Source organism: Thermoplasma sp. (assembly GCF_008709555.1).
Lineage (GTDB): Archaea > Thermoplasmatota > Thermoplasmata > Thermoplasmatales > Thermoplasmataceae > Thermoplasma.
In genome coordinates, this window is sequence record NZ_VYIJ01000002.1 from 1 (window position 1) to 57,671 (window position 57,671).

The 57,671-nt window shown below is 46.6% G+C and carries 52 protein-coding genes (1 of these 52 running past the window's edge); 34 read left to right on the plus strand and 18 right to left on the minus strand.

What is annotated here, in order from left to right; translation table 11 throughout:
* The 8 genes from F6Q11_RS00900 to F6Q11_RS00935 all read left to right on the plus strand — a co-directional run.
* Positions 1-528: glycerol-3-phosphate dehydrogenase C-terminal domain-containing protein (locus tag F6Q11_RS00900; protein ID WP_297025830.1), on the plus strand; the 528-nt coding region annotated here is incomplete at its 5' end.
* Between the two features lie 97 nt (positions 529-625).
* Positions 626-1,048 (plus strand): SCP2 sterol-binding domain-containing protein, encoded by a 423-nt coding sequence (locus F6Q11_RS00905; RefSeq protein WP_297025831.1) that lies wholly within the window; start codon positions 626-628, stop codon positions 1,046-1,048.
* Between the two features lie 4 nt (positions 1,049-1,052).
* Entirely contained in the window at positions 1,053-2,159 is a 1,107-nt protein-coding gene (locus tag F6Q11_RS00910) for an iron-containing alcohol dehydrogenase family protein (protein WP_297025832.1), read from the plus strand.
* Positions 2,122-3,927, plus strand: coding sequence for an aldehyde ferredoxin oxidoreductase family protein (locus F6Q11_RS00915; protein ID WP_297025833.1), 1,806 nt, complete (start codon positions 2,122-2,124; stop codon positions 3,925-3,927). The genes F6Q11_RS00910 and F6Q11_RS00915 overlap by 38 nt, the downstream gene beginning before the upstream one ends.
* A gap of 73 nt (positions 3,928-4,000) precedes the next feature.
* Entirely contained in the window at positions 4,001-6,025 is a 2,025-nt protein-coding gene (locus F6Q11_RS00920; protein ID WP_297025834.1) for an ATP-dependent DNA helicase, read from the plus strand.
* Positions 6,003-6,941, plus strand: a complete 939-nt coding sequence (locus F6Q11_RS00925; protein WP_297025835.1) for a class I SAM-dependent methyltransferase family protein — start codon at positions 6,003-6,005, stop codon at positions 6,939-6,941. The genes F6Q11_RS00920 and F6Q11_RS00925 overlap by 23 nt, the downstream gene beginning before the upstream one ends.
* A 362-nt stretch (positions 6,942-7,303) precedes the next feature.
* The gene (locus F6Q11_RS00930; RefSeq protein WP_297025837.1) at positions 7,304-8,611 is read left to right on the plus strand and encodes an FAD-dependent oxidoreductase; all 1,308 of its coding nucleotides are present in this window, start codon (positions 7,304-7,306) and stop codon (positions 8,609-8,611) included.
* Between the two features lies 1 nt (position 8,612).
* The gene (locus F6Q11_RS00935; protein WP_297025839.1) at positions 8,613-11,297 is read left to right on the plus strand and encodes a DEAD/DEAH box helicase; all 2,685 of its coding nucleotides are present in this window, start codon (positions 8,613-8,615) and stop codon (positions 11,295-11,297) included.
* Positions 11,298-11,303: 6 nt separating this feature from the next.
* Here F6Q11_RS00935 and F6Q11_RS00940 read toward each other — a convergent pair whose 3' ends face one another.
* From F6Q11_RS00940 to F6Q11_RS00955, 4 genes are all read right to left on the minus strand, one after another.
* Positions 11,304-13,001 carry a peptidase gene (locus F6Q11_RS00940; protein WP_297025841.1) on the minus strand — a complete coding sequence of 566 codons (1,698 nt, stop codon included), beginning with the start codon at positions 12,999-13,001 and terminating at the stop codon, positions 11,304-11,306.
* 317 nt (positions 13,002-13,318) lie between these two features.
* Positions 13,319-15,934 (minus strand): alanine--tRNA ligase, encoded by a 2,616-nt coding sequence (gene alaS, locus F6Q11_RS00945; protein ID WP_297025842.1) that lies wholly within the window; start codon positions 15,932-15,934, stop codon positions 13,319-13,321.
* A 94-nt stretch (positions 15,935-16,028) separates the two neighbouring features.
* The gene (locus F6Q11_RS00950; RefSeq protein ID WP_297025844.1) at positions 16,029-16,454 is read right to left on the minus strand and encodes a GAF domain-containing protein; all 426 of its coding nucleotides are present in this window, start codon (positions 16,452-16,454) and stop codon (positions 16,029-16,031) included.
* Positions 16,455-16,579: 125 nt separating this feature from the next.
* Complete coding sequence (locus F6Q11_RS00955; protein WP_297025845.1) at positions 16,580-16,870, minus strand: MTH1187 family thiamine-binding protein; 291 nt, start codon at positions 16,868-16,870, stop codon at positions 16,580-16,582.
* Between the two features lie 132 nt (positions 16,871-17,002).
* On the opposite strand from F6Q11_RS00955, the gene F6Q11_RS00960 reads away from it, so the two are divergent.
* Positions 17,003-17,656: a hypothetical protein gene (locus tag F6Q11_RS00960; RefSeq protein WP_297025847.1), complete on the plus strand. Its 654-nt coding sequence runs from the start codon at positions 17,003-17,005 to the stop codon at positions 17,654-17,656.
* Here F6Q11_RS00960 and F6Q11_RS00965 read toward each other — a convergent pair.
* The 3 genes from F6Q11_RS00965 to F6Q11_RS00975 form a co-directional block, all read right to left on the minus strand.
* On the minus strand, positions 17,622-18,242 hold the full coding sequence (locus F6Q11_RS00965) for an HAD family hydrolase (protein WP_297025849.1): 621 nt from the start codon (positions 18,240-18,242) through the stop codon (positions 17,622-17,624). The genes F6Q11_RS00960 and F6Q11_RS00965 overlap by 35 nt on opposite strands.
* A gap of 8 nt (positions 18,243-18,250) precedes the next feature.
* On the minus strand, positions 18,251-19,036 hold the full coding sequence (locus F6Q11_RS00970) for a HesA/MoeB/ThiF family protein (RefSeq protein WP_297025851.1): 786 nt from the start codon (positions 19,034-19,036) through the stop codon (positions 18,251-18,253).
* 240 nt (positions 19,037-19,276) lie between these two features.
* Positions 19,277-19,438, minus strand: a complete 162-nt coding sequence (locus F6Q11_RS00975; protein WP_297025853.1) for a hypothetical protein — start codon at positions 19,436-19,438, stop codon at positions 19,277-19,279.
* Positions 19,439-19,634: 196 nt separating this feature from the next.
* On the opposite strand from F6Q11_RS00975, the gene F6Q11_RS00980 reads away from it, so the two are divergent.
* Positions 19,635-20,036 carry a metal-dependent transcriptional regulator gene (locus tag F6Q11_RS00980; protein ID WP_297025854.1) on the plus strand — a complete coding sequence of 134 codons (402 nt, stop codon included), beginning with the start codon at positions 19,635-19,637 and terminating at the stop codon, positions 20,034-20,036.
* 102 nt (positions 20,037-20,138) lie between these two features.
* Here the strand turns inward: F6Q11_RS00980 and F6Q11_RS00985 are convergent, their stop codons facing one another.
* Positions 20,139-21,149 carry a zinc-binding dehydrogenase gene (locus F6Q11_RS00985; RefSeq protein WP_297025855.1) on the minus strand — a complete coding sequence of 337 codons (1,011 nt, stop codon included), beginning with the start codon at positions 21,147-21,149 and terminating at the stop codon, positions 20,139-20,141.
* A 213-nt stretch (positions 21,150-21,362) separates the two neighbouring features.
* Here F6Q11_RS00985 and vat point away from each other — a divergent pair, with 213 nt between their 5' ends.
* Together vat and F6Q11_RS00995 are read left to right on the plus strand one after the other, a co-directional pair.
* Entirely contained in the window at positions 21,363-23,600 is a 2,238-nt protein-coding gene (gene vat / locus F6Q11_RS00990; RefSeq protein WP_297025856.1) for a VCP-like ATPase, read from the plus strand.
* A 51-nt stretch (positions 23,601-23,651) separates the two neighbouring features.
* Positions 23,652-23,936, plus strand: a complete 285-nt coding sequence (locus F6Q11_RS00995; RefSeq protein WP_297025857.1) for a PRC-barrel domain-containing protein — start codon at positions 23,652-23,654, stop codon at positions 23,934-23,936.
* Here F6Q11_RS00995 and F6Q11_RS01000 read toward each other — a convergent pair.
* The 4 genes from F6Q11_RS01000 to F6Q11_RS01015 all read right to left on the minus strand — a co-directional run bounded on the left by F6Q11_RS01000 (position 23,893) and on the right by F6Q11_RS01015 (position 27,553).
* Complete coding sequence (locus F6Q11_RS01000) at positions 23,893-24,381, minus strand: archaellin/type IV pilin N-terminal domain-containing protein (protein WP_297025858.1); 489 nt, start codon at positions 24,379-24,381, stop codon at positions 23,893-23,895. The two genes, F6Q11_RS00995 and F6Q11_RS01000, sit on opposite strands and share 44 nt — an antisense overlap.
* A gap of 156 nt (positions 24,382-24,537) precedes the next feature.
* Positions 24,538-25,287, minus strand: a complete 750-nt coding sequence (locus F6Q11_RS01005) for a tRNA (adenine-N1)-methyltransferase (RefSeq protein WP_297025859.1) — start codon at positions 25,285-25,287, stop codon at positions 24,538-24,540.
* Between the two features lie 62 nt (positions 25,288-25,349).
* Positions 25,350-26,813, minus strand: a complete 1,464-nt coding sequence (locus tag F6Q11_RS01010) for an APC family permease (protein ID WP_297025860.1) — start codon at positions 26,811-26,813, stop codon at positions 25,350-25,352.
* 191 nt (positions 26,814-27,004) lie between these two features.
* A complete protein-coding gene (locus tag F6Q11_RS01015; protein ID WP_297025861.1) occupies positions 27,005-27,553 on the minus strand; it encodes a D-sedoheptulose 7-phosphate isomerase in 549 nt (182 codons plus the stop codon).
* A gap of 104 nt (positions 27,554-27,657) precedes the next feature.
* Between F6Q11_RS01015 and F6Q11_RS01020 the strand changes: the two genes are divergently transcribed.
* The 10 genes from F6Q11_RS01020 to hsp14 all read left to right on the plus strand — a co-directional run bounded on the left by F6Q11_RS01020 (position 27,658) and on the right by hsp14 (position 39,080).
* On the plus strand, positions 27,658-28,458 hold the full coding sequence (locus tag F6Q11_RS01020) for a hypothetical protein (RefSeq protein WP_297025862.1): 801 nt from the start codon (positions 27,658-27,660) through the stop codon (positions 28,456-28,458).
* A complete protein-coding gene (locus F6Q11_RS01025; protein ID WP_297025863.1) occupies positions 28,448-29,278 on the plus strand; it encodes an ABC transporter permease in 831 nt (276 codons plus the stop codon). Before F6Q11_RS01020 ends, F6Q11_RS01025 begins: the two co-directional genes overlap by 11 nt.
* Positions 29,275-30,168 carry an ABC transporter ATP-binding protein gene (locus F6Q11_RS01030; RefSeq protein WP_297025864.1) on the plus strand — a complete coding sequence of 298 codons (894 nt, stop codon included), beginning with the start codon at positions 29,275-29,277 and terminating at the stop codon, positions 30,166-30,168. Before F6Q11_RS01025 ends, F6Q11_RS01030 begins: the two co-directional genes overlap by 4 nt.
* A 51-nt stretch (positions 30,169-30,219) precedes the next feature.
* On the plus strand, positions 30,220-31,134 hold the full coding sequence (locus F6Q11_RS01035; RefSeq protein WP_297025865.1) for a 2-hydroxyacid dehydrogenase: 915 nt from the start codon (positions 30,220-30,222) through the stop codon (positions 31,132-31,134).
* On the plus strand, positions 31,135-32,055 hold the full coding sequence (locus F6Q11_RS01040; RefSeq protein ID WP_297025866.1) for a hypothetical protein: 921 nt from the start codon (positions 31,135-31,137) through the stop codon (positions 32,053-32,055).
* 104 nt (positions 32,056-32,159) lie between these two features.
* Positions 32,160-33,098, plus strand: a complete 939-nt coding sequence (locus tag F6Q11_RS01045) for a GtrA family protein (RefSeq protein WP_297025867.1) — start codon at positions 32,160-32,162, stop codon at positions 33,096-33,098.
* 90 nt (positions 33,099-33,188) lie between these two features.
* The gene (gene htpX / locus F6Q11_RS01050) at positions 33,189-34,157 is read left to right on the plus strand and encodes a zinc metalloprotease HtpX (protein WP_297025868.1); all 969 of its coding nucleotides are present in this window, start codon (positions 33,189-33,191) and stop codon (positions 34,155-34,157) included.
* A gap of 458 nt (positions 34,158-34,615) precedes the next feature.
* Positions 34,616-36,685 carry a glycosyltransferase family 87 protein gene (locus F6Q11_RS01055; protein WP_297025869.1) on the plus strand — a complete coding sequence of 690 codons (2,070 nt, stop codon included), beginning with the start codon at positions 34,616-34,618 and terminating at the stop codon, positions 36,683-36,685.
* Entirely contained in the window at positions 36,678-38,600 is a 1,923-nt protein-coding gene (locus F6Q11_RS01060) for a glycosyltransferase family 87 protein (protein WP_297025870.1), read from the plus strand. Before F6Q11_RS01055 ends, F6Q11_RS01060 begins: the two co-directional genes overlap by 8 nt.
* A gap of 105 nt (positions 38,601-38,705) precedes the next feature.
* Positions 38,706-39,080 carry an archaeal heat shock protein Hsp14 gene (gene hsp14, locus F6Q11_RS01065; protein ID WP_297025872.1) on the plus strand — a complete coding sequence of 125 codons (375 nt, stop codon included), beginning with the start codon at positions 38,706-38,708 and terminating at the stop codon, positions 39,078-39,080.
* A gap of 15 nt (positions 39,081-39,095) precedes the next feature.
* Here hsp14 and F6Q11_RS01070 read toward each other — a convergent pair whose 3' ends face one another.
* The 3 genes from F6Q11_RS01070 to F6Q11_RS01080 all read right to left on the minus strand — a co-directional run bounded on the left by F6Q11_RS01070 (position 39,096) and on the right by F6Q11_RS01080 (position 41,337).
* Positions 39,096-40,625 carry an AarF/ABC1/UbiB kinase family protein gene (locus tag F6Q11_RS01070; RefSeq protein ID WP_297025874.1) on the minus strand — a complete coding sequence of 510 codons (1,530 nt, stop codon included), beginning with the start codon at positions 40,623-40,625 and terminating at the stop codon, positions 39,096-39,098.
* 14 nt (positions 40,626-40,639) lie between these two features.
* Entirely contained in the window at positions 40,640-40,969 is a 330-nt protein-coding gene (locus F6Q11_RS01075) for a thioredoxin family protein (protein WP_297025875.1), read from the minus strand.
* A 68-nt stretch (positions 40,970-41,037) separates the two neighbouring features.
* Positions 41,038-41,337, minus strand: a complete 300-nt coding sequence (locus F6Q11_RS01080; protein WP_297025876.1) for a hypothetical protein — start codon at positions 41,335-41,337, stop codon at positions 41,038-41,040.
* Between the two features lie 300 nt (positions 41,338-41,637).
* Between F6Q11_RS01080 and F6Q11_RS01085 the strand changes: the two genes are divergently transcribed.
* The 5 genes from F6Q11_RS01085 (at position 41,638) to F6Q11_RS01105 (ending at position 45,790) form a co-directional block, all read left to right on the plus strand.
* On the plus strand, positions 41,638-42,093 hold the full coding sequence (locus tag F6Q11_RS01085; protein ID WP_297025877.1) for a PadR family transcriptional regulator: 456 nt from the start codon (positions 41,638-41,640) through the stop codon (positions 42,091-42,093).
* On the plus strand, positions 42,074-43,063 hold the full coding sequence (locus F6Q11_RS01090) for an ATP-binding cassette domain-containing protein (protein ID WP_297025878.1): 990 nt from the start codon (positions 42,074-42,076) through the stop codon (positions 43,061-43,063). The genes F6Q11_RS01085 and F6Q11_RS01090 overlap by 20 nt, the downstream gene beginning before the upstream one ends.
* Positions 43,064-43,867, plus strand: coding sequence for an ABC transporter permease (locus tag F6Q11_RS01095; RefSeq protein ID WP_297025879.1), 804 nt, complete (start codon positions 43,064-43,066; stop codon positions 43,865-43,867).
* 103 nt (positions 43,868-43,970) lie between these two features.
* Positions 43,971-45,119, plus strand: coding sequence for a radical SAM protein (locus tag F6Q11_RS01100; RefSeq protein ID WP_297025880.1), 1,149 nt, complete (start codon positions 43,971-43,973; stop codon positions 45,117-45,119).
* Positions 45,116-45,790 carry a metal-dependent transcriptional regulator gene (locus tag F6Q11_RS01105; RefSeq protein ID WP_297025881.1) on the plus strand — a complete coding sequence of 225 codons (675 nt, stop codon included), beginning with the start codon at positions 45,116-45,118 and terminating at the stop codon, positions 45,788-45,790. The genes F6Q11_RS01100 and F6Q11_RS01105 overlap by 4 nt, the downstream gene beginning before the upstream one ends.
* 277 nt (positions 45,791-46,067) lie before the next feature.
* Here F6Q11_RS01105 and F6Q11_RS01110 read toward each other — a convergent pair whose 3' ends face one another.
* Positions 46,068-47,267, minus strand: coding sequence for a glycosyltransferase family 2 protein (locus tag F6Q11_RS01110; RefSeq protein ID WP_297025882.1), 1,200 nt, complete (start codon positions 47,265-47,267; stop codon positions 46,068-46,070).
* 99 nt (positions 47,268-47,366) lie between these two features.
* Positions 47,367-48,233 carry a hypothetical protein gene (locus tag F6Q11_RS01115; RefSeq protein ID WP_297025883.1) on the minus strand — a complete coding sequence of 289 codons (867 nt, stop codon included), beginning with the start codon at positions 48,231-48,233 and terminating at the stop codon, positions 47,367-47,369.
* A 302-nt stretch (positions 48,234-48,535) separates the two neighbouring features.
* Between F6Q11_RS01115 and F6Q11_RS01120 the strand changes: the two genes are divergently transcribed.
* From F6Q11_RS01120 to rpiA, 4 genes are all read left to right on the plus strand, one after another.
* On the plus strand, positions 48,536-49,117 hold the full coding sequence (locus tag F6Q11_RS01120) for a LysE family transporter (protein WP_297025884.1): 582 nt from the start codon (positions 48,536-48,538) through the stop codon (positions 49,115-49,117).
* 129 nt (positions 49,118-49,246) lie between these two features.
* Entirely contained in the window at positions 49,247-49,675 is a 429-nt protein-coding gene (locus F6Q11_RS01125; RefSeq protein WP_297025885.1) for a universal stress protein, read from the plus strand.
* Between the two features lie 206 nt (positions 49,676-49,881).
* Positions 49,882-51,315: an APC family permease gene (locus F6Q11_RS01130; RefSeq protein ID WP_297025886.1), complete on the plus strand. Its 1,434-nt coding sequence runs from the start codon at positions 49,882-49,884 to the stop codon at positions 51,313-51,315.
* Between the two features lie 35 nt (positions 51,316-51,350).
* A complete protein-coding gene (gene rpiA / locus F6Q11_RS01135) occupies positions 51,351-52,076 on the plus strand; it encodes a ribose 5-phosphate isomerase A (RefSeq protein ID WP_297025887.1) in 726 nt (241 codons plus the stop codon).
* Between the two features lie 7 nt (positions 52,077-52,083).
* Here rpiA and ileS read toward each other — a convergent pair whose 3' ends face one another.
* On the minus strand, positions 52,084-55,164 hold the full coding sequence (ileS, locus tag F6Q11_RS01140) for an isoleucine--tRNA ligase (RefSeq protein WP_297025888.1): 3,081 nt from the start codon (positions 55,162-55,164) through the stop codon (positions 52,084-52,086).
* Positions 55,165-55,339: 175 nt separating this feature from the next.
* Between ileS and F6Q11_RS01145 the strand changes: the two genes are divergently transcribed.
* From F6Q11_RS01145 to F6Q11_RS01155, 3 genes are all read left to right on the plus strand, one after another.
* On the plus strand, positions 55,340-56,203 hold the full coding sequence (locus F6Q11_RS01145) for a carbohydrate kinase family protein (protein ID WP_297025889.1): 864 nt from the start codon (positions 55,340-55,342) through the stop codon (positions 56,201-56,203).
* Positions 56,204-56,274: 71 nt separating this feature from the next.
* On the plus strand, positions 56,275-56,799 hold the full coding sequence (locus F6Q11_RS01150) for a gamma carbonic anhydrase family protein (protein WP_297025890.1): 525 nt from the start codon (positions 56,275-56,277) through the stop codon (positions 56,797-56,799).
* Between the two features lie 45 nt (positions 56,800-56,844).
* A protein-coding gene (locus tag F6Q11_RS01155) for a phosphopyruvate hydratase (protein ID WP_297025891.1) crosses the window boundary here: on the plus strand, positions 56,845-57,671 show its 5' portion. The gene runs 379 nt beyond the window's last position; only the first 827 of its 1,206 coding nucleotides appear in the window; its start codon is at positions 56,845-56,847; the stop codon falls past the right edge of the window.

A 57,671-nucleotide genomic window follows, 5' to 3' on the forward strand; every position in this document is an offset into this window, starting at 1 on the left:
GATACACACTTTAAAAATATTTCCATTGGAGGAATAGCGTGTATCTCATCGCTGAAGCTGTTGAGAATTACTGCTTCCCCCAAACTCCCAACAATATCTATAAGCAGAGAATACAGAATAATCAGCAGCGGAAACATAATCAACGTGGTGGGTGGAAAGCTAACGACCTACAGAACAATCGCACTAAAGATTGCACGTGAGGTACTTAAGTCCTTAGAGAAAGCTTCTGGAGAAACCCGGGTTGTCCTGAAATATCGGAGGGACTTAGCTCAGTACAAGGCAGATCTAGCTAAGAAGTACGACCTTGACGGAAATGATCAGATCAGCTTTGCCTATGACTCACTTTATGAAATGGCGGTACACGCAGATGACATACTCTGGAGGAGAGAAGGATACTTCATCTTCTCAAGAGATTCCGGCTTATCCCATCTCGATGCCTGTCTTGATACCATGAAAAAGGTTCTAGGCATATCTGATGAGGAGGCTGAAACGGAGAGGAGAAACTACATAAAGCTTCTTTACAGGTAAAAAGTAATGATCCGGTTTCCCATAATATCTATCTCATATCAGAACGACCCAGATTTCATTGGAAAAGGCTAAATACGTATTTATTCATATATATTATATGGCAGATGAGATATTGTTTCCATCCCAGGCATGGGTTGATGAATACTGCAAGAAGCTCTCTGAGTCGCCGGATTACAACAAGGCAGGAAAGGGCTGGAAGGATCCCATAATGTTCACCATATCAGATCCGGATAGTCTCAGCGAGCGGCCTGAGTTCAATTCCTTCACCCTGTACCTTAAGGATGGTAGATGTGAGAAATGCGAGATGGTCAGAGATGAAAACAGTTCTGCACCATTCGTTCTCACAGCCACGTACGCCAACTGGAAGAAGATCATCGACGGGAAAATAAATCCAACCCAAGCTATGCTGACCGGACAGCTGAAGGTCAAAGGGAACATGGCGCTCATTCTAAGGTATGCATCTGCGGCAATAGCAATGGTAAAGGTTGCACAGATGATACCAACAAGGTACATCTCGTGATATCATGAGCATAATTACACTTCCGAGAAAGATATACCAGCAAAGAGATATAATAGATTCCTTGAAGGAAACCCTGCAATTGAAGGAGCCAATTCTCCTTGTGAGTGACAGGAACATAATGAGGATCTTCGGCGATAGGATAAGGAATGCTCTGCAGGGATCTGATTACCGCACGATTGACGATGTAACGCCTGAACCAGAAATCTCTGCGATAGAATTAGCTTACAAGAACCTCTCAGGCTTTCAGCCACGGACGATAATAGCCCTTGGAGGCGGCAGCGTTATAGACTTCGCCAAGTCCCTCGACATAAAAATTTCCTATCCAGAGAGGAGCCTGGAAGAGGTGAATCCCTTTGAGCCGCTTGACCTAAGGGCAGAGATAATAGCCATACCCACAACATCAGGAACGGGCAGCGACGTCTCCTTCGGTATTGTCCTCGCCAATCAAGGGCGAAAACTCGCTCTGGGAAACTTCGACCTTGTCCCATACGTTTCAGTACTTGATTCCTCCCTGGTACCATCGGATCCAAAGATAATAAGGCCCACGGGAGTTGACGCACTGGTGCATTCCTTTGAGGCGCTGACCGCCAACACGTCTTCGATATTTACGGATGCCATGGCCGAAAAGGCCATAGAGACCATATTCAAAAACATCGAGGGATCCATGAATGGGAACGAGGATGCGAGAGAGAACATGCATCTTGCCGCAACCATGGCTGGCATAGCATTCACAAACAGTGGTACGGCGCTTGCACATGCACTGGGACATAGCTTCGGAGCCACGCATCATGTCGTTCATGGTACGTGCGTCGGTCTCTTCCTGCCCTACGTGATCGAATTCAACTCGTCGGACACCAATGCGAAGATGAAATATGATAGAATAGCGGAAAGACTTGGCTATAAGGACGCAATATCCGCACTTAAGGATCTTTATGGTAGGATCGGGCAGCCCACAACGGCAAAGGAACTCGGGATTCAAAGAGACGTTTACATGCGCAGTATCGATGAGATGGTCGAGAAGGCCCTAGCAGACAGCGAACTCGCCTTCAATCCGGTGATTGCGGGCGACGAGGATGTCAGATCCATATTCCTCAAAGCGTACGGTGATTGATTTGCGTGGTTTCTGGAACAGATTGCTGTTTGTAGATCTATCGCACCGAGAGATCTGGACGGATAGTCTTTCAGAGGATCTATGGGAAAGATACATAGGAGGCGTAGGCCTTGGCGCATACCTCTTCACAAAATATGGCGGCAACTTCGATCCATTCTCAGATAAGAATCCGATCATAATAACAACAGGGCCACTTGTTGGAACCGCTTTCCCTAACTCTGGGAGGCATGAGGTCGTGAGCAGAAGCCCACTGACAACATTCCTGGGCGAGTCAAATTCAGGGGGCAGGTTCGGCTTCGAACTGAAACGATCCGGACTGGATGGCATCATCCTAACAGGAATATCAGACGTACCAGTATCGATATTCATAGACGACGGAGAATTCAGGATAGAGGAGACGCCAGAACTCTGGGGTCTGGATATATACCAGACACAGGATGCGATAAGGAAACGGGGGAACTATTCTGTAATGTGCATAGGACCAGCTGGAGAAAAACGCGTGCTCTTCTCTTCAATAATGAACGATGAAGGCCGTGCAGCCGGAAGAACTGGGCTTGGCGCTGTGATGGGATCCAAGAGGGTCAAGGCCATTGCAGTCCATGGCAAGAAGATCGTTGAGGTGAACGACAGGATCGAATACAACAGAGCTGTTAAAGAGGCTTCGAAATCCATAATGGAATCGCCTGTTGTCTCAGGTTTCAGGAGCTATGGCAGCATGATCTGGATGGACGGCGGAATTGGCTTCAACGATATTCCTGCGAACTACTTCATGGATCGCAGCTTTCAGTTCGACGATCTGAGCAGCATAAAATTCCATGAGGAATATCAGGTATCGAGCTACAACTGCGCCGCATGCGTGATCGGCTGCGGCAGGACGGTAAGATACAACGGCCTGACGGTAGATGGCCCAGAGTACGAAACAGTTGCCGCTCTCGGCCCGCTTCTTGGCAACACGAGCTTTCAGAACATAGTCGAATGGAACCATGAGATCAACAGGTTAGGGATGGACACTATAAGCACCGGTGTGATCATATCAGCAATTAGGCACTTTCTGAAGGCAGGCCTCATAGACGATGCTGCCATAGGATCGTATTATTCTGACAACTTTAGCGGGATCAACCGCATGATACAGGATATAGCCATGAGGAATGGCCCTGGAAACGCCATAGCCGATGGCCTCTACAGGTACGCAACCTCACTGGGCATTGACAGGGATCTGATAGCAACCGTCAAGGGGCTTGAGATACCGCTTCACGATCCAAGGGCCTTTAAGGCGCAGGGCATCGTTTACGCAACATCGACGAGGGGGGCGGATCACATGCAGGGCGATATGTACCAGATCGATATAGGTGGTGATCACCCGGATATAGGCATAGTGGCCGGTGACAGGTTCAGCATCGACAGCGATGAACGTGTTCGCACGATAATAAGGACCCAGGATTTCAGGCAGGTTTACAACTCGCTGATAATATGCTACTATGCACAGCCGGATCCGGATCTCATAGCAAGGGCATACAGCCTAGCTACCGGTTTCAGCGCATCTATCAGAGACCTGGTGGATCGTGGATCCGAAATAATAAACTTGAAGAGGAAGATCAACGAGGATCTCGGACTCCGCCCGGAGGAGGACTGGCTGCCAGTGCTTGTAAGGAAACCGATAGAAGGGGAACCGCAGGAATCTGGTACCACAGATGAGGAACTCATATCGGTGCTTCAAAGGTATTACAGGCTGAGAGGTTGGGGGAAATACAGGCCCCCGCAACGGTGAATTTGTTATTCAACGATATCCTCTTCCATCCGCATTATCTCAATCTTTTTATATCGTCCAGTTATGGAGCAGCGTGAAGATCAGCGACCTGGGTTACGATCGGGCGTTTCTGCAACTGTTCGATGGAAACGATTTCGAACTTTACGATCACCAGAGGATGGCCATAGAACAGCTTAGAAAGGGCAGAAACGTTGTAGTCAGCGTGCCAACGGCCGCAGGCAAGACGCTGATCGCCTATGCCGCAATCTACGAAACGTTCCAGAGGAACCTCAAGTCGATATACATAGTACCCCTGAGGTCCCTGGCCATGGAGAAGTTCTCAGAGCTTTCAAGACTCAGGGATCTTGGTCTAAAGGTGAAGATGTCGATTGGCGATTATGATGACAGCCCGGATTTCATAAGAAGGTATGATGCTGTCATTCTGACTTCGGAAAAGGCCGATTCGCTCCTCCATCATGATCCGTACATGCTCAACGATGTTGGCCTTCTGGTGATAGACGAGATCCACACCATCGGGGATGAAAGCCGCGGTCCAACCCTGGAAACCGTAACGTCAATTGCAAGATATGTCAATCCTGACGTCAGGATACTGGCACTCTCAGCAACCGTATCAAACGCGATGGAACTCGCCAACTGGCTGAACGCTTCGCTCATCAGAAGCGATTTCAGGCCTGTGCCCCTGAAGACAGGCATCCTCTACAGGGATCAGCTATACCTTGACGGAAAGAAAAGATCTGGTGTCAGCATAAACCAGATCATAAGGGAGACTGTGGACGATCAGGGGCAGGTGCTCATGTTTGTGAGTTCGAGAAAAAAGGCTGAGGATACTGCAAGGGATCTTGCGCAGATATTCGATAAAGCCTCGGATCTGAGAATTTCCTCGGATGAAACCAGTGTATACGACGATATGCTCAACGAGATCCTGCCAAAGGGTGTCGCCTTCCACCACGCCGGCCTGAGCAACGATCAGCGTTCGTTCATAGAAAAGGAGTTCAGGAACAGAAAGATAAAGGTTATCGTTGCGACGCCAACGCTGGCAGCAGGCGTCAACCTTCCTGCACGTCTCGTCATAGTTAGAGATATAACAAGATGGGGATCAGACGGGATATCATACCTCACGAACATGGAGATAAAGCAGATGATAGGACGTGCTGGGAGACCGGGATACGATAAGTATGGCATAGGCCTGATATACGTATCATCGTCATCCAGCTATGAGGCCGCAAAGGACTATCTGTCCACCGACCCAGAGCCGGTGGTCTCATACCTTGGAAACGATGCAAAGGTCAGGTTCAACACCCTCGCGACAATATCAATGGGCCTTGCAAGATCTCCGGCCGACATAATGAAGTTCTATGAGACCACCCTCTTCTTTTCACAGAACGGCAAGGATCTACTAGAGGAAAAAATATCCTCTTCGATCAGGTTCCTTGAAGGCAACGGTTTCATAAAGCAGTCGCCGGATCTCAGGACCACGCAGCTTGGTAAGATAACAAGCGACCTGTACATCGATCCGGAAAGCGCCCTTCGCATGATAGATTTTTTCGATGGCCCGTCAGACATAGATCATGCTCTTTACTACATATCGCTCTGCAGGGAGATCGTGCCTTTTAACATCAAGGACGATTATTCAGCCATGGAGTTCCTGGATGATATAGGGTTGATAGACGGGGACATAGACGCCGCAAAGACCGCCATGGTGTTGCGCGACTGGATATCTGAGGCTTCATATAAATTCCTCTACGAAAGGTATGGAATTGCCCCCGGGGATATGCAGGCCCGTATATCTATGGCTGACTGGCTTTCTTATTCTCTCGCAAAGCTCTCGTCTATCTACAAGCCTGAGACGCGAAGAATGCTTGAGATCCTCAACCTCAGGATAAAGGAGGGAATAAGGGAGGACATATTGCAGCTGGTTCTCATACCTGGCATAGGCCGTGTGAGGGCCAGGAGGCTTTACGATGCAGGCCTGAGATCCATAGAAGACGTGGCGTCCGCATCTCCGGACAGGGTAAAGGCCATATATGGATTCTCTGACACGCTGGCGAATGCCGTAATAAGGAGGGCGAGATCCATTGCCTCCAAAGAAGTTCGTTAGGGTTCGGAAACAGCTCGCTGAAAGAACAATCAGGGAATTAAAAAATGGCGGTCTGTATGACAGGGACTACGGTATCATCAGAGATGGCGACTTTGTCTTCATACCAGTGGTGGAAAATTACATCGGAGATCACGTGGTCCTTGATGCTGAACCAAACAGGATCTCATCCGCGGCATCCGGTTCATTTGATATCATAGGATCCATAGCGATCATGAAGAAACAAGATGAGACCCTCGCCAGAAACATATTGAATACGCACAGGAATATACGGAGTGTCTTCTATGATGAGGGTGTGGATGGGCCTGAAAGGATAAGAAAACTGAAACTCATAGCAGGAGATAACATCAGTGTGACGGAATACAGGGAAAATGGATGCACCTTCATCGTAGACGTGGCAAGGGCATACTTCTCCCCAAGGTTGGCAACAGAGAGGCGCAGATTGATCGAACAGGTATCTGACGGAGAATTCATCTTCGACATGTTCGCAGGCATCGGACCCATAAGCATCGAGATAGCCAGGTATCGGATGGTGAGGATAATCGCCGTGGACATGAACTGCGACGCAATAGACATGCTTCAGAGGAACATGGCGAGGAATCCTCTGCGTGGTACAATCGAACCGTTATGCGAGGATGCCAGGAACGCGGCTGTACGGGTATCAGATGCTGATCGTGTGATCATGAACCACCCCACAGCTTCATTCGAATTCATAGATTCTGCATTGAAGACCATCAGAGTTGGTGGCATAGTCAATTACTACGAGTTCCTGGATGATTCCACGGTTGATCGCAGGATATCTGACCTCGAATCACGTTCGCTGCAACTTCTGGAGATGCATCGCGTTCATTCCTATTCCAAGACCATTTCGCTTTATTCCATGACGCTTAGAAAGGCTCGAGGCAATGCGGATCATTGATCCAGGCGTTTTATTTTTCCATTAGAATACAGAAAACATATTTATAGGGGATATCACTGTCTTGACCGGAGGTGGAAAGTTTGGTCTTCAAGAGGATGGATTACGACGATGACTTCGACGATGAAGACGAAGATGAAGACGACGATGATTTTTAAGGTCAAATTGATCATCGCTGGGGAGTAATAAAATTATGATCATCCAGAATTTTGAGGACTCCCCATGCATATCGAGATGCATGAGGGATCGGAGTCAGCCTATGCGCGTTTTCATTACAGAGCTGTTTCGTCAGTGTTTCCTATTATTGAATGCATGAACCGTACCCGGAACGATGAACTATATATTTCATAGATCAATGTAGCGGTATGGATATAGTCGTCATCGGAGGGGGCGCGGCGGGTATGGCAGCTGCGTCCAAGGCCAAGAGGATAAATAAGGACGCAAATGTAACGGTCATTGAGTCAGGTTCATTCGTTTCATACGCTGAATGCGGCATACCCTATTTCCTTCAGGGTATAGTGGGCAGGGCTGAAGACCTGCTTCATTATCCTCTAGAGGAATTCACTGAAAAGAGGGGGATAAGGGTCATCATCGGAAGGGTCGTCAAGAAGATTGATACCGCATCGCTTTCGCTGATCCTTGACAACGGATCTGCTATAAAATTCGATCGCCTCATAATAGCCACGGGAGCTAGACCAAGGATACCAGATGGCATTGCATCTGGGGTGTTCGGCCTCAGAAGCCTGGAGAGCGCGATACGACTCAGGGATGTTATCGATGGGTCCAGAACCGTGACGATAATAGGCGCCGGTGTTTTGGGCGTGGAACTGGCATCCACGCTTACCGAGGCCGGGAAGAAGGTGAAGGTCATATCAAAGTACGATCGGGTGATGCCTCAGCTTGATCCAGACATAGGAAAGATACTGAACGAATACTTCTCATCCAGGGTTGAAGTGGAATTCTCCTCCACTCCCGTGGAGATAAGGAAGGAGGATGATGCCTTTGCCGTCAAAACAACGGTGGATGACCATGTATCCGATGTGGTTATAGCTGCGGTCGGCATAGTGCCAAACTCCAATATAGCCGTCGATGCTGGCATAAAGGTGGATCAGCGTGGAGCCATTCTGACTGATGATCATATGGAGACCTCCATTCCTGGCATATATGCTGCAGGAGATGTCGCCACCGTGAAGAACAGGATAACTGGAGAGGATGAGATGATGCCGCTTGCACAGATAGCGAACAAGGCAGGTAGAGTCGCAGGTTCCAACGCCGCAGGATCCGAGATGAAGTTTCCCGGTGCCCTTGGATCGACCCTTGTGAAGGTGTTCGATATGGAGGTCGGGTTCACTGGCCTCAACGAGAAGAGAGCATCTGCTCTTGGCATACCATATGGAAAGACCATGATAAGGGCAAAGAGCAGGGCAAACTACTATCCAGGAAAGGAGGACATATTCGTAAAAATACTGTACGACAGCAGGGACAGGAAGATCATTGGTGGTCAGGTCATGGGCAAGGACGGGGCAGCATGGAGGCTTAACACCCTGGCTACGGCAATATTCGCTGGTTTCACGGTCGAGGATCTATTTTACGACGATTTGGGTTACACACCACCATTCGGACCTGTATGGGATCCTCTGATAATTGCCGGAAGCGTGTCGATGAGAGAATAGGATGTCAAACTCATTTTCATATCTGGACGAAAGGATCATTGAGATGCTCCGCGACAGAGGGATAACGGATCCAACTGACCCGCAGGAGCAGATAATTCCGCTTGTTCTTGAGGGCAAGAACGTCCTTCTGCTTTCGCCAACCGGCAGCGGAAAGACAGAGGCAGCCGTCCTCCCGGTATTTCAGAGGATACTCAGGGAGAAGCCTCAGAAAGTTTTCGCGATCTACATAACGCCTCTGAGGGCGCTAAACCGCGATATACTTTCACGCCTGGTGGATTATGGACGGGAGCTCGGGATAGACGTCCAGGTAAGACACAGCGATATGACGGACGCGGACAAGCGGCACATGGCGGAGACGCCTCCTGACATACTGGTCACCACGCCGGAATCCCTCCAGATACTTCTCAATGGAAAGAACCTCCGGAGATTCGTTGCAAATGTGCGGGTAGTAATCGTTGACGAACTTCACGATGCCGCTGAGAATGAGCGTGGATCACAGCTGTCGTTGGCGTTGGAAAGGCTAAGGGACCTGGCGGGAAACTTCCAGCGCATAGGCCTGTCCGCAACGGTGGGAAACCCAGGCGATCTCGCCAAATTTCTCGTTCCGGACGGCAGCTGCGAGATCATATCAACCACCCTGAAGAAAAACATGTCCATAGAGGTCATGGTCCCAGATGAAGCGAGCGAGGCCGATGCCGAGATCATGGGATGTGACAGGCAATACGCAGGGGCAATACTGCGCGTCTGGGATCTCATAAACAGGTATTCCGGATCTCTGGTATTTGTGAACAGGAGGTTTGTTGCGGAAGATCTGGCATTCAGGCTGAAACTCAGGTTCGGAGACATACCGGTTCTTGTGCACCATGGATCGTTGTCCAGAGAGACCAGGGAATTCGCCGAAAAGTCGTTCAAAAATGGAGAGGTCAAGGCACTTATATGCACCTCGTCGCTTGAGCTGGGCATCGATGTCGGTACAGCAAACGCCGTCATACAGTTCAACTCCCCGAGGCAGATAAACAAGATGATACAGCGCATAGGCAGGAGCGAACACTGGATCGGAAAGACCTCAAAGGGTTACGTTGTCTGCACCGATGTCATAGAGATGGAGGAGGCCATAGCCATCGTGGACAGCATCGCAGATGGAAAGATCGAGAATGTGCAGATCATGAAGAACTCGCTTTCTACGTTGGCGAACCAGATCCTCTCGGAGATAAACGCTAAGGGAAAGGTAAACGTGAAGAGTTTTTTCGAGACGGTAAAGAGGTCATACGCATACGCCGATCTTTCCTGGGACGAATATTACTCCGTAGTTAACTTTCTCTCCAACACCAGGAAACTCTGGCTTGAAGATGACACAATGGGCAGGAGGCGCAACACGCTCAGGTACTATATAGAGAACATCTCAATGATCCCAAGTGAGAAGAACTACAAGGTTATAGACACCACGGGAAAGTTCATAGGTACACTGGACGAGCGTTACGTGGCATCAGAAATCGATGCCGGAAGCTACTTCGTCATGAGAGGGAATACGTGGCGCGTTGTCAGGATAGACCATGACCGAATACTGGTGGAATCATTCTTCACGCCAGCTGTAGCACCGAGATGGACGGGCGAAGACATACCTGTCCTTTACGACGTTGTGCAACGGGTATCCATGAATCGCAGATCACGAGAGATTCCTGATTACATAGACGAGGCCTCAGCAGTTAAACTCAGGGAATGGTACGAGAACGATATCGCCACCGTTGAAAGGGTCATAATAGAGAGTTTCAACGACGAAATAATAATACAGATACTTCTTGGCACCCGGGGCAACTTCGCGCTGGCCGAGATCCTATCCAATGTGCTTACATCAATAACCGGGGAGAGCGTGGAGATGGACTATTCTCCATATCATATATACCTCAGGACGTCAAGGAAGATCTATGCTGAGGACGTGATGCGTATGATAAAGGCCATCAATCTGGAGAACCTGAATTCCTATATAAGGGCCTCAGCCTCCAGATCTCGCTTCTTCAAATCCGTCTTCCTTTACGAGGCGAGGAAATTCGGGATAGTTAGCGAAGAGGCAGATCTTGAGAGGATAAGGATAGACAAGATAATGGACGCCTACTCTGGATCCGTTGTCTTCGAGGATTCCGTCAGAAAGCTTATAAATGACTACATGGACATCGCTGCGATAACATCATTTGTGGGTTCTCTTGACAGGATCCAGTTCGTACTCAAGGACAAGATATCAAAGGCATCAGACATATTCATATCGCACTACTCGGAGAGGGTTGCCCCTCTGCGGCCCACAAAGGTGATACTTGAATCCGTAAGGAACCGCATAATGAACGAGAGGGTGACCCTCTACTGCGTCAGCTGCGGCAACGTGAGGACATACCGCGTCAGGGATATAAAGGTACCAAAATGTGATGCGTGCGGATCGAGGCTGGTTGCTGCACTATCCGACTTCGAGAGATCGAAGATAGACGATCCGTCCTACAGGAAACGCATACTGAAGAATGCACATCTGGTCAAGGAGAAGGGCCTACAGGCCGTCATGGTCATGTCCGCGAGGGGTGTTGGGCCTGAAACGGCCTCCAGGATCCTTGAGGTGACCTACGCGGACGAGGATGATCTCATAAGGGCCATACTCACAGCCGAGATGGACTACGCGAGAAACCGCAGGTTCTGGGATTGAGACTGTTCACCTGTGCGGTGTGATGTTGGGATAGGTAAAATTCAGTGCAGCCAAGGCACCATTGTAGGACTGATTATATACCAGTACGTAGACGGTCTGCGGCACCTGCGATGTGACGGATATGAGGAACGATGATCCGCCCATGAGCATGAACGGGAAGGGGCTGCCCTCAGACACCACCGCGTTCTCAACGATGACGCTGTAATTCCTTCCAAGCGTTCCGAATGCATAGACGTTGACCATCTCGGTCGATACCGTGTTGCTGTTCAGCTTTATGTTAACAGTATCATTAACGGTGGCATTGCCAGTGAATGGATTGCTGTTGCGCATTGCGAAATCCTTCGTGAGATCTATGAAGTAAATATGAACAGCTACTGATTCGGATGCCGTGGATGTGAACACGGATATCGTGTAAGTGTAGAATCCGGGGCTGGATCCCGTGAAATTCATGGTTATGTTGAACAGATCGGTGGTGGATGGCGGTACAGACCGGTGCACGGATCTGACATGCCAGGCTATGTAGGGTGAAACTGAAAATCCAGGCGTTATTGTGGACGTTCCATGGTTTGAAACGTAGATCGGATACGAAACGTTTGTGGACACGTTTCCGCTGACGGAATACACAACGAACTGATTCTCTCCGTAGCTGATTGAAAACTGTGGTGGTAGAGTGTGAAACGGGATTGGAACGAGACCTATTAGAACTATGATGACGGCTGAGAGGGCGATCGCCTTGACGTATGAAGATGATCTCCCGACATTGTTGAGGGGTTCAGGGCCCTTCACGCCCAGTATGAGAACGAACACAAGCAGGATGAGCCACGATGGGTAGAGTATGGAGAGCCCGATGACAGCAACGACAGCTGTATATGACAGATACTGCGACCATCTGCCGAGCATGGCGGAGGATATGAGTCCACCGTCCAGAAAACCTATTGGCATGGCGTTGAAGGAAGATACGATGATACCCACCCATCCCGCATAGGCTGTGGGAAATAGAACGCCATCAGACGGAACGAAGCTTCTCATGGCTGCCTGGAATATGAGCGGGCTGCCTATCTGAAGTATGGGAGATTTCACCCCTGAAACCGGGACATGCTGCATTAAAGACAGATAACCCCCGACTATGACGAAGACGAGGGAAACCAGAAAACCAAAGACGATTGAAAAAAGAGACGATTCGACCATGGCCCTCTTGCTTGGATAAGCCACGTTTGGAGCATTTATGGATCCCATGGTACCCATGCCAATTGGGTCCGGCACGAAGATCGGGAATGAGTATTGCATGTTATTCCTCTTCATGCCGAGGTACCTGCCGGATTCTCTGGCCCCCAGGATTGCGAATACGGGTATGACGAAATACGCCATGGTTTCCAGCATTGCAACCATGGGTGGCGATGAAAAATAAGCTGAGACGTATGAGTATCCCACGTAGAAGAGCGTTATAACGGTTGCTATGGCCATGAGGATCTTAAGTATGGATCTCCTAGGTCTTTCTGGTTCATGAATGATTATTATTTCGTTGCTGGCCCTGGTGAAAGCCACGTACCCGATCCTCCTCAGATCGGAGACAAGCATGGAGAAATAGTCCTCCGGATAATAATCGATATCCTCAACCTCAACGACGAATTCTCCTTCGTCCTCCTTAACTCTTTTTACGCCATAGTATCGGCCGACTATCTGCTGTATCTGTTCGGGCTGCATGGATGTATTTTTACTTAATCTGAATATTACATTATTAAGATTTGCTCCACAGCCATCCGTCATTTATTCATTATAAACTCTGTCTGACGACATGAAGAAAAAAATATCTGCCAATCACAATATTGATGTCAAATGGTGCGGCATCAAAGCGAGAGGAATCAAAACCATGCAACTGGACAGCAGCTTCTCCTATAAAAAACAGTATACTTTGGTATTCAGAATAAAAATAAAGGCTGGATCGTAAGCGAAGACCGGCTGCAACCAACCAGCCCTCCATCATACGCCTTCAGCAGTACGTCCTTATGACCCCGCACAGATCATTCGCTGTGTTCGTTGATGAATGAAGCGACTGATTCGTTTCCTTCTGGTTCAACGTTGAACAATCTTCTTATCATATCTTTTGCGTGCTTGCCTGGCGATATGGCTGTATACTTGAATTTCCCTGAGATGCGGGTCTCGACAACGAGATCGATCCTTCTGGAGTGGGCTATCCTGGATATTTCCCCTATGTCGGCTTCATCGGCCTCTATTATTGGATATTCCACGCCGGATGATCCGATCTTCCGTGCGTTCTCTATCCTCGTCTCTATATCCCTGCGCTTCGCCTCCGCAAGACTCCGCTTGAGATCGGCGTATCCCTTTGAAATCTCTGAGACCGAATCGGCCAACTCGCCAATCGGTTTCTTTATCATCGTGGATATCCTGTATGCAGACTCGTAGGAATCCTGAAACAGATGGAGTGCGGGGACACCGGCGGAGAAGGTTATCCTGTATATGTTCTCCTGGATGGCCTCAACCTTCCTTATCTTCAGAACCCCTATGGATGATATATTCTTCAGATGCGTACCGCCGCAACCCTCCGCATCAACACCATGTATCTCGACAACCCTTATCTTGGGCGTGAGCGGTACGCCACCCTCGAACAGCCTGAAACCATACTTATCTATGGCACTGTACCAGTCGAGGTTTCTTACGCTGACCTCCCTGCCCTCCCTTATAAGCTCGAAGGCGCGTTCCTCAATCCTTCTTATGGTACCCTCGTCTATCCTTCTATAGTGCGTTATATCGAGTCTCGATTCCTCCACGTCCTTCTGAACGCCGTTCTGCCATACATGCTGGCCCAGAACCTCCCTCAGGACACCAAGCAGAAGGTGCGTCGACGTGTGGTGTATCATTAGTCTGGATCTCCTTTCCCAGTCAATGACTCCATGTACACGGACACCCTCAGGTATCTCGCCGTCAATGGTATGGACTATAGTTTTTCCATATTTGCGGACGGCCGTGACGTTTATCTTCTTTCCCTTGTATTCGAAGTAACCCAGATCCCACGGCTGGCCACCGCCCTCTGGATAGAATGCAGTCTTGTCCAGTATGATCTCATTTCCCTTGGAATAAACCACGAGTCCTGTGAATTCCCTCATGAATGGATCGTCGTAGTAGAGCGTTCTCGTCTCTATATCCGGATAATCGCTGTATTTTTTCCTTTCAACGGCACCCTTCTCATGCCTCTGTATCACGAGCGCATGGAAGTTCTCCGGTACATCAATGGCCATTCCCTTAGTTTCAAGATAACCCTTCACGGTCTCCGGGCTTATTCCGTGAGAGTCGTAGAGCAGTATAAGATCTTCAAGATCGATCTTTCCCTTGCTTGCCAAGAGCTTTTCTATGATCTGGGTGCCATGCCTCTCAACATCCCTATATTTTTCCTCTTCAATGGAAAGGATATCTGATACGAACTGTTCCGGGAACTCCTGGACTATATCCCTGAGATCCCCATGGTTCATCTTTATGAGGTCCATGAGGCTGCCAGTGTATCCCGTATTGTTTATGGCCCTGTAGGCCCTCCTTATCAACATTCTGGCCAGATAACCGACCTTAACGTTTGATGGTATGACATAAGCAGCAAACATGTGCATAAGCGATCTGGCATGGTCAATCATGAGGAATACATCCCTGACCTTCCTTACCCTCTCGAATCTCTCTCTGGCATCGGCATACTTCCTCTCCAGCTGGGATATGACGAAGGATTCCTCGTATGGTTCCTTCATCACCGAAATCTTGACAACATCCGTCAGAAATTCCTCGTCTATATCCGAAACCGAGGAATTCTTCATGACGTGATCGATTATATCCGGATAGATGGCCTGATACACCGTGGGTGTACCCTGAGAGAGCCATGTCAGGCGTTCCAGCCCGTAGCCCGTATCAACTATTCGCATATCCATCTTCGAATAACGGATGCCGTCTATCTCGTATGGCCCGTTTGGATCCTCCTTCATGTCCATGAATACAAGCGTGGCAACCTCAAGTCCCCTCACAAATACTTCGAGTGCGTTTCCGGCATTGCCTCCGCCGGACCATGGCTTTTCCTTGAAACTTATCAGTTTTCCGTCTATGCCCAGGCCCTCAGTAATAAAATCGTAGCAGTAATGTACCGTTTCCTCCTTCCAGTACACAGTCTTATCCTTGGTGTTGAAGGAGTCATGGCACAGCATCTCGAAGCTTGTGAGATGACGTCCGGTTATGCCCACAAGATCGACATCGTTCATCCTTATACTGGGCTGGGACATGACGATTGGGTTGCCGGGCGGTTTCACGATGCCCGAGGTAACATGGGGCTGAAAGTCATATATGGATGCGTTGACCAGAAGCACATCCTCCCTCCACCTCGGAACAACTGGATAAGGCTTCAGGACCTTGTGACCCCGCTTTTCGAAGAATTTGATGAAGGCATCCCTCATCTCATCCAGAGTATAGGATCTTGGTACAGGGCTGTTTCCTATGAACGTGTATTCATCGCATGGAGTGTCCCCGCAGGTGTTCCTCTGCCTGTCCTGCGTCCAAAAATAGGATCCACATTTGACGCACTGTTTCTTTTCAAAACCGCTGTTGAGAAAGAATTCCAGATCAAGCTCCCCAGTCTGTTTTTCCATTGGAGTATGATTTTAAAAGACTATTTTTAATTTTGCGGGCAGACATGCAATTCTGCATTAACCGATCTGATCAGCGAGGATGATCGATCTTCGATCACTCCACAAAGAATTCGTATACCATTGGAGACATGAGATCGGCAATCTGGGACAGTAACTGCTCGTCTTCCTTGCTGAATGCGGCTTTCTTATCGGAATCTATATCTATTTCGCCTATTGCCTTTCCATTGTATCGGACCGGTACGACTATCTCCGACTGCGTTGATGGGAAGCATGCAAGGTACTTTGGATTGCTCTTCACATCATATTCATTGATGATATCATTTTTCAGAACCGCCAGACTGCACAGCCCGTCACCGAGATTTATCTCAACGTGTTCCGTTTTCTCTCCAACGAACGCCTCGAGTTTCAGTTTCCCATGTTCGAGAACGTAGAAGCCAACCCAATCGTATTTCGGATTCTTTTCCTTCAGATACTGGCATGCCGTCTGCATTTGGTTTTTTGCAAAATCCTTGATATCCATAGAGCTGGAATTTCTTCCATTATATAAGATCTTTTCAGGAAGTGGATATACAAAAAAGCACAGAAAGTTAGTCTAAAATGTAAGATCCATGTTCAATCAAATGCGGGCCATGATACCATTCGATGTCAGTATTTCAGGGCCTTTATCTTCCTTTCGGCCGTATTCTCCACATCTATCCTGTCATCGATCTTCACGTATGTCTCTACCCTCTTGATACCCATCGATAGAATTGCCCTTTCTCCCCTCTTCACGGCTTCGAATATCTCATCAAGGGTGCCGGCCTCCAGGACAGTTCCCATGCTGTTCGGATAAAACTTAATACCGTATCTCTTGAATTCCTCCAAGGCTGCATTTATGTACCTTGAGGCCGAGGTACCTAGACCTATTGGTACATATGTTACTTCCGCTAAGATCATATTGACGAATTGCGTGTTTCGATAAAAAATTAGTGATGACGTCATATTTTCGTCAGACATTGCAAACAAAAAGAAGAAAAATATGGTTCCAATTACGATAAAATTTAAATATTAATTTCGGCTATTTTCAGTATGCGTCAGACGGTCTCGATCCTCCTCCTCATCTTCTCCGCGTTTGTTTCGGTTATGCTGGTCTCAACCGGAATAGCTGTGCAGGAACAGCAGATGACGTCTGTCGCCATTCTCAATTCTTTCAATATAAACAGCTTAGAGAAGCTGGATCAGGATTATTATCTCAAGGTCGAAGCTGTATTCGAAAACAGAGCATATACCGGCGCAGTGATAGCGCTCTACAATTCAGAGATAGTGGTCCCAGCACTGTCAGAGGCCACTGCCGATATCCTGATACCTGTGAATACGACAACTCTGATTTCAGCAGGATGGATGCTGAAACCGGTCAACGTTACCATAAGATTCAGTGAAAGGATACTATTTGCGGTGTTTGACAAGAAAGTATCGCTCACCGTACCTTGCCTATTTGAAAACGTGAGCGAAAAACAGCAAGGAAACTCCATTGAAATATCGTTCGTTCCAAGTTCATTTACGGCTGGAAACATCATGGATATAAGCATAAACGGGTTTGATTACGATCTCACGCTGACAAGTGGGACATCAGCGACGATTAAGATTCCTCTGACAAGCCCAAATGCATCAATAGGAGATTCAGGAAATTATCTGAAGATATCGAATCTCACCTACTATTTTTCCCAGATAGGTGATCTATGATATCCAGTATTTCAGCTATATTCTCTATTTCGTAATCTGCATAGCTTGAACTTATTTTTCGTCCGTGTTTCACCAGGACAGCTGTACATCTGATCTTCTTTGCAGGTATCAGGTCGTTTTCTATATCCCCGACAACTATGCACTCTTCGGCTGATATTCCCATCATCTTCAGTGCCTTCTCATAGGGCTCTGAATCTGGTTTCCCGTGGGATACATCGTCTATCGTGACAACGTGATCAACTGGAATACTGAACTTTTGTATAACCATCCTTCTTGTTGAAGTCACAACTGCTGTCTTTATCCCACGCGCCTTAAGTTTAGAGAGTGTTGGAATGACGTCCTGAAAGAACTTTGCTGATTCTATATTCCTGAGGAAATAATCCTCCTGGAGCATCTCCACATCAAGGGGATTATTTACAAACTTCTTCGCCAGGTCCACACCCGGATACCCTATCATCGGCCTGATCATGTCCTCTGGAACCTCTACTCCAAAACTCTGAAACGCCTTCTTCCATGCTGTAACTCTCAGATCCACAGAATCAAGAAGCGTACCGTCGAAATCAAAGATCACTCCTCTTACCTGCATTTCCATCCTCAGGGCATGAATTCCAGTCCTATATTCTTATATCTGTCCGTCAGGTATTCGTAGTTGTGCAATCCACAGGCCGGACAGTCTTTTCTGCGATCCACCAATATCCTATCAAGATCCATGTTCCAGATGTCCAAGTTGTATATCGATCCGTCAATTTCCTTTCCCGTCAGAATCTTCATCCCGATCGTGAAGGCGATGGAGGAGATCGCGGTAACAAGAGAACTCAGCACGCCGACCTCAGCGCATGTAGGCTGAGGAAAAGGCTCATTCGTGAAATAGCATCTGTAGCACGATGTTTTTTCCGGTATAATGGCCTTGACCTGGCCGTATGTCTCTATGGCAGAGGCCATGACCCAAGGACGTCCGACCTTGACGCATGCATCATTTATGATCAACCTGCTGGTTAGGTTGTCTGTGCCGTCCATTACGAGATCAACGGAGGAGACAAGATCTTCGGCGTTCGAGGCGTCAAACGTCTCATTGATGGCCTGGATCTCGACCTCCGAGTTAATTTTCTGAAGCCTCCTCCGTGCAGCTTCGGCTTTGGAATCACCAATATCGTCCTCTGAATACAGCGTCTGCCGGTAGAGGTTTGATGATGCCACATAGTCCCGATCCACGATGACGATCTTCTTGACTCCGCTGCGAACAAACAGATCCGCTATCAGGCTACCTACGCCGCCAAGGCCAACGATCATGACTCTTGCGTTTCTTATCCTCGATATATCGTCCCTGTCGAACTGCCTCAATACCATCTGCCTTGCATATTTGTAATCTTCAGGCATCATGCAGGATCATTACATCAAAACTTAAAAATATGCCAGATCAATTGAAAAATGCATCTCATTTCTCTGATCCTTATAAAGATCCCTGAATTTTTTATTCCTTTATTTTGTTCTCCTAAATGTTAACGATAAGAACAATGGATCAACAGCATACGTAATAGAAACTTGCATCCATGATTTCGGCCAGTTGTGATCACGCTATGCAAAAAAGATTTTCTATTGATATATGCCGATGATAAGCATTCAGGAGAATTCTTCTTCCAGTTCAAGTATGACCTGATTCAGTACGTCCTCAAATGTTCTTCCTGTATATTCCCTCAGGCCACCCATTTCAGTCCTGAGTTTTGCGGTGTATTCTGTTTCTGATTCCTTGGCAAATTCTATATTGCATATCAGCTCTTCCATACGGATCACCATCCCCTAAAACCTTTATGGCTTAAAGTTTTTTATCCCAGTCATTGCTGGGCAGGTTAAACTAGGTATACGGGAATATCCAAAATTGGGAATACCATGGTGATCGTTTTCCTCTATACCATAATTATTGTATTCAGATCCGATGAATTGGAAAGTTTTAAATAAGTTAGATTAATACTAATATTATATGGAGAACATAACAAAGAAGGAGAGGGACTGCCTTATCACTATAAAGGAGTCTTCGAATGGCCCATTTCCGGTACGGTTGAAGGATCTCTCAGCATCCATGAACATAAAACCGCCATCCGTGTTAGAAATACTAAACAGGCTCCAGGAGAAGGGTCTGATAAAGAAGGATCGTGGAATGATCGCGCTCACAGATAAGGGAGAGGAGACATATCGGAGGATCGTTATGGTCCATCGCACTCTTGAGGTTCTTTATAGCAGAAGCGGCATAGACGCAAATGATGCCTGCAGGAAGATAGGCAATTTCGACTTCCTCGTGGACTACGATGACGCAAGAAAGATCTCACAGTCCATAGGGAACCCCAAGGAATGTCCGCATGGAAAAAAAATAGAAGAAGAGTGAACCCAATCCATGCGGTGAGTCTTTATATCGTTTCAAGCAGTTTTTTCTATAAAATTTAGAGTTTTTAACCGATTTCAAGCTGTAGGATTTTCACTTCGATGATCAGCTGAACCTTATAAGCACTCTGCCTTCGGTCTTTCTATTCTTCATCATATCCATGGCTTCGTTTATATTCTCCAGGCCAACCTCCATGCCTATCACAGGATTTATCCTGTTTTCTGCCACCATATTAAGGGCTTCTGATACGTCCTTTCTTGTGGAGCTGATGCTTCCCCGGATGGTGTTTCCCTTCAATATTATCAGGCCAAGCGGAAGATCCACGGGATCTGGCTTCACGTTTCCGATGACTATCATCTTTCCGCCATTGTTAAGGCTCCTCAACGCCCTTTCGAATGTGTGTATGCCGACGCATTCAAGCACGATATCAGCGCCTCCCAGCTTCTTGACCTCCTCATTGAATTTTCCATTGCCGTCCACTATATAATCCGCGCCGATCTTCTCTATCATATCCCTCTTTGATTCCGAAGTTGTCTCAGCTATTACAGTTGCACCTGCCGCCTTGGCCATCTGCACGGCATTCGATCCAACCCCGCCGCCCGCGCCTGTGATCAAAACCTTCTGGCCCTCCTTTACCTTCGCCAGTCTGAACAGGGCATGGTATATCATACCGGTCACGCATGAAGCTATGGGGAGGTATCTGCTGTCTACGCCTGGCGGCGCCTTTACTAGGCTTATCTCAGGAACGTTAACGTATTCCCTGAAACCACCCTGAACCTCCTCCCCTATGGATTTCTTGTATGGGCACAGGTTCTCGTTTCCTGATCTGCAGTATTCACATTTTCCGCAGGGGACATATATGAGGCTCGCAACGCGGTCACCAACTTTGAAATCCTTTACATCCTTACCGGTCTTGACTATCGTGCCGCCTATCTCATGGCCCGGGATTATTGGTAACTGAATTCTGGGAAAGAAACCGGTGGCACTCAGGATATCGCGATAGCAAAGGCCGGCGTAATCCTGCTTTATAACGACTTCGTTATCTGCAGGCTCCGGAACGTCCCGATCCACAATTGAAAGGGGCTGATTGATCTTCTCCAATACGGCTGCCTTCATGATCGCATGATCGGAAGAACGTATAAAAGCGATGCTCTAGCTCTCATAAGGGGTTATCTCTAATCATTATCGAATATGGCAAAATAGAAAGAACGGTGAATTTCGTACAGAACATAGAGTGCGAAACAGATTGGAAAATAGATTATTCACACAGCATGATTTATCGCTGGAAAAATCAACAAACTTAAAATATTCAGGAAGTAATATGCCACCATGGAATCCAACAACGGTATCATACTCAGAGTCGCAGAGGCAAACTCAACAGATCCAGGAATGTCAAGGGTCAGGCTTGATGAATCATCGCGAAGGCTGCTTGACGCTGAGATCGGAGATGTTGTCGAAATAGAGAAGGTAAGAAAAACTGTGGGGAGGGTATACAGAGCGAGACCTGAGGATGAGAACAAGGGGATCGTCAGGATAGACAGTGTAATGAGGAATAACTGCGGCGCATCCATCGGTGATAAGGTAAAGGTCAGGAAGGTCAGGACTGAAATTGCGAAAAAAGTGACGCTTGCGCCCATAATAAGGAAGGATCAGAGGTTGAAATTTGGAGAGGGCATAGAGGAATACGTACAAAGGGCATTAATAAGGAGACCAATGCTTGAGCAGGACAACATAAGCGTTCCTGGCCTCACCCTTGCTGGTCAGACCGGTCTTCTCTTCAAGGTCGTCAAAACCCTGCCCAGCAAAGTGCCTGTGGAGATAGGCGAGGAGACGAAGATAGAGATAAGGGAGGAACCAGCCTCCGAGGTCCTTGAGGAGGTTTCAAGGATCAGTTATGAGGATATAGGTGGTCTTTCGGAGCAGCTCGGAAAGATAAGGGAGATGATCGAGCTCCCTCTGAAGCATCCAGAGCTGTTCGAGAGACTGGGGATAACACCGCCAAAGGGTGTGATACTCTACGGTCCTCCTGGAACCGGTAAGACGCTCATAGCCAGGGCCGTGGCCAATGAATCCGGCGCGAACTTCCTCTCGATAAACGGCCCAGAGATAATGAGCAAATACTACGGGCAGAGCGAGCAGAAGCTCAGGGAGATATTCTCCAAGGCCGAGGAAACGGCACCGTCGATAATATTCATCGACGAGATCGACTCCATCGCACCAAAGAGGGAGGAGGTGCAGGGAGAGGTAGAACGCAGGGTTGTGGCACAGCTCCTAACCCTCATGGATGGTATGAAGGAGAGGGGGCATGTGATAGTCATAGGTGCAACAAACCGCATTGACGCCATAGATCCCGCACTCAGGAGACCTGGCCGTTTCGACAGAGAGATAGAGATAGGCGTTCCTGACAGGAATGGAAGGAAGGAAATACTCATGATACACACCAGGAACATGCCGCTGGGTATGAGCGAGGAGGAGAAGAACAAGTTTCTGGAGGAGATGGCCGACTATACCTACGGATTCGTGGGGGCAGACCTTGCGGCACTGGTCAGAGAGAGCGCCATGAATGCCCTCAGGAGATATCTTCCTGAGATAGACCTGGACAAGCCCATACCCACCGAGATCCTGGAGAAGATGGTCGTCACGGAGGATGACTTCAAGAACGCGCTGAAATCCATAGAACCCAGCAGCCTACGAGAAGTCATGGTCGAGGTGCCCAATGTACATTGGGAAGATATCGGCGGCCTGGAGGATGTCAAGAGAGAGATAAAGGAGACAGTAGAGCTACCGCTCCTCAAGCCGGACGTGTTCAAGAGGCTTGGTATAAGGCCATCAAAAGGCTTCCTGCTGTACGGGCCACCGGGCGTTGGAAAGACACTTCTGGCAAAGGCGGTTGCAACTGAGAGCAATGCCAACTTCATATCCATTAAGGGCCCAGAGGTACTCAGCAAGTGGGTTGGAGAGAGTGAGAAGGCGATAAGGGAGATATTTAAGAAGGCGAAGCAGGTAGCACCCGCGATAGTCTTCCTCGACGAGATAGACTCCATAGCACCGAGGAGGGGCACTACCAGCGATTCCGGCGTGACCGAGAGGATAGTGAACCAGCTTCTCACCTCTCTTGACGGCATAGAGGTCATGAATGGAGTTGTGGTCATTGGCGCAACGAACAGACCAGACATAATGGACCCTGCCCTGCTCAGGGCCGGAAGGTTTGATAAGCTGATATATATACCGCCACCAGACAAAGAGGCCAGGCTGAGCATACTGAAGGTGCACACGAAGAACATGCCACTCGCTCCAGACGTGGACCTGAACGACATAGCGCAGAGGACAGAGGGATACGTGGGCGCAGATTTGGAGAATCTGTGCAGGGAAGCGGGCATGAACGCCTACAGGGAGAACCCAGACGCAACCTCAGTATCGCAGAAGAACTTCCTAGACGCGCTGAAGACCATAAGGCCATCGGTAGACGAGGAGGTCATAAAATTCTACAGGACGCTGTCCGAGACCATGAGCAAATCGGTGTCGGAGAGGAGAAAGCAGCTGCAGGATCAGGGACTGTATCTCTGATCCTTTAAACCCCCTAGAAATAAAAAATAAATACAAATTAATGTTGTATTTATGATGGATTTCTATTCACGCGTCAATCAGAAACCGGTAATGTCCAGTTCTGGAGAGATAATAGGTTATGTCAAGGGCTTTCTGGCGGACGAAAAATGGAATCTGACCACGATGGTGACGAAACCATCCAATGGCAGGGGAAGGCTGAATATACCCACCGACGACGATGGTAATTACCTCATTCCCATGGCAAACGTGAACGTCGGCAACGATGCTATAGTCGTGATGAACATAGAGAGCATCAGGAGGTTGCCGAAGCAAGACCAACAGTCTGGCTTGCAATAGTCCCATCAGTAACCGTGTCCACAAGCTTTACGTATTTTATGAACGGATCACCGTTGTTGGGGAGACTGCTTATGGTTATCACGGTAAGGGCCGAAAGGTAATCAGGACCGTTCACGGTTATCTTCCAGTACTGTGTCTGTATCGTGCCTTGTGTCAGCGGTACAACCGTTATATTTCCATCTGATGATTGGAATTCGAGAGTCACCTTTGCCAGCGAGACGTTCTGGTTGACGCCGCCAATGTATATCGTGTAGACACCATCATTCGAAGACTGCTGCGTCTGGTTTGTTATGGTCATCGAGGCCTGAGGTGTTGGCGCAGATATCAGTGATACATAACCGCCAAGCAGGGAGTAGAGTGTTGCTGCAAGGACTATCGTTATTGCTATTAGCAGTATTGTGGCTATTATGGGTGATACAGCCTTATCCTGCCTGCTGAATTTCATGATACATTCATACATACATATGGATATTAAAATTGATGCGTTTGAAATGCTATTTCGCAGGAAAGTTTTTTCTTTTTGGCAATATGCCCAGCCGTTTACAATGGGAGAAATTGATATCCCATGAAAGTTCATGAGTCATTAACGTGAAATGCATTGTCATATCCTGTAGACCATGCCGGACCTCCTAATTGAGAAGGTTATGAATGCGGTGTGCGTCAGGTCGTCGCTGGCTGGCCTCGTCGCTCCATCCCTTACAAGTATCTTCCGCTTCATAAGCTCCACGGTCTCGAGATGATACATGCCTGCAGCAGAGAGCGATATCACGGTCTTTTCACTCTGGTCGAAGTTCGGAAGATAGAACGTTGCCGTACCACCTAGCCTAGTCAGGGATGCAATTTTCTGCATGTAGTTCCATGGATCCGGTATGTCAACTATCACTGCATCATAACGTTTCTCGCTTTTGAAATCCGAAATGTCCGATCTGTTGAAGTTGACATTGCCCACATCATAGAATTCGGACAGATTATCAACGGCCTTCTTCAGGTTATCTTCTTCCTTTTCCACCACCGTTAGCATGCCTTTTCCATTCAGGGCGTACAGTATATAGGAGGACATATTCCCAGATCCCACGCCTATCTCCAGTACCTGCATCCCGGGCCTTATGCCAGTTCTTGATATTATATATGCCGCATCAATCTCTGAGATTATCTGAGTATTCCTCCTTATAACCTTGCCGAAATAAACCGGCGAAAAATCAGAGACGATGAAGTTCTTCCCCGAGACTATGACCTCATCGCCGGGCTCTATGACCGTGGATGCATCCACGTGATGCTTCTTCCCCCTCAGAATGACGCTGTTCGTTTTTTCATCGTATTTCCCGTATTCTTCTTCAGATAGCAATATCACTGCTGAAGATTATTTCAATGCATATATCGCTTTTGCAGCGATGCGAATCTGAAAAAGATAAATCAGAGACTGAAATCTCCCAAATATTCCAGTCTCTCCTTAAATTTAACTCTCATTACGACTGTGGATATGATTATTATCGCTATGAGTACAAATGAAGCGTAGACTGCATCCACGTAGAAAAGATTGAAGTAAATACTCGCTACTATTGCCGCCAGCAGAGTTGCGGTGGATGCCGATGGTATCACCAGATATTTCATTGTGTTCATTGGCCCCATGTGAGTGTGCTTCTTCATATAGCTGTATAACGATGTGTTCGTTAGTATGTGCACTATGTATGTTATCGGACTTTCAAGTATCAGCAGAAATATCGATGAAGATAGAAGAGCATCCAGGGGCGACATCCTGGCTATGAATTCAAACCCTGCTCCGACACCTATGACTATGGCTATCGATATAACCGCAAGGGTTATCATGGACATCGTCGGAGTACCGTTGTTTCTGTTGATCTCAGACAGGAAAGAGGGCAGAGCACCTTCCCTGGACATTGAGAATAGGACTCTGGTTGCGTTTGTACCAAGAGATACCGTTGCCGTGAAAAATGAGTTGAGCACGATTATTATGAGCACCCAGAAGATTATTTTACTTGCGAATCCAAAGTCTGAGCCGTATATGCTGAGCAATGGGTAGGCGTTGTTGCCAACACCAAATGTTGCTATGTTCTGAATGCCCCAGGTTATGACCTGGGCATATGATGCTAGAATTATCGTGACGCCAAGTATTGCTATTGTAGCAACTATTGCCAGTGGAACATTTCTCTTCGGTTTCTTAGTCTCTTCGGCTATCGGAATGGATCCTCCAATACCGACGAAAGCACCTATGGCATAGATCATCATGGCAAAGATTGCGAATGGATCATTTCCAAGGGGTGTAGGCGTGAATGGAGTGGCATTCACCCTTCCTGGATGCATTATTATGAGGGCCAGGGATGTTGCTATCAAAAAGCTTACCTCGATGAACATTGTGTATGTGACGAAGCGCAGCGATGGCTTGATTCCAAGGTATATCAGCAAACTTACAAGTCCTATGAAGATGACGGCGATTGGCATCCATATGATATTAGGGTCCGGGATCGATATTCCAAGAGATGGTAAAACTGCATAGCCGAAGCCAAGAAAACCAAGAATGCCAAAACCGGTGAAACTGAGAATTTCGTATGTTATGTATGAGAGCGCTGTGACGAAGCCTGCTGAAGTACCCAGGCCTCTCGAAACGAAGGTATAATAGCCACCAGCACTGGATAAACGCCTGGAAAAAGCATACATTGAATAGCTCATCAGAGCATATATTATCAGAGAAAGCAAAAGTATCAAGGGAATTGCATACGCACCGTACTCATGGGTGACGAAGGTGGAGGTTATTAGCGATGCGGTTCCCGCGATATATAGTACGATGGTACCGGCAGGGGCGTTCAGTGCTACGGCTTGGGATATCGCGTGTCTCAGGCCCAGCTGGTTAACTACCAAATGCTTAAACTTACTCGAACCTGTTTCCACTTTTGAAGTTATTACTCTGTGATATTTAATTTTCTCTCTCAAAAGCCCGCCAACGTGGCTTTTACATATGACGTAGTCTGACAAATTTAAAAAAAATAATTTAGATACCGATGTTTTCTCTCTTAATGCAGTATGAAATATGATCTTGCTACTTATTATTGTCAGAATTTTTCATCTATCATAGCGCATATCATATGTATCGCCGTTATATGCGCTTCCTGAACGATAGACGTTAGATCTGAGTCAACGTTTAGCGTCTCATCGGCCACGTTCTTGACCTGGCCTCCAGATTTGCCAGTGAATGCTATGGTATGACAACCTAGGGCCTTTGCTGCCTTTATGCCTTCTATGACATTTTTTGAGTTTCCAGAAGTGCTTATTCCCACCACGATATCTCCTGGCCTGGCCAAAGCCTCGACCTGCCTTGAAAAAACAACATCATAAGAATAATCGTTGGAGATGGCTGTTAGCGACGAGGTATTAGTCGTAAGCGCTATGGCAGCAAGGGGTTTCCTCTCCTTCATAAAATGGCCGGTGAGCTCAGCAACGAAATGCTGGGCGTCTGCAGCTGAACCCCCGTTTCCAAATACTATAAGCTTGTTCCCGGACATCAGAGCGCCTGTTATTTCCTCAGCTATGTTCGTGATTTTCTTCGTATCGAGGTTCAGCCTGACACGTGCCCCTTCTTCAAGATACTGCTTTGCATCCATGGAGGATCATACGCTGTCAGGGATATATCATTTCTGATCATCGCATGATATAGTTTATCATTCCATAGGTAAAAGGCTTATATATCGTTTTATAATGAGTAAATGTGAATGTACTGTTCAAGCGCCTGATAATAATTGCAGTGGCAGTAGCGATCGTAGTACCTGCCGTCTACTACGCAATATCATTGAATAATGCAAATCAGAAACAGTCCGATCCTCTTTACTACGCCCCATATGATTCAAGCATGATCGGATATGTTAATTATAACGGGACGCACCTGTACGTATTCGCTCAGAACCGCAGTTTCGGAATTATATTGGACACCTCCTCTCTGACGAACCTCAACTTCAGCAAAATAGCTTCACTCACAGGAAATACAAATCTCAGTAGTTCTGGAAAGGGATCTAGCTTCAATATCACAGCAAAAACCAATCTCAGCCTCTATGCAAGCTACAGAAACTACAACATATATGTTATAAAAAATATCAGCTTCTCCTTCGCTGGAGTCTCTCTGGGTAATCAGAGCGTCTATCTGTATGAGGACAATGGTTTCGTTGTAATTGGAAATATAAACGGCATATTTGATTCCATAAATGCAACCATAAATGGAAGGAATGCTGTCAGCTATTCCGGTTACATAAATACCAGTGCCAACGTTTCCATAGCCATGTTCAACCTCACAAACAGATTTGTCAGATCTATCTACGTTAATATGACTGGATACAATATGACAGGGCGGCTTGTTTTCACTAATTACACCTACGAGTCATACTTCATATCAGTTATGTCAAACATAAAGGGCTTCAGCATAACCAGCGTGAATGACCTCAGCATCACTTTCAGAATGAATGATATAGATATTACCTCAGCATATCAGTTGATCGGTGCAGTCAATGACCAGTAAATTTGCAGTTGCCTTCTCATACTATTTCAAAAACTACTACAGATCAAGGAGCTTCTATCTGATGCTTGCACTAATAGTTCTCATAACTGCGATAATGTCTTATTTTTCCTTTAGGTATCAGGGTAAGATTGACAACTTTCTTTCAAGATTCGACAGCGCCGCGATAAATGCCAGCCTGAAGTCCAGGGCCCTAGACTACATATGGTCTTTCGTGCTCGTTGATATACCGGTTTACGCGGCAGTATTCTTCGGATCGCCATCCATATCAAGCGAGATAGAGGATAGGACGGCATTCCACATATTTTCCCTGCCAGTTGGAAGAGTAACGATACTCACCGCAAAATATGCTGCAGCCTATGCCGTGACAGTACTGATTTCCATCATATACCTCATCATTGAGGCTGTAATAACAAGGACTATCTACGGAACACTGGATTTAAAGGCATTCCTCATATCTTTCCTGATAACACTTATATTCATAGCTTCAGTCCTTGCATTCACATTCTTCATAAGCAGCATATTCAACAGGAATATCTACGCGTACATAACTGTGCTTATAATCTATTTCCTCGTGTTCAATGCGGTTGATGTCATAACCAGCCTTCTTTACAGCACAACCTCACCATTTCTCCTCAATAACGCTGCGAACATAATAATGGAGGTCTTCGTAAACATAAACCTCTTCACATTCTCGCCGACCATTTCGCTTTCGCCCGCCGGCACGTCTCAGATTCTGCTTGCAGTTGCAGTTATGATCGTATATCTTGCTGCTTCTCTCGCAGCAGCAGCCATCCTATTCGAGAACAAGGAGGCGAAATGATGGAAATATCCATCAATGCCATATCAAAGAGGTACGGAGATCTGGTCGCCCTCGACCATGTATCATTCAACGTTAAAGGCAATGGGTGTATTGTTCTTCTGGGCCCAAACGGGGCTGGAAAGACCACTCTCATGAAGATAATGACGAACATAATTAGACCCTCTGAAGGGAATGTCAGGATAAACGGTATAAACGTAAGAGAGAACCCAGGAAAAGCCCTTGAAGGTGTCGGATCCCTAATAGAGCAGCCTGAATTCTATCCCTATATCACCGGCTACGAGGCGCTCATGTTCACCTGCATGATCAGAGGAATATCCAGGGAGAAATGCGTCTCTGAGGTAGAACGCGTGTCCGCCATGACGCACTGCCGTGACTATCTCAGCAGGAGGACAAAGGAGTATTCGCGTGGGATGAAACAGAGGGTTGGACTCGCCGCTGCGCTCATCGGTGATCCAGAAATAATAATACTGGATGAGCCGACATTCGGCCTGGACCCGAACGGAATGATGGAGATCAGGGACATAATAATGAAGCTGAAAAGGGAGAAGCTGATAGTGCTAAGCACTCATCTGATATATGAGGCAGAGATGCTGGCGGATCAGATAGGCATCATAGATCATGGTCATCTGATGCACTTTGGCCCAGTCGAGAAGCAGCGTTATCTTGAAGTCAGAGGCCGAATATCAGAATCACCGATACACATAGATGGTGTGGATATCGTAAGAAGGGATGACTCCAGATTAGTGATCAGGAAGGATGATGGAATCGAAAACTGGTCAATAATAAAGGCTCTGGAAGCTTCAGGATCTTCGATCGAGACCTTCGATTACTACAGCATAATTGAGGACCTATACAGGAACAACGTTTCGCAGAACGATGCAGAGATGTGAAGAATTCTCCATAACATACATAAACCTTATTTCCTGATTCTTGTTATTGTCATGATGGATGTTTACTTCAACTTCTCCGCAGATGACCATGTCAGGGAAATAGCGAAAACCGTGCTTAACGGGTTCGACCTGTACTGGTATCCAGATTATCATGACGCGGAGGCTCAGGTCATAAAGGACAAATACGTCCTGGGCAAGAGAACTAGGATGATACAGACCATAAGCGCCGGTGTCGATCATATAGATATAACTGGCATTCCGGATGATGTGGTGATCTGCAGCAATGCCGGTGCATACTCCATATCCGTTGCGGAACATGCCTTTGCCCTACTTCTGGCCCACGCAAAGAATATCATAGAGAACAATGAACTCATGAAGGCAGGAATCTTCAGGCAATCTCCTACAACTCTCCTTTATGGAAAGTCATTTGGAATCATTGGATATGGAGGTATTGGCAGAAGGGTAGCATATCTGGCCAAGGCATTCGGTATGAAGGTTCTAACATACACAAGATCAAAGGTGGATGAAAATGTGGACGAGACCATAGATACAATGGCAGACCTGTTCAGGAGATCCGACTTCATACTTATATCTGTGCCCTTGACCGATAAAACCAGAGGAATCATCAACCGCCAGCTTCTGCCAAACGCTAAAAGGAACGCAACCATCATCAATGTTGCACGCGCAGATGTGGTTTCAAAGCCAGACATGGTAGAATTCCTCAGGGAAAGGCCAGATGTATGGTATCTAACGGATGTGTGGTGGGATGAACCGCATATAACGGATACGGATCTGAAGAATCTCATACTATCGCCACACGTTGCAGGAGGAATGTCCGGTGAGATAATGGACATTGCATTCCAGCTTGCATTTGAGAACGTCAGGAATTTCTTTGAAGGACATCCGAAAAATATCGTTAGAAAGGATGAATACAGGATAAAAAGCGAGAGGTTCCTGGGGATATAGATGATGAGAAGATCGATTTATGCTGTCAGATTAGATACGGTGAGATATGAGAGAAAACTCAGCTTAATAGCGGCCGTTGACAGCGTTGAATCTTCCCACTCCATAATAAATAGCATGATGGATATAGCCGAAGAAACTGGCTATCCATATGAGATTTTGATATCGACTAGGTTGCCGGATGAAGAGAGATACTATTACGATGAGATAAGGGTAATCTCGAGGAACACAAAGAGAAGGAGCGATGGTCTGGCAAAAGCCATTAAATCTGCGACGGGAAATTACACCTTCATCTTCGATCCGTCGATAAACTATTCACTCTCCTACGCAGACCTCATATATGGATATATAAACATAGGAACCAGTGAGGTCCTTGTCTCTAACGTGATCGGTTTCCAGACAGATGTTGCGATAAACGTGGGAAACTGGAGACCTCTTGTCTGCGGTGAGGATATAGATCTGATGGCCAGGGCCTTGGACTCCTACGGGGTCATATCGTACCCATTGGGCAGTCTGACAGGTTTCGACATTGGAGAGCTCATTTACGGCAAAAAAAGAAGCAGGATAGAGAAAGCCATAGCCATGCGCGATCTCGTCATAGCTGCAAATCTGAAGCACAGCGATATAGCAGAGATGATGGAGGCCATGGATATGGATATTGCCACGTATGAATGGATGATGTCAGGAAAAATACTCTCTTACCTTTCCAGGATAAGGCCATACGAAAAAAATGTAAACAATTACGTTTTCGTCATGGACAGGATAATAGAATCCTACATCTCACAGGATTACAGGAGGATAGATACCATCAGCGATACCCCGAAGATAACACTCTCCCCCAGGACAAGGAGGTATCTTTCAGCCGTCAGTGATCTCTGGACTGCACAGGATACGGATAACAAATATCCCAAAGAGAGTATTTAGATTTTTTCGACATTTCACGTATATGGTGTCAGACTTAATATAGATGAATTTTTACCACATACCAGAAAAGTTTAAAAGAGGAAATACCGATAACGCATATCACCATGGAATATCAGCGAACCAGAAGTGTCATCGAGCAGCAGGTTTCACTGAGGGACGTTCTGTCAGACAAGACCCTCATAATCATAACTCATGACGAAGAGCTGCCAAAGAACCTCCCGCCGTTTGGCGAAGTAAAAATATACACCGTTGAGGCCATTGAGAGGGACAGAAAGAAGTTCGCACAGACCCTGAGCGATGATACGTTCTATATGATATGCGATGGTGGATACGCTTCAAAGGACATAATATCAAGTCTTTACGATATAGACAGCTACGATATAATACTGGAAAAGAGGAGACTGGGTCTTCTACTGAAAATATTCAAGCATGTTCTCGCAGAGGATGAGAGGGTTGCTGAGACCTCACTGGACGTTATATTCATGAATTCAGCCGTCATGGATTACATCCTCTCAAGGAATTACAGGATATCCAGAGAGGTTCTTCTCAGGATAATCTCAGGAAACAGGTTCCGCGTGAAGTACGTGGACACTAACATGTGGCAGAATCTGAAAAATTTCGTGTATATAGGCATATATGAGCTCATCAGGAGTTCCCTGCCAAAATATCTGATCGTCGGAGTAACGGGTATCCTATTGAACGAATTTATGCTTAAGATGCTCTCCTATCATCTGCCTCTTACGTTTGCCGATGCCTTTGCCATCGAAACGAGCATAACCTCAAACTTCCTCATGAATGAGTACTGGACCTTCAATAACCGGGACGTTACCAGAGGCGTGAAGGGGTTCTTCCGTAGGATGGGGTTCCATAACCTGACGTCGCTGATAGGTCTCGGCATAAACCTGGGCATATTCACTGCTCTCGTCGATACAGGGATGGAGATGCTTGCAGCAAACCTGATTGGCATAGCAGTGGCATTTCTATCCAGATACTTGATGTCGTCCAGGATCGTCTGGCATGGGCCGACGAAGGTAAAAGAATGAGCAGTATCTAGAGACATAATTGATGATTTTTCAGTTCGAATCTTGAGGATCTACTTTTAAATCTCTGTTTTTAATTCTGAATTTATGTCCATGATGTCGATCTGGCTGAAGCTGAGCAGCCTTTTGATGGGCGTAGCTATCTTCGCCATTGGATTCGGCATAATTTACGGTATCCTGTACTATATTGGTATGGACGTGGGCGCGCTTGCCCTCCTGATAATTCTCCTTCCGATATTCATAATAATGGATGTATTACAATGGCTTTTTGGCCCTTACATAATAGGCACTGTTTACAAAACACATAAACTGCAGCCTACAGATGCGGAATACACAATGCTATCCTCCATTGTTGCGGACGTGGCAAGGAACAACAATGTTAGAACTCCTGAGATATACATAGCGGAGGTCGATATTCCAAATGCATTCGCCTATGGATCGCCTCTAGCAGGAAGGCGAATCGCCGTAACAAGAGGATTGTTGAGGATACTTGATCCAGAGGAGATAAAAGCAGTAATTGGTCATGAGATGGGACACCTCAGACACAAGGATGTGGAAATGCTCCTTGCTATCGGACTCATACCTACGATCATATTCTATTTTGGCTATACCCTGATCTTCTCTGGAGAGAGGAGCAGAAATGCGGGTGGAATACTGGTCCTTGCCCTAGTTGCAATGGCAGCGAGTTTTCTCTTCAGATTCCTCATACTCGCCTTCAACAGGATGCGTGAAAGCTACGCCGATGTGAACTCTGCACTGACCGTGGATGGCGGTGCTGAGAAACTCCAAACCGCGCTCGCAAAGATCGTGGCAGCCACCGGAAGAACAGGTCATTATTTCAGGCGGAGACGAAATAGCCCATCAAGCAGCATGACTGAGATGCTCTTCTTCAGCAATCCAAATGAGTCTGTTAATGAAGACTACAGGAAACTAATAGAGGAATGGAAAAATGCAAGGGTATCTGTCTTTGCTGACTTCTTCTCGGATCATCCGCACCCCGCCAAGAGGATACAGAGGCTTGAGAAGCTGAAGATGCAGGAAAGCGGGCTTAAGATCGAATGAGAATTTAAAGTGAGCTGCTCCTCTCTGAAGCTTCGGAGCTTCCTGCTTCATCTACCAAACTCGATCCAAATACAACCAGATCGCAGTTTCCCTTCATTGGAAACCTTATTTCGATCCACGTCTTGAAGCAGGGTTACGGAGGTTCCTATCTCGACAGGCGTTGATTCTGATCCACCAATCCTACTTAGGTATCACACTGCTTGGTTATCATGGAAGAAATGCAAAGGAAAGCAGAAAAGCTATCAATAGATCTCTCCATTGGAGTAAGCCCGTGTATATCATCGTTGAAGCTGTTGAGACTTACAGCCTTCTCCGAACACCTAACCTTTCATTGAAAACCATAAAACATGGAATGGGTTTTAGGAGTATCCCTGATGAATCCTCCTTTGCAATGATTTCTCTCTGGTGAATATTAATTTGACTAAAAAATCTAATAGATGATTTATTATCCCTACAATATGCTGCAAGAGAGGTCATGGAACCTTGCCCTTTCAGTGACGCTCATCGTCTATGCATACATGGCATGGCTATCCATAGGCTATTACGAAATATCAGCCCTAGTACTGGTATGGATTCTCATAACTCTTGCTGGCCTCATCGCAATAAATGCAGCAACGCACTTCATCCCTGCAGTAAGATCCACACTCATATATTCAGCATTATTCGTCTCAATACTTCTCATGCTCACCATCTCCGTAAAATACGTTGCAAACTACTATCTAGAAGACGAGATACTCATACAGAACAACGCAGCGTATCTCTTCATCCATGGGCAGGACCCATACATAAGGTCAAACATGTTGAAGATGTTTTATTCTTCGCAGGTACCGCTGTTCAATACGCCTATGCTCCAGGGTGGCTATGTGTATTATCTGATCTACCCTGGTCTGTCCGTGCTACTCTTTGTCCCACCGATCGTTTTTCATTTCAATCCTGATTACGTTATAGCCGTTTTCAATTTTATCTCAATAGTTCTTCTGATATATTATTACAGAAAGAGAAAGCTAAAGTTGCAGACACCTCTAATAATAACCGCCATATTGGTTTCAGCATTCTATCTCGGCTTCACCGTTGCTGGTGTTTCCGCAATAATTTGGGTGACGCTGCTAGCCATGGCATACGTCTTCAGGGATCGTCCTTACGTATCTGGGATATTCCTCGGCCTGTCCGTTGCATACAAGCAGGATCCAGTTATCGTGATTCCATTCTTCCTGTATTTCATATACAAAGAGTACGGTGGCGTCCATGAGATCAAGTTCATAGCCGCAATGGTATCCTCCTTCATGATAGTCAACCTGCCCTTCATTCTAATGGGACCTCTGGCATGGATGTCCTCCATACTTGACGTGGCAAATCAGAGCATAATAGGCGTTGGTGTCGGGCCCTCCATAATCTCCTTTGCCGGTTTCTATCATGTGAGCCCGCTTTATTTCTCATTGTTAATACTAATAATTGAACTGTTCCTGCTTTTCCTGTACGTTAGATATTACAATGCATTGAAGTATGCCTTTTTCGCCTTTCCTGTTCTTATAATGCTGTTCAATTTCCGGGTTCTGATAAGCTATCTCATGTACTGGCCATTCCTTATAATGATCGTCCTCCCAGACATAAATATACAGGAGAACATGCTGAAGCCCCTTCGCATCAGGAGATCTCATTTCATAGCGCTATCGCTTGTTCTGATAGTTGTGACCGGCGGCTTCGTGATACCCATGCACACAAGTTCCGCTTCGATAACGATAAACTCCATAAATGGAGGCTCAGATGCCATATCCATACCAGGAGTGATAGACGGGATAAACATCACAATGTCCTATTACCCAGGCAATGGCTATCCGGCGTCCGTGCCCATCTATTTCAGGATACTGACCAATTCTCCAATGGAGAACTACAGTGTAAACGGTCTTTTATGGCATACGAACACTTATCTGCACCCCGGATCAAATAATATAAGCATATATCCGGACAACTCCTTCGATCTACTTCCAAGCAATACATCGTTTATACTGATAGCATATTACGGCCAGATGCAGGCCTCATACAGGAGCCATGGACTCTATGACAGGCCGAAATATCCTGTTCCGGATCCCATGTTCGCCTATCCTCAGTACTCAAGATCGGAACCATTCCCCAGGTGGTATCTCAGCGGAAATGGATCCAATCTCGTTTATATCGCTGATGGCTTCAACATTAGTTCCTCTGGATGGTCCAATATGACATCCAGCATACTTGTGGATTCATCGGCACTGCAGAACCTGACGATAGAATACAATATCAGTGGGAAAGGCATATACGGTTACACGATATCATTTTCCGAATTCAACTACACAGTCTCTTCGGAGCCATTCGCAGTGAACATGAATTACACGCACCTTGTGGTGAGCAGGAATCAAAATATGATCGAATTCGCAGCCGCATATCAATGGGCTTTGGCTAATCACTGGCCGACGACCGAAGTGGACATGGCCTTCTTCACCGGGCCCGGATCTGAGATGAGCGTTCAATATGTTGGTGCCTCGTATGATTAATGAGGATCTATGGTCGACAGTGAGGCGTTTCGAATACCTCGGGTTCACAGTTATAGCATATATGATAGCCTACTACCTCTGGACGTTTTACGGTTACCTGGATCTATTTGTGGATCTGGTCCAGTGGACGATCTCAATTGTTGGTGCTTTTGTGGCAATATACGCCATGACCGGACATTCGATGAGGATACAGAGGAGGACGACCTATCTCTTGGCCGGCGGAAATACAGCTCTCATATTGACAATAATCATAAAATTCGGGCTTCTGAATACGGTGTTCGATCCAGTTATACTCTTTCTCGGCTTCGTCGACTATTTTCTGCTGCGAGATGTGTTCAGTTCCGGCCTGGGCAATCCCATGCGTTTCGCCTATGTATTTGCGGCAGTGATGGTGTCCATGTTATCCATAATCTCTGTCGTCATGCGCCCCGGCCTTGTCACGATGGTGGTCGCAGTATTGCTTTTTTCCGCGGGGATACTCTCCTATTTCAGGTTCCATAACCTTATCCATCCTGCACTGATAGCGTCTGTAGTCCTCTTCGCATTATCCATACTTCCAATTTATCCAAAGTTGGGAACGGATGAGCTGGCTCTGGATTACTATGCCGCGATAGTGATACTCCATGGATCGAGTCCATACATGCCACAGGTAATGAAGAATGCGTTTTCCTTCCTCCATTTTCCGCTATCCATGACCACACCCCTATCTACCGGTGGATACGTTGAAAATTTCTCATATCCCGTGTTTGCAGCGCTGATGTTCATCCCATCAGCTATCATGCATTTTGATCCTAGCCTCACCATCCTTGCATTCACCGTGGGCATATACATAATCACCGCCATCTACTTTCTCCGGAAGAGAATGATAGTATCATCGGTGCTTTCCATAGCCATACTTGCCGTGAACGTGAACATGATCAGTTTTGCCGATGGGTCGGTTCCTGACGCTGCATGGGCCTTTTTCCTGCTGATATCAATGATGATCATCGACAGGCCTAGATCATCCGCTGTCATGTATGGAATCGCAATATCCTTAAAGCAGATACCATGGATAGTATTTCCTTTCCTGATATATTTCATATATCGCGAAAAGGGTACCAGAGCGGCGATCGAATACCTTGCAATTTCCATAGGTATCCTTGTTCTGACAAATGCCTATTTCCTGATAATGGAGCCACATCTATTCATATCCTCCATACTTTCCCCAGAGATATCACACCTCATCGGGGTCGGGCAGGGCCTGAGCATAATAAGCATTGCTGGGTTCTATCAGCTTTCGCCAATCTACTTCACGATATTGTTCCTATTTTCCCTCACCTTCATCTTCCTCCTTTATGTGAGACACTATCAGGATCTGAAGTACACCTTCCTGATATTCCCGCTCATCATATTCTTCTTTAATTACCGGGATCTCTACAATTACCTGCTGTTCTGGCCATTCATCGCCTTCGCCTTTCTGCCGCATCTGAAGGCTGGTGAAATGACGAGGAGGATGAAGATAGGTATAAGGAAAATTGCGGTATATTCCATCATATTCCTAGCTGTTGCCGGCATTCTATCAGTTCCGCTGCACAGCCAGAGCTCGTTTTCTATAACATCCGTATCGAACATTGAACAACGGTCCTATTACGTAGTACAGATGAACGTCAACGTCTCCTATTCTGGTGATCAATTGCAACAGATCCAGTTCAGGTTTCTCCCCTATGGATATCTTGGAAACCTCAACGGACTCATGTGGAACGTGAAGTCATATGATTCTGGGCCGAACTGGATCAACTTCACAATAGAACCATCTTTCCAGCAGTCAATGCTCAACGTCAATTATTCCTACAAGCTGGTTGCCTACTACGGAGATCAGCAAACATTCTATTTTCTAGATCTTCCCTCCATTCTATCCGGGTCTGTTCACCAATGATGGCCTGATAGAGAATACGAAATGAGAATTTCCTGCACCCGTGTTCTGTTCTATGTAGCCGTTATTGAAATAAAGGCTTATATATCAGTTGGTATTTGATATATTATGTACTCACCAGTCAGGTTTTTCACCAATGAAATGTTGAAAAATGTTTCGAATACCGTGAAGGAGATGTCATCGTTCATCTATCCACCCATAACCATGTATCAGGACGGAAACGATCTTGTCGTAGAAGCCGAGATGCCTGGCTTTGATAAGAAGGACATAAGGGTGACCGTGGAGAAGAACGTACTGACGATAAGAGCAGAACGCAAGAGAGAGTATAAGGCGGTGTACATAGATCAGCGGGTCGACAAGGTATTCAAGGTTGTACGGCTTCCGGTTGACGTCGATCAGGCCAGCATATCGGCTAAATACCAGGACGGTGTCCTCATATTACGCATGAGGGCAAAGGACATCAAGACAGTCGAAATAGAATGATTTTATTTTTATGAATCATTTTCTTATTAAAACGTAAAGGAAGACAGCAATATCGACAAGTATCAGCGGAATGAATATCAGGGGTCTTGTCTTCTCTTCTATGAAAAGGGATAGAAGAGCGAAACCAAGAAAGATGGAGGCTGGCACCTTGTAGTCCCTCTGTGGTCTCTGGCTCTCCTCCTCGCTCTCAAGCTTTCTCTTCATCAGCGGTACAATCTGCACCGCCTTCTCAACCGATCTAAGAGTATCCGAGAGAAAATTTGTTATCTGCTGTTTGTAGAGTGTCTGTATGAGCCCCTCGTCGTAGAGAAGCTTTTGGAGTACCCTTATGAACTTGAAATCAGGATCAAGCTCTTGGCATACGCCTTCGAGGAGTGAAGACATCCTCATGTAGAGCACAAGAGCCCTGGGGAGGCGGAACGGAAACTGGAAGATAACATCGTTAGCCACATCTAGAAGCTCCCTGATCTCGAGATCCTCGGCCGATCTGCCATAGAAGTTTGAGATGGCAAGCTCTATACCCTTCCTGACGACACCCCTGTTTGCACCGGGAGACAGGGCATTAAGAGCTATGAGCGCATCGATTATCTCATCCGGATCCCTGTTCAGTAGACCATCGTAGAGAGATAGAAGCCTGAAGCGCATATCGTCGTTTATGTGCCCTATCATGCCAAAATCGTAAAGGATTATGGATCCGTCCTCGCGTACGGAAACGTTTCCGGGATGCGGATCCGCGTGGAATATATCGTTTTTGAGGAGCATACGCATGAATATGGTATCGTACCTGAGCGCGAGCTCCTTCGTGTCAAGGCCTGCCGCTTTTAGTTTGTGAATGTCGTCTATCTTTATTCCTTCAACGTACTCCATCACCAGAACTTCCTTCCCAGACAGTTCTTCTATTATGCCGGGTACGATGACACGGTCTTCCTCCTTCAGATTGGCTGCGATCGCGCGCATGTTCGATGCTTCTTTCCTGTAATCGATCTCGTCAAATATCCTCCTGTTGAAATCCGATATCACATTCTCAATGCTCAGATAGAGGAAATTGTCTATTCTGCCTCTTGCGATCCTAAGAAGATGCTTTATAATTATGAGATCGTTCTTGACCCTCTCTTCTATATTGTAGCGGTTCACCTTTACGGCCACTCTCTTACCGTGGTAAACAGCCTCGTACACCTGGCCAAGTGAAGCCCCGGATATGGCTTCTTCGTTGAAGCTATCGAAAACCTCGTCGATCTTACCTATGTTGCGTTCTATAATCTGCCTCGCCAGGGGAAAAGGGTCCGGATCAACTCTGTCCTGAAGCAGCCTGAATGATTTCAGGTATTCCTTCGGAAGGAGATCTGGCCTTGCAGAAAGAATCTGACCAAGCTTAATGAATGTGGGGCCAAGTTCTATGAATCTTCTAACCGCGATCTCGCCATGCCTCTCTATCTCATAGTTCCACTCATGATCCTCCCTTTCGATCCTTCGGTCTTTGAGATAGCGTCGGAAGACTGGATAGAGCTTCCTGAGAACCAGTATCTCATCACCAAGGATGTTCATAACACACCAGAAGATCAGATGGTATCGCAGGGAATTTTCGACACCTGATCGATTATGGATTCAAGTCTATGAAAACCTTTGAGTTCAGATTGCCGCTGCCCATCCACGAACATTATTATTCTTGGTATGCTGTTCACATTGAGGAGATCAACGATCTCTGGGTTTTCATCAACGTTGATCTTGTAAAAGTAGCATGCATTGAGCTTCTGGCATGCCTCCTCCAGGTATGGAGCCATTATCTTGCAAGGGTGGCACCATTCTGCCCATAGCTCAATGATGAAGTTTTTCTTCTCATCAAGGAGGCGGCTGAAATCATTGAATGTGATATCTTTAACGCAGGCCATATACTTCATCAATGCTTTTAGCCTTATATATTTTTCAGGTCTGTGGTCAACTTTAGAAAAGATCTGGTTCATGAACCGCGATCACTTACTTCAGTCCGCAGACCGTTCTCTTTCTTAGATGCCTGATCACAGATCATCGACTTGCATTTCCTGATCGTTCCACTGGTGATTATGGTTCTGCTGTCTCCGTATGCGTTTATAAACCGTATCACCCTATCTTTGTTGAACTGCGTGGCTAAGTAGATGGCGTATTCACCCTCATGGAACCTTATCTTGCAGCGAAAGTTCCTGAATAGGTCTCTGGATAAATCATCCTGCTTGGATGACCGGACAAGTATGTATCGCTTCCTTATGATTGATCCCTTCATTTTATGCACCATGTATCGCGAACTTGTGATTCACCTTTTCCATGTCCGATTGAACATAGGGTGATCCTATCGTCATTTGTTATGTAGAGGATAGGAAATTCCATCCTTATGCTTATGCATAACATCCGCAATTTGCGTGAAAGCACAGTTCGCTTGATTTTCTCACCATTATAAAGTCACCTTAAATATTTCCATCCCTGAGAATGACGCTGGGACTCTTGATTCTTGGCACATTTTTATCCATTAACATGTAATTTGAAATATGTTTAAATTCTAAATATCGATATCGGTTCCGATATGATGTTTGGAAACTTCGGAGCCTTCAGAAAGAGAGGATCGCTGAGGTACTGGATTCTCTATCTGATATACAATAAGCCTATGACGGGCGCGGAGATAATGGACGAAATTGAAAAACACAGTTTCGGGCTCTGGAGACCGTCGCCGGGATCCATATATCCGGCCCTCGATTCCCTGGTTTCCGAAGGGCTCATAACAAGAAGAGAAGACGGAAGATATGAGCTTTCGGATAAAGGCAAGGAAGATCTGGGCATCGATGGTGCTTCCCAGACCGATCGCCTGAAGACTCCGGAGAGCATTCTCAACGAGATCTACAGCTACACGCAGTATCTTGAGGATATCGTAAGAGGAGACGGCATCCTGTCTTCATCAGACATGGATAGACTGCGTAGCATCATTAGGAAACTGCAGGAGATTGAAAAAATAGGAGGTGATTCAAATGACGATAATCAAGACTGAGGATCTTACGAAGATCTATCCTGGAGGCACTAAGGCCGTAGAGGACCTAAATATAGAGATAGAGGAAGCAGAGATTTACGGCCTTCTGGGAAAGAATGGCGCAGGTAAGACAACTACAATAAAGATGCTCACCACGGCCATTGACCCGACGTCGGGAAATGCTGTGATCGATGGCTACGACCTCAGGAAGGATAAGGATAAAATTAGGAGGATAATAGGAGTCGTACCACAGGATCTTACCACAGATGCAGACCTGAAGGGTATAGAGAATCTCAGGATGATAGCGGCTTTCTATAATATACCGAGGCCTGAGGCGGAACAGAGGATAAAGGATCTGCTTGAAATAGTGGATCTTTCAGACTGGGGCAACAGATATGTTTCCCAGTACTCTGGAGGGATGAGGAAGAGGCTGGAGCTCATATGCGGGCTGGTTAATTCACCAAAGATACTGTTCCTGGACGAACCCACACTTGGACTTGATGTTAACACAAGATCTAAGATGTGGAAGTACATAAAGGATATACAGAAGGAGCTTGGTGTGACGATAATACTCACATCGCATTACCTGGAGGAGGTTGATCAGCTCGCCGACAGGATATCCATAATTGATCACGGCAAGATACTGATCACCGGTACACCTGAGAGCCTCAAGGCCAGCCTTAAGGGCGACATAGTAACGATGGAGTTCCAGTCAAAGGAAGATGCGGATCTTGCTAGATCATATCCAGGTGCACTGGAAGCCACCATCACCGGAAGCTCAAGGGTGAGAATGAAGGTGGAAAATTCGGATACCGAGCTCCCAAGGATACTTGCCTACCTCATGGAGAAGAATGTTTCGCCCATCACAATAAATGTGAAAAAACCCTCGCTGGATGAGGTTTTCCTGGAGTACACCGGATCGTCCATCGATGAGGATATAGATCCGGAGCAGTTCAGAAGGATGATGCAGAATGTGAGGAGGTTGAGATAGATGTCTGGACTTGGACCGCTGACGATACGTGAGATCAAGAAATGGTACAGAAACCCTGTTTACCTGATAGTTGGCCTTCTTCAGCCGGTATTCTGGATAATACTTTTCGGCAGCGCCTTTGACATAGCAAAATTCGGTGGCCCATTCGTGTCCTCGTTCTTCGACGGCGCAAAGGATTACATAACGTACATGATCGGGGGAATACTGACGATAACCGGCCTTTTCACAGGCATGTTCTCAGGTATAAACATAATATGGGATAGAAGACTGGGAATCTTGCAGAGATTTCTAGTTTCACCAATAAAAAGAAGTTCCATAGTGTTCTCAAGGATCATAGCTTCGGTCGTTAGGATAATTGTACAGGTCATAATCTTGGTGGCCATCGCCCTGGTGATACCGGACGGACTAAAGATATCGCCGTCGTTCACAGCAGTGGACGCGCTCCTGATGGTAGCGGCCGTACTGATGATCTCCTTCATCTTCTCCTCTATATTCTCAATAATAGCCATAAGGATGACGAGGATGGAGACGATAATGGGCATAACCAACCTTGTGAACCTGCCACTCATGTTCGCAAGCTATGCATTGTTTCCACCTGATCTGATGGTATCATGGCTGAGTACAGTGGCAAAGTACAACCCGGTCTCCTGGTCTGCTGAATCGATAAGATTGCTGATAATATATGGCAATCTGACAGGATCACAGATGTCCACGTTCGCATCGTACATGATATACCTGCTCATACTTACCGTGGTCATGATACTGCTGGTATACTTCGTCTCTGAGAGCGGGATAAAGGAATGATCGGCTTCCTTTTATCTTGGATCTGGAGGGAGAATGCATAGCACCATGAATATGAATTTCAAAATCACAAAATTAATCACACTGTGTGCATAGGGTGTAACCAATGGATGTCAAGGGTAAACTTGATCAGGGCATATTGAGCATCGAGAGTGACAACAGAATAGTGTTTACCGTGGATCTAGCTGGCAGATTCATCTTCTACACCGACGGCGATGCGACTTACAGGAGATCGCTTGAAAACAGATTTCTGAGGATAAAGCATGTTGGAAGCAGGAGGGTCGTGGAACAGATCTCCGAAGACGACGGGCGAAGAATCGCCGAGACTGCCTATTCATTCCTTCGATCCGCATACGATGATCTTCCGCAGGATCTTAAGGACGCAGCATCAGGATTTCTTGACATGAACTATGAGAAGCTCGTTATTGATTCGGCCAAGATGAGGGAAATATATGGCGGTGAGGTTCCTATAGTACCCCCAGATCAGTATTTTCCAATATACGTGCAGGCTGAGACCGGATGTTCATGGAACCGGTGCACCTTCTGTCGCCTTTACAGAGATAGAAGTTACGGAGTTCGGAGTATCGATGATTTTGCGGAACATATTCACCGGATCAAAGACTTCTTTGGCAACGGTATTGCAGCCAGAAAAAGCGTTTTTGTTGGAGATGCAAATGCTGTCAACATAGATCAGAAGACGCTGCTGCAGATGCTGGACATGATCAGATCCGAGTTTAACCTCCCGATCTTTTCATTTGTGGATGCCATAACAACACAGAAAAGAAAGAGCGAGATACAGTTCCAGGAGATGCGTGATCACGGGCTGAAAAGGGTCTACATAGGTCTGGAGTCAGGAGATCCTGGTGTTCTGAGGATATTCAACAAGCTGATGAACGTCTCAGAGGCCATAAATCTCGTGAACAAGATCAAGGGTTCGGGAATAAACGTTGGCATAATTCTGATGGCTGGTGCCGGTGGGAAGAAATATTCAAAGTCTCATGTTGAGAACACCGCTTCAGTTATATCACAGATGGATCTGGGAAAGGGCGATATCATATACATATCGCCAATGTATGAATATGAGGATACGGAGTATTACGGATTAACAAAGGATCTCGGTATCATGACGGCAGAGGAGAAGGAAGCGCAGATACAGGAACTAAGATCCAGGATAAGGGAGGAGTTCCAGGACTTCAATGGCAGGCAGCTGGATGCTCCGATCGCGCCATACGATCTGATGGAGGCAGTGTATTGAACGAGAACAGGATCAGAACAATCACAGAGGAGGACTATCTGAAGATCATGCAGGAACTGGTCTTGTACAGAGGATACGCCACTCTAGCGGACATATCAAGGAGCCTGAACGTCAGGAGGCAGAGCGTTAGAGATGAGATCAACCACCTGATCTCCCTGAAAATGGTCGAAAAGATCGAGAGAGGCAAATACAGGCTGACGCAGAGCGGGGACCGCGAGGCGAATAAATTTCTGCGAAAACATAGGACCGCCGAGATTCTTCTCGCGAGATGCATAGGTATTCCTTGGGAAAGGGTCGACGAAGAGGCCATGGGTATAGAGCACGGTATGACTGAGGAGATAATCCAGAGAACCATTGAGAGTTTCGGCATAAGGACATGCCCCCATGGGAACCCCATACCGGATCAGAATGGCGAAGTAGAGCAAACCAACGACGTCAGGATATCGTCTCTGCCCGATCGTTCATATGCACGCATCAGCAGGATCGTCTACGAAACGGACAGTATACTGCATTTCCTGGCGACAAATGGCCTTCTGCCCGGTAAGGATATAATGGTGGAATCGGCGAAGGACGTGATCAGAGTAACAATGGCTGGAAGGCGGATCGAGATCCCGCCAGACATAGGCATGGCCATAAGAGTTTTTCCCGTCAAGGAACCGGAAAACGAATGATATTAAGCAATTCCATTAAGTATCTTTTGGCTAATGAGCTATTCCTCAGCGGAGCTTCGGAGATTCATTTTCCATGAATGACTTCTATTTGTATGGGTATATGCCTTAAAAGAGTGGATTCGAACGGCATGAATCCGAGATTTGAAAAATATATTGATGCAAGACAGGAATCTTTCGATTGGAGGAAACTGCGCATTTGATCGCTGGAGTAGTTGAATTTTTACAGATTCTCCCAGCACCATAATCTTTCCATAGAAGAACAAAAATTATTCTTGAATCAGCGAGTGAGCCATCTGTCCTGTTTGTAGAACGTGAAGAGTGCGTATATGGTTGATACGAACATCATCAGCAATCCTATCGAACCGTATAAGAAAACCTTGGCCTTCTCGCCCCTCATTGTTGTAGATATTGAGATGCCGAATATTACGGCAGATGCGCTGCTCAGGAAATCGATGAACGATCTCGCCACAAAGAGCAGTGGAAGACCTGGGTCCCTGGTGATCCTGTGCATCAAATACGGGTCCACCTTCATAGATGGGATCAGCCCGTAAAACAATAGATGTATGTGTGGTAAGATATCAACAAGCGTCATGATACCTATAACTGCGGTGAATATTGGAAGTAGATACATATAGATCAGGTTGAATGTGTACAATGGCCCAGCTTTCTTTGCGGAACCACTGGCAATGTCCTTGAAGAAATATGTCCAGCCAACTCTACCCCATCTGATCTGCTGTTTGAAAAACTTTTTGAAGCTACTGTACTGGTATGTCCTGGCATATACATCGTAGTCCTTAACGGCCCTGTATCCGGATCTTATTATGTATGATGTTATCTGCCGGTCATCACCAAGGACACTCCTCTTGCCCATCACCATGTTGTCCTGAAATTCCTTCGACGTGAGGAATGGCCTCACCAGATCGGTCCTGTAAAGTGCACAGCGGCCATCCAGAACCATGACGGAGCTCTTCCTGGACATTGACTTGAATATGACCTCCCTGACACGCTCAACAAATTCTGACGTGTACGATACAGGGTGCCCATTCCTGAATATGCTGATATTCGTTCCGACACCTCCAACATCAGCTTCGAGGTATTTCAGCATATCGTCCACAGCTCCGCGGTCAAGAACGGTGTCGCTATCCAAAAACATAACAAGAGGCGTCTCCACGATGTGCATTGAGTAAGAGATTATCCCTCTCTTGCCCCTGTGAGGGCTGACCTTGATAAATGAGCATCCATGTTTTTCTGCTATGGATCTGTATGGTTCATCGCAGTCGTCACCGAACACGTACACCGCAGATCCCTGCTGAGTTGCCGCAATAACCGATTCCTCGAAAACTGCAGCATCCTCCCTGTATACTGGCATAACTATGGTAACGTCCTTTGCTGTGAAGTTCTCTCTTCTATCATCGTTATGGCTTCTTCTGTAGGTGAGCGAGTTATAACTGTTGATTATATAGTAAAGCGAAGACATCAGGCCGAATGCAAGTGTTATAATCTCAAGTATTCTTATCGTAATATCGTTATTGTGATCGCGGATAAAAACGTAATCACCAAATGAAAAACATTGTCATCATAACGAAACATAACACAGAACGTATGAAATACCTATGGACTCGAGCTGAATCGGATTCTGTAAGGACATCATCAGCGTATCGGATGACAGGATAATCCTATAGCTACCCACTGTTGCATTTCCTGATGCCGGCGCCATACCTGAGTTGACCATGATATACTTCTCGAGCGATTTTGTGAATGGACCTGTGATTGTGTAGTTCATACCATCCATCTCAATGGATCTGACTGTAGCCTCCGTTCCGTTGTATGGAACGCTGCCATTCACATTGAAATAGATAAAATCATGGTACATAGCCGTGCCAGAGACATACATCGACGAGGAGGACGATTCCGAGAAGTTCTCGCCGCTCATGCGCACCAGAGAGAGTGAAAACGAAGAATTTGATGTGCGTATGAACAACGGGCCATAGAAGACGCTCCCATCCGTCACAAAGCTGCCGTAATCGTTCACGCTCATCTGCATAAGAAAGTTAGAGGACGGATATGCAGAGATTATTCCCGACTGTGTGAAATTCAAGGTATAATTATCATATACTGTTTTCCCTCCAGCGGCCAAAACTACGGATAATTTGGCGTTGAAGTTTCCATAACTGAGGTTCAGGAATGAGAGGTATGTGTCGAAAGTGTTCCCGAACCCTCCAGATATTCCTGCAGGAAAGCTCTGCACGAAGCTGTATCCCTGTATGGCCTTGGCTGAGAGCTCATTCTCTGCTGAAATCGCATTCTGATAGAAAGCCTGCTGCGATCTCTGCTCCTGAAGGGGGACATACCAGGAAGCATATGCGGTCAATAAAGTAACGACTATCACAAAGATCAGCACTGTTCCTATTATCTCTGCGACAGCGTTATCCTCTCGTTTCACGTATATTCAACTTATGATGGTAGATAACCGTTTCCACGATTAAATTCGGTTTCTTCGCCTGAATAATGCCAGCAACTGCGAACTCCAGATGAAAGGTCCTGTGGGTAAGTCCTTTTCTTGAAAGGCATGCAGGATGCCACCACCGAATAACCATTCCATGGCTTGTTGGAAAAGGTTCTGCAGAACGATCCAGGGCCATGATGTGTGAAGGAACAAAAAAAGCAAATGTAGAGACCAAGATGATCTAGCAGAGAATGATGCCAGATATCGTAAATATTTGAATATAATATTTATCTCTTCTTTTGCATAAGGTAACTCCGTTGCTGCTGCTGGCTTATCTCCTAGGAATAGTGGTCGGCCTCTCTCTGACGGCTCCACCAGGCCCCGTGAATTCGATAATATCATCCGAGAGCATGAAGTCAAAGATGCATGGCATGAGCGTAGGCGCTGGAGCGATGACTGCAGATGCCATATTCTTCCTGATAGTTTATATGTTCGGTGCGTTCATACCAGCCTTCATCATTCATGTCCTCTATCTGACGGGTGCGGCGCTGCTTTTTTACATTTCGTATTCAGTCCTGAGATCCAGAGCATCTACCAGAACGAGGAGGGGCAACTTCATGGTTGGATTGAGTATTGGCATAACAAACCCGTTCCAGATTCTCTGGTGGATAACGGTTGGTCTGTTCTTCATAAGATCCTTTCATGTTGCATCCATAGCTGGACTATTCACAGGCATAATTATCTGGATTGTATCATTCCCCTTCGTTATGAACAGATATGCGCGGAGATTCGAACCATACATAAGGGCATTCTCCTTTATTGTGCTGGTTTCCTTCGCGGTGTACCTTCTAGTTTCAGGCATGGTGTATTTGATACATTGAATACTTGATTCGGACGATAAGGATCTCAATCAATGACTGGACTTTCAAATGCATCTTATGATCTATAAGGTATAAAAAATCATGGAGCGCATGAACTCAAATTTAAATCCTCGATGGGCATATTATACTATGAAGATACTTGTGGCCTATGATGGATCTGATGGTGCACAGAAAGCTCTGAGTTTCTCTATCAATTTCAGAGGAGATTGCCAGAAGATAATAGCTCTATATGTATCGAGGGACATAATTTCCGAGAGCGGCAGACTGACCTACATTCCGGATTCAATTCTGGAGCGCAGGGATACAGAAGACGAATCCATTCTTGCAAGGGCCAGAAGTATCCTGGTATCTTCAAACATCGAATTTAAGGTTGTCAAGAAGAACTCTGATGGTGTTGATGTTTCCAAGGTGATAGTTGATACGGCAAAAGAGATGGAATGCGATATTATAGTCACAGGTACAAGGAAGCTGAGGGGACTCTCAAAGTACCTTCTTGGTTCCGTGAGTTCAGGAATAATCGCCATATCTCATGTTCCGGTGATCGTGGTTCCACCCTGAACCATAGGATTCATCAGCATTTTTCTATCAAACCGTAAGGGCATCTTAAATGGAATGGTATTCTCTTAATTTCAATTATCATTTTAAAACTAACCTATAAAGCAGACCAAATATTTTCCAGCATCCTCATAATTAATTGCAAGCAGAACCCATATAAATCAGCTTCTGCATGAAATCTTTATATTGGGTAGATTGATATTAGGGCGATGTCAAGCAATTCTGATAGTAAGCTGAAGGCCAATTCTGTTGGTTTCATGCCACTTCTGGGCCAGTCAATAGCCATGATATCGCCGCTGGGCGCTGTTGCAGCAACTATGACCGGATCCGCATCTATTGCACTCGGTTCTCTACCACTCGCATATCTCATAGCCATATTTGCAGTTCTTTTCTGGATAAATACACCTTACCAGTATTCCAAGAAGATCGCGTCTGCAGGAGGCTTCTACACATACAATACTGAAGGTGCAGGAACATATTATGGTTCAGTTTCAGGATATATACTGTTCTTCTCCTATTACATGACCTATACGAATGCCATACTGTTCATAACTGGCGTATTCATTCCTGGCCTCTTCAGTATATTCTTCGGCATAACGCTGAGTCCTTACATATGGATACCCCTGCTCATCGTTTTCGGCCTCATAATCCTGCTGCCAGCATACTTGGGGGTAGAGGGGTCAACGAAGTACAGCTTCGCGTCCTCCATAATACAGATAGCCCTGCTCATCATACTCTCCATAGCGATCATCGTAATCAAGGGTCCAGCAAACACTCTGGAACCGTTCACACCGAAGCCAGCGGGTGGGTTCGGACCTGTCTTCGTGGGTATGATACTTGCGATATTCTCGATGTCCGGATCATCAGCCGTTGTTGCGCTGGGCGAGGAAGCAAAGCAACCAAAGAAGAACATAAGGAATGCCCTGCTGATAAGCTTCCTGATAACCGGAGCAGTGTTCGTTCTCACATCCTACGCGCTCACCATAGGCTGGGGCATAAACAACATGTCCAGTTTCGCTGCCAGCGGTCCTGGACTCGCTTATGGTAACGGCATACCGGGAATAATCGTTGCACTGAAGTACCTGGGCATGCCGATGGCAATAGCCATGATGATATTCGCCGTGAACAGCCTTTACACCGGATCACTTGCGCCTCTGAACAGCGCTGGAAGGATGCTCTATGCGATGGCCAGGGACGGCATAGCTCCAAAGGTATTCAGCAGGGTTCACGGGAAGAGGAAAACACCCCATGTGGCCCTTGTTTTTATAGCTGTTTCCGGTATAGTTGTGTCCCTACTAGCTGGTATAATCATGACGCCATTCTTCGGTTTCCTTTATCTGGTAACAGCATCAGCTGTTGCACTTTTCATAGGCCACATAATGACAGACGTATCCCTGCCCATAGCGTTCAAGAAGTACAGGGAATTCAGCATTGCAAAGCACGCCATACTTCCGGCCATATCGATAGTACTCCTCCTTATCGGCATATACTACAGCTTCTTCCCACCGTCATATCCGACAAACATAGCGATAATATCCGCCGTGGTGTTCATGATAGCCGTGACCATAGCACTGAACGTGTATCTCAAGAGGAGAGGCATAACGACCAATGTGCGCTTGGACGGATCGGCCTCAACGGATTAGACAACAATTTTTTTATAGATTACACATTCCTTTTTATGGCTGATTTCGAGAAACAGAAGATGAATGCCGCAGTGAAGGCTGCTGAATATGTGCGCAGCGGCATGTTAGTTGGCCTTGGTACGGGCAGCACATCATATTATCTCATTAAAGAGATTGGAAGACGCGTCAGGGAAGAGGGCTTAAAGATAAGGGCTGTGTGCACCTCCAGAAAAACAGAGGATCTCGCCAGGGAGAACGGCATTGAGATACTGCAGAATACGGATGATCAGATAGATCTTACCATCGACGGGGCAGATCAGGTGGGAATGTACGGCACACTGATAAAGGGTGGTGGAGGTGCCCTTCTGCGTGAAAAGATCGTTGCGTACAACAGCAAAGAGATGTACGTCATAGTCGATAGCAGAAAGATAGAATCGACGCACTTTGGAAGCTTCCCGCTGCCTGTTGAGATCGTGCCATTCATGCATCTCCGAACCGTCCAGAACCTGAGGAAGATATGCGAACAGACAGATATAAGGCGTACGGAGAATGGTGAGATATTCGTAACAGACAACGGAAACTACATTGCAGATATGCGGATGGGAAAGATCAATGATCCACTGGATCTTGAGGAATCATTGAAAAACATACCCGGTGTGGTAGAGGTTGGCCTCTTCAATGGCATAGCGAAGAGAATATTTGAAGGCACCGATGACGGCTGCAACATCTACAGGATCACTGATCACGGAATCGAGAGGGAAGAGGTCTATTTCGACCACTGACCCCCGTTCACTTTGCCAGATCTATCTTTATTCTGACTGGCTCGCCGTTTATCTCCCATAGCTTCATACCGTCGACCTTGTCCGTGATTATGCTGTCGCTCTGCGTCTCATTCTTTATGTATTCGGAATGCCTGTTCAGCGCTTCAAGAAAATCGTCTGACAGATCAAGGTATGTTATTATCCTGTCCGTGTAGTTGAGGTTCATCTCCTTTCTCATCACCTGTATCCTCCTGACCAGTTCCCTGGCCAGTCCTTCAAGATAATCTTCACGGTCTATGTTCCTGTTTATGAAAACATCTATCCCGTATTTTTCGGTCTGTGAAAATGCGTAATCAGGATCCGGGACCCTGCTTATCTCGACCATCTCCGGATCAAGCTTAAATCCTTCTATCTCAACAGACCCATTTTCGGAAAGCTGACTCTGCAAATCACGCCCGTCCATGGATCTTATCTTCTCCCGTACAGCGTTAACCTTGGATCTGAGCACAGGTGCAGCCTTTTCCATCCTAAGATCCGCTGAGAGCCTTATTGGTTCATGTTCCTTGTCTATGATGCGTATTTCCTTGGCGTTTAGCTCCGACTTAACCACACCGAGAACCGCGTTATCTATATCGCCGGCTATGAGTATCTCCCTGAGAGGCTGTCTTCCCTTTATTGAATTCTCCTGCCTGAGCCTGCGCACCGTCTCTATCACCGAATAGGCTCGATCCATATCGTTCTCAAGCTTCTCATCAAGCAGACTTCCTTCGAATTCTGGGAACGAATCCAAATGCACGCTCTCTCTTCCACCGCCTAGGTTAAGATACAGGAAATCCGAGAAGAACGGGGTGATCGGAGCCATTACGCCGGCGAAGGTCTTCAGGGCGTAATAAAGCGTTGAATACGCGCTCTGCTTATCCTCGTCGAAACCCTCAGCCCAGAACCGCCTTCTTGACAGACGGAGATAGAAGTTGGATAGATCGTCCACGAACTCCATGGATGCCCGCACCACCTCGTGGAAATCAAGCGATTCGTAGGCTTCTCTGGAAGCCTTCACGAAGCTGTTTGTCTTTGAAACCATGTATCGATCGAGTGGGTTTCCGGAAAGGTGAAGGCCGTTGTACTGGAAGTTGTCTATGTTCGCGTTGTATGCGAAGAAGGAATACACATTGAGGACCGTCATCAGAGTTTTCCTCGAGACCTCGTCTATGACCTTCTTGTCAAGGTTCTTCGATTTCCATGGCGCACCATACAGGAAGAAAAGGCGGAGAGAGTCTGGCGGGACCTGGTTGAGAAAATCAAGGGCATAAACTGAATTTCCCTTGCTCTTGCTCATCTTTCTGCCCTGCTCATCCAGTATGAAGTTTATGGATAGTGCGCTCTCATAGGCGTTCTTATTGAACATTATTGCAGCTATGACATGCAGAACATAGAACCAGCCCCTGGTCTGGTCTATGGCCTCCGTTATGAATGAGACCGGAACATCAGTCGCCGGATCGAAGTTCCTCTCGAACGGGTAATGCGAGGCCGCATAAGTGGCGCTCCCGGAATCGAACCATGTATCGATAACATACGGCTCCCTCACCATCTCCTCGCCGCAGGTCGGGCATTTGAATTTAACCTCGTCTATGTAAGGCCTGTGTAGATCATCTGGAACCTTTCCTCCAAGATCCTCGATCTCTTTCCTGCTTCCCACAAATACCGTGTGCCCATTCCTGCATCTCCAGGCTGGTAACGGGGTGCCCCAGAACCTATCCCTGCTCAGGTTCCAGTCCTTGGCCTCGCCCAGGAAGTTGCCGAACCTTCCATGTTTGAGGTAATCGGGCTTCCAGTTTATCCTCTCATTGTATTCAACGAGCTTATCCCTTATCCTCGATACGGCTATGAACCATGCATCCAGCGGGTAATACAGGAGAGGCGTATCGCACCTGTAGCAGAATGGATAACTATGCTCATACTTCTCGCTCTTTATCAGCAACTGATTTTTCTTGAGATAAGCTATTATATCGTCATTTGCGTCGCGGACGAACCTGCCATTCCATGGTATCCCCGGATCAGCAAATCTGCCGTTCTTATCAACCGGATTGAGTATATCGACACCCTCCGCCTTGCCTATCTGATAATCGTCTGCACCGAATGCAGGTGCCGCATGAACTATACCGGATCCATCCTCTGATGTAACGAAGGATCCAGCCACGACCCTCAGCGTTCCTGCTGGGGCATCTAAGAACGGCATAAGCTGAACATACCTCTTTCCCAGAAGATCCTGGCCCTTAACTCTGCGTATCTCCCTGTAATCCTTGAATATGTATCCTGCCCTTGAGCTTGCAACATAATACCTTGATCCCTGCACCTCGATGAGCGAGTATTCCATCTCCGGGTTGACCACAAGGAATTCATTTGAAGGGAGCGTCCATGGGGTTGTAGTCCATGCGACAAAGTACGTATTATCCTCATCCGCGGATCTGAAGCGAACGTATACAGATGGATCCTTAACGTCCTTGTATCCCTGGGCCACCTCGTGGGAACTCAGACTTGTCTCGCACCTTGGGCAGTATGGAACCACGGTATAGTCCTTGTAGAGAAGCCCGTTCTCGTACATGGTCTTAAGCGCGAACCACTCGCTCTCCATGTAATCGTTTCTGAGCGTGATGTAGTCGCCACTATGGTCTATCGAGAAACCTATCAGATCGTCAACCTGCTTCCATTCATCTATATATCTGAATATACTCTCCCTGCAGTATTGATTGAACTTCTCCACTCCGAAATTTATTATCTCAGACTTTGTGTGAAAACCAAAATGCTTTTCGGCCTCAAGCTCCACAGGCAATCCGTGGCAGTCCCATCCTCCAACCCTCCGGTATATTCTGTGGTCTGTCATCGTGTTGAACCGCAGCACTATGTCCTTTATCGTTCTTGTCATGGCATGACCTATGTGCGGCCTCCCATTGGCAGTCGGCGGGCCTTCCAGAAAAACAAACTTCTTGCTTCCCCCCTTCGTTAGGATCTTGCCAAGGATATCCTTATCCTTCCAGTACTTCAGTATCTCAGAATCGATCTCCTTCAGCGTCATTCCAGGATCAATCTGCCTAAATCTTAAGGACTGCATTCTTTACCTTAATAAACAACCTTATATATGCTTTTACCGATTTGTCCTCATTATTCCAGAGGTATCATGGTACTGAAGGAGCGATGTTCCCCATGGATACCTCCGCCGCATATCGGTATAGGCGAAGGTGCCTCATCAGGAAAAAATTTGTAAAGCTTCTATCAATCATTCATGGATGAAATTCCTCGCCTACTTTGGACATCTGAATATAGACGTTCTTATGTCCGTGGATACGATTCCGCGGGAGGGATCGGTAAACGTAAGGGATCTGAAGCAGCGCTTCGGAGGCACGGCTGGCAACTTTGCGATGATAGCACGCAGGATCGGTGTACCATTCGATGTGTATTCCGTCATTGGCATGAGGACTCACAGGGACTACTATGCCATGATCGAAGGCATGGGTATAGCCACGGAACATATAGAGAGATTTGATGATGAGAACGGCCCAATATGCTACATAGCCACGGATGGTAAGAGGCAGGTCGCCTTCATGCATCAGGGACCCATGGAGAAGTGGAGGCCTAATCTGGCTGAGGATTATGAGTACGTGCATTTCAGCACTGGTCCGAATTATCTGGATCTAGCGAGAAACACACATGCCAAAATCGTGTTCGACCCATCGCAGGAGATCGGTAAGTATTCCAGCGAGGAACTGAGGGAATTCTACGATCTTTCGTACATCTCCATATTCAACGACCATGAATACAGGTTATTCAGGGAGAAGACCGGTATAGCTACGGCAAAGAACATAACAATAGTAACCAGCGGTGAAAAGGGTTCGACGTTATTCATGGACGGCAGGAAGCAGGATTTTCCAGCAATACCATCGAGCGGCGATACAGTAGGTGCTGGAGATTCCTTCAGGGCGGGAATATACCTTGCGCTGTTCAGCCACAGGAGCCTTGAAAAGGGCATGATATATGGCACGGTGATAGCTCATCACGTAATAGACGATGGCATCGAGGGTTTCACCATGGATTCAGACGAACTGGAGAAGGAAGCCGAGAACTACAGGAGAATGTTCATGAAACGGTCCTGAATTCTACACATAAGCGCGATCATAGGTTTCGCAGAGAAAACAATTTTATCAGGATTAGCGTTTTACCAAAGATGATATACGAATTTGAGGGCAGGATACCTGAGATAGATCCGAGTGCATACGTCAGCGATAGCGCAACCGTAATAGGCAAGGTGAAGATCGGCAAGGAGGTCTGGATTGGACCGGGTGCAGTTCTGCGTGGAGACTACGGAGAGATAGAGGTTGGCGATTATTCTGCGATTGAGGATAACTGCGTCATACATGCCAGGCCCGGTGAGAAGACGATAATAGGACAGCACGTCACGATTGGGCATCTATCGGTCATACACACAGGCAGGATAAGAGACTGGGCAGTCATTGGCATGGGTTCCACCGTATCCGACTTCGCCGTCGTTGGTGTCTGGGCAGCCATAGGTGAAGGGGCCGTTGTCAAGAACAGGCAGGAGATACCGGATGAGGCCGTTGCAGTAGGCATCCCAGCGAAGGTCATAGGAAAGATCGATGAGGATTATAAGAAACTCTGGACGGACTACAAGCACAACTATAACACGTTCAGTTCAAGATACAAGACCAATCTGAAACCCATTAAGAGTTAACCAGAACCATCGACAAGTTTTATTATAAATATTTGATAGGTAAGCATGGAGTTACCAATAGAAGATGTAAGGGTAAGAAAGGTTCTCGATTCAAGGGGAAATTTCACCGTTGAGGCTGACGTGATTGTGCCTGACGGCTTTGGAAGAACGTCTGCTCCGGCAGGTGCAAGCACTGGTGAAACGGAGGTAATAGCATTTTCAAAATCCGGAATTGATGCATCTATACAGTTCTTTGAATCAAAGGTCAAGAGATCGATCATAGGATTCAATGCTCTGGATCAGGCTGGTTTTGATAAACTGCTGACGGACATAGATGGATCCGGCAATTTTTCAAACCTTGGAGGCAACTTGGCTACAGCGCTCTCCATGTCCGTGGCAAAGGCCGTTGCACAGAGCCTTGGAATACCTCTCTACAGGTACGTTGGCGGTATCAGGAGTACGATACCGAGGCCCATGGGAAACGTTATAGGCGGTGGGAAGCATGCCAGAAATGGAACGTCGATACAGGAGTTCCTTGTATCGGCCCATGCTGATAATTTTCTGGACTCAGCTTACATAAACGTCCTTGTGCACAGGAGAATTGGCGACATGCTGTCCGAAAAGTTCAAGGACATAAGCATAGGTGTGGGTGATGAAAGGGCCTGGAGTGTCAATCTGACGGATGAGGAGGCATTCGAAATACTCAACGAAGCGGTCAAGGATATATCATCGGAGAAGAAGGTTAAGATATACACTGGCGTGGATTTTGCGGCAGATTCTCTGTATGAAAATGGAAAATACGTTTACAAGCACACGACGAGGAGCAGGGATGAACAGATTGATTATGCCATCTCGGTATCCAAGGATTTTGGCGTTTACTATATAGAAGACCC

Excerpts from the sequence above, each read along its gene's own strand:
- F6Q11_RS00970 (WP_297025851.1), bottom strand. The coding sequence starts at position 19,036 with ATGATGCCTGAAGATTACAAATATGCAAGGCAGATGGTATTGAGGCAG.
- F6Q11_RS01150 (WP_297025890.1), top strand. The coding sequence starts at position 56,275 with ATGATATACGAATTTGAGGGCAGGATACCTGAGATAGATCCGAGTGCA.
- F6Q11_RS01100 (WP_297025880.1), top strand. The coding sequence starts at position 43,971 with ATGGATGTCAAGGGTAAACTTGATCAGGGCATATTGAGCATCGAGAGT.
- F6Q11_RS01030 (WP_297025864.1), top strand. The coding sequence starts at position 29,275 with ATGATGGAAATATCCATCAATGCCATATCAAAGAGGTACGGAGATCTG.
- F6Q11_RS00940 (WP_297025841.1), bottom strand. The coding sequence starts at position 13,001 with ATGCAGCCCGAACAGATACAGCAGATAGTCGGCCGATACTATGGCGTA.
- F6Q11_RS01125 (WP_297025885.1), top strand. The coding sequence starts at position 49,247 with ATGAAGATACTTGTGGCCTATGATGGATCTGATGGTGCACAGAAAGCT.
- F6Q11_RS01055 (WP_297025869.1), top strand. The coding sequence starts at position 34,616 with ATGCTGCAAGAGAGGTCATGGAACCTTGCCCTTTCAGTGACGCTCATC.
- F6Q11_RS00915 (WP_297025833.1), top strand. The coding sequence starts at position 2,122 with ATGTCAGATCCATATTCCTCAAAGCGTACGGTGATTGATTTGCGTGGT.
- F6Q11_RS01035 (WP_297025865.1), top strand. The coding sequence starts at position 30,220 with ATGATGGATGTTTACTTCAACTTCTCCGCAGATGACCATGTCAGGGAA.
- F6Q11_RS01090 (WP_297025878.1), top strand. The coding sequence starts at position 42,074 with ATGACGATAATCAAGACTGAGGATCTTACGAAGATCTATCCTGGAGGC.
- F6Q11_RS01015 (WP_297025861.1), bottom strand. The coding sequence starts at position 27,553 with ATGGATGCAAAGCAGTATCTTGAAGAAGGGGCACGTGTCAGGCTGAAC.
- F6Q11_RS01060 (WP_297025870.1), top strand. The coding sequence starts at position 36,678 with ATGATTAATGAGGATCTATGGTCGACAGTGAGGCGTTTCGAATACCTC.
- F6Q11_RS01085 (WP_297025877.1), top strand. The coding sequence starts at position 41,638 with ATGTTTGGAAACTTCGGAGCCTTCAGAAAGAGAGGATCGCTGAGGTAC.
- F6Q11_RS01095 (WP_297025879.1), top strand. The coding sequence starts at position 43,064 with ATGTCTGGACTTGGACCGCTGACGATACGTGAGATCAAGAAATGGTAC.
- F6Q11_RS01075 (WP_297025875.1), bottom strand. The coding sequence starts at position 40,969 with ATGGCCTGCGTTAAAGATATCACATTCAATGATTTCAGCCGCCTCCTT.
- F6Q11_RS00980 (WP_297025854.1), top strand. The coding sequence starts at position 19,635 with ATGGAGAACATAACAAAGAAGGAGAGGGACTGCCTTATCACTATAAAG.
- F6Q11_RS01110 (WP_297025882.1), bottom strand. The coding sequence starts at position 47,267 with ATGTCTTCGCTTTACTATATAATCAACAGTTATAACTCGCTCACCTAC.
- F6Q11_RS01025 (WP_297025863.1), top strand. The coding sequence starts at position 28,448 with ATGACCAGTAAATTTGCAGTTGCCTTCTCATACTATTTCAAAAACTAC.
- F6Q11_RS00905 (WP_297025831.1), top strand. The coding sequence starts at position 626 with ATGGCAGATGAGATATTGTTTCCATCCCAGGCATGGGTTGATGAATAC.
- rpiA (WP_297025887.1), top strand. The coding sequence starts at position 51,351 with ATGGCTGATTTCGAGAAACAGAAGATGAATGCCGCAGTGAAGGCTGCT.
- F6Q11_RS00985 (WP_297025855.1), bottom strand. The coding sequence starts at position 21,149 with ATGAAGGCAGCCGTATTGGAGAAGATCAATCAGCCCCTTTCAATTGTG.
- F6Q11_RS00910 (WP_297025832.1), top strand. The coding sequence starts at position 1,053 with ATGAGCATAATTACACTTCCGAGAAAGATATACCAGCAAAGAGATATA.
- F6Q11_RS01130 (WP_297025886.1), top strand. The coding sequence starts at position 49,882 with ATGTCAAGCAATTCTGATAGTAAGCTGAAGGCCAATTCTGTTGGTTTC.
- F6Q11_RS01080 (WP_297025876.1), bottom strand. The coding sequence starts at position 41,337 with ATGAAGGGATCAATCATAAGGAAGCGATACATACTTGTCCGGTCATCC.
- F6Q11_RS00930 (WP_297025837.1), top strand. The coding sequence starts at position 7,304 with ATGGATATAGTCGTCATCGGAGGGGGCGCGGCGGGTATGGCAGCTGCG.
- F6Q11_RS00995 (WP_297025857.1), top strand. The coding sequence starts at position 23,652 with ATGATGGATTTCTATTCACGCGTCAATCAGAAACCGGTAATGTCCAGT.
- F6Q11_RS01045 (WP_297025867.1), top strand. The coding sequence starts at position 32,160 with ATGGAATATCAGCGAACCAGAAGTGTCATCGAGCAGCAGGTTTCACTG.
- F6Q11_RS00975 (WP_297025853.1), bottom strand. The coding sequence starts at position 19,438 with ATGGAAGAGCTGATATGCAATATAGAATTTGCCAAGGAATCAGAAACA.
- vat (WP_297025856.1), top strand. The coding sequence starts at position 21,363 with ATGGAATCCAACAACGGTATCATACTCAGAGTCGCAGAGGCAAACTCA.
- F6Q11_RS00935 (WP_297025839.1), top strand. The coding sequence starts at position 8,613 with ATGTCAAACTCATTTTCATATCTGGACGAAAGGATCATTGAGATGCTC.
- F6Q11_RS01000 (WP_297025858.1), bottom strand. The coding sequence starts at position 24,381 with ATGAAATTCAGCAGGCAGGATAAGGCTGTATCACCCATAATAGCCACA.
- F6Q11_RS01145 (WP_297025889.1), top strand. The coding sequence starts at position 55,340 with ATGAAATTCCTCGCCTACTTTGGACATCTGAATATAGACGTTCTTATG.
- F6Q11_RS01070 (WP_297025874.1), bottom strand. The coding sequence starts at position 40,625 with ATGAACATCCTTGGTGATGAGATACTGGTTCTCAGGAAGCTCTATCCA.
- F6Q11_RS01040 (WP_297025866.1), top strand. The coding sequence starts at position 31,135 with ATGATGAGAAGATCGATTTATGCTGTCAGATTAGATACGGTGAGATAT.
- F6Q11_RS00965 (WP_297025849.1), bottom strand. The coding sequence starts at position 18,242 with ATGCAGGTAAGAGGAGTGATCTTTGATTTCGACGGTACGCTTCTTGAT.
- F6Q11_RS00955 (WP_297025845.1), bottom strand. The coding sequence starts at position 16,870 with ATGATCTTAGCGGAAGTAACATATGTACCAATAGGTCTAGGTACCTCG.
- ileS (WP_297025888.1), bottom strand. The coding sequence starts at position 55,164 with ATGCAGTCCTTAAGATTTAGGCAGATTGATCCTGGAATGACGCTGAAG.
- htpX (WP_297025868.1), top strand. The coding sequence starts at position 33,189 with ATGATGTCGATCTGGCTGAAGCTGAGCAGCCTTTTGATGGGCGTAGCT.
- alaS (WP_297025842.1), bottom strand. The coding sequence starts at position 15,934 with ATGGAAAAACAGACTGGGGAGCTTGATCTGGAATTCTTTCTCAACAGC.
- F6Q11_RS00950 (WP_297025844.1), bottom strand. The coding sequence starts at position 16,454 with ATGGATATCAAGGATTTTGCAAAAAACCAAATGCAGACGGCATGCCAG.
- hsp14 (WP_297025872.1), top strand. The coding sequence starts at position 38,706 with ATGTACTCACCAGTCAGGTTTTTCACCAATGAAATGTTGAAAAATGTT.
- F6Q11_RS00960 (WP_297025847.1), top strand. The coding sequence starts at position 17,003 with ATGCGTCAGACGGTCTCGATCCTCCTCCTCATCTTCTCCGCGTTTGTT.